The organism is Marinobacter segnicrescens (assembly GCF_900111555.1).
Lineage (GTDB): Bacteria > Pseudomonadota > Gammaproteobacteria > Pseudomonadales > Oleiphilaceae > Marinobacter > Marinobacter segnicrescens.
On sequence record NZ_FOHZ01000012.1, the window covers coordinates 1 to 57,068 of the forward strand.

Here is a 57,068-nt window from a genome sequence, read left to right on the forward strand (position 1 = left end):
ATATTGCATTCAGATCGAGGCAGCCAATTCACCAGCGGTGACTACCAGCGATATCTCGGCAGCAACCGCCTGGTAAGCAGCATGAGTGCGGTCGGTCATTGTGGCGATAATGCCGCCTGCGAGGGGTTCTTTGGGATGCTCAAGCGGGAGCGCATCCACCACCGGCGTTACCGCACTCAGAACGAAGCGCGAGCTGATGTATTCGACTACATTGAGCGGTTCCACAATCCCAGGATGCGACGTAGAGTTGCCGTTCAGGATCGGAAGTTGTCAGCCGTTTTAAAACCGTCCGTGGAAACGGGGTAGAACCCACCGATATTTCGTCACCTTTGGGACAACTACCTGTTTCACACCAACGTGATTTCTCCTGGCCTGATCCGTGACGACGTAGACATTGCGAAATGCATAGATGCCATGGAAATGACAATTCTCTATGCCAAAGAGAGCAAGTTGTTCAAAGGGAACCAGCGGGAAGTCGGGCGCTTAAACTATGCGCTCAGGGAGCTAGGACTATCGGAGAGCGGGGAGTCTCTACTACCACTCCTCTCAGAGGAGCAGCGTGGGGAAAAGCTTAAGGAGGTGGCTTTATTTGTGACGAGAGAGAAACGCTTTCCATCGCGCTCGACCAACCTCTACCTCATCAATCTTCTCAGAAATTCGGGAGAGACGTCGAACTTAATTCTCTTCCGTTAAGAAGAGATGACCCTGACCCCGTGTTAGGTCCATCCAGAGTTGGAAAAACCCGGCTTATAATGCTGGCTAGTTGGCCGCTACTCAGTGAACCGGCGAACAGCCAGTCGGAGCGGCCCAGCGCCCAGGACCGCATTTTGTTTTCCAACCCAGCTGTTGTCGATGGGCACACCTCAACAAAACGACACAATTGATAGGCGCAATGGGAAGCGGACAAACTTCGGTATTAAAAGATGGCCAAACTATGGGGTCAAGAACACCTCCAGACGAAAAAAAGCCGGCAAGCGCCGGCTGTAAAAAGTCTTGTCCAACAACACAACAATGCAGATCGTCGCAATGTCTGTTGAAGATAATATACGTAGCTAATCAAAACTGGATCAATACGTACCTTGCGCAATGCCAGCAGAGTCCTCCGGCGCAGGGGCGTCCCTGTCTCTTGCATACGCGTAGGCTTCGAACCGGGCGATCAGGCTGGCTGCCTCCGGGGTTTCCCGGACCGCGTTGAGCAAGTACTGCGGGTCCTGGCCTTCTTCAGCCAGGCGGGGCGCCTGGGTTTTCAGGTAGGCGGTCATGATGGCGTCGCTGAACTCCGGATGGAACTGGACACCCCAGATATTGGCGCCGACCCGAAATGCCTGGTGGGGCTCGCCTTCGGAATTCGCCAGCAAGACAGCCCCCGGCGGCAGCGCCAATACTGACTGGGCATGGGTAAGGTGTGCCGGAAATGGTGAAGATAGCCCGCCCAACAGCGGATCCTGACGCCCTGCCTCTGTCAGTGCCACCTCGAAGGTCCCGGACTCGCGTCCCTGGGCGCGGAACCCGACACGCCCGCCAAGTGCCTGGGCCAGCAACTGATGACCGTAACACACACCTAAAACCGGTACCTGCAAGCGAACGGCTTCCCGCAACCACTCTGCCGTCTGTTCACTCCAACCCTCTCGGTCCGTCACCATTGAGGGGGAACCGGTTACCAGCACGCCTTGCCAGTCTGAAGGAGTGCCCGGGGGCGGTTCACGGGTGACATCAGCCACAACCACCTGCTGTTTATATTCAAGCCTGGCGCAGAACCACCGGTCAAAATCACCGGCGGTCCGCTGGATATCCGGGTAGGTCGACCCGGTTTTCAAAATCAGTATCTTCGGCATACGGTGCCAGTCCTCCAGTGGCGATAAACCGCAATCTAGCACGAACCTGGCGCCGCGCCGAGATATTGGGCGTCGAACTTTTCCGGGAAACCGTCCGCTTCAGTACCGTAACTGTTACTCAGGTCATAGCCAGCCGCCACCTGGGATCCTACTATCACCTGATAACGACTCAGGGAAAGTGAGGGCGGTTATGCCAGTCGCGATAACCGGTGCAGGCAAACCCGATGGCAAAACCAGGGTGAACGTGTGGAGCATACAAAGGGAAATTCACCAGTGAACCGGGATGGGTGGTGGCTGATCGCCGCAATCTCTCCGCTCTTGCTCCTTGGCGGCTGGATGCTGTGGCCAGATCGCCATGAACCAACCCTCACCTGGTCGTCAGCAGAGACACCTCCCGGAAAGCCCCGGGAAATCCCCAGCCAGTGGCACCCCCCTGTGCCTGTCAGCCGGCCCGGCGAAGCCCGATTCCCTGCCGAGAACGCCGTCGAAGCAGCGCAAGCCCCTGTGGAATCGGCTGACATCCGGCTGGACCGCCTTCAGCATGCCCTTGCCAATATTGCCGTGGATCAGGACGGCAACCTTGTGCTGGACGAGGTAGCGCTTGCGTCTTTACAGCAGGCGTTCCGGGCCGTTGAGAACGTGGATATGGCGATGCTGGAGGAGCTCCAGCTTTATGTGCAGGCCGGGCTCGCCGGTGAAACCGGCGCCCAGGCGGCAGAGATACTCGGCGACTACGTCCGTTACAGGAGCCACCTGGCCAAAGCAGAGGCGGAATGGTCCAGCCAGCAGGAGCTGTCTCCCAACCAGCGTCTGGAACGCACCATAGCGCTTCGTCGCCAATATATCGATCCCGTTGCTGCGAGCCAACTGTTTGCCGGTGAAGACGCCCACCAGCGCTATCTGATTGCCATGGAAGACATCCGCTCGGACCCGTCGCTGACAGAACAGGCGCGCCGGCACTCATTTGCACGGGTTCGCGAAGACCTGCGCCGCGGCACACTGCTGGTCGATTCCAGCGATGGGGCCATAGCCAGCCAGCTGCGGACAGACCGAGAGCGTTGGCAACAGTTGGGGTTGACCAATGAGACCCGCCGCCACCTGGAGCAACAAAGCCTGGGACTGGTGGCGGCAAGGGACCTCGCGGGCAGTGACCCGCAGGATTGGCAGCGCCGCTACCGTCAGTTTGACCAGGAACGGGAGGTCGTTCTCAGGGCAGGCCTGGCAGAGGACGAGAAGCAGCGCCAGATTGAGGGCCTTGTGGACACCTACTTTACAAAGTCGGAGCGGGACGCAGCAGAGGCCTGGCTGCCGCCACACCTGAGACTGGAAGCTGTCCGATAACCATCTGAACTGCCCGCTGGTTGCACCAGTTATTCAGCCTCCGGCACCGCAACGAGGCGGAAACCCGCAATATCGTTCCGGGCCATAAAGCGATTGGCCACCCGGGCGTGCACCGCGGAGAAGTGCCAACTGCCGCCCCTGAGCACCTTGTACTCTCCTTCTTCAGGGCCCACCGGGTCCACTACCCTGCCCTCCCCGTAGGGGCCGTACCAGTCCGCGCACATTTCCCAGGTGTTTCCGGACATGCCGTAAAAACCCCAGGGGTTAGGGTTATAAAGGGCAACCGGTCGGGGCCCGGAAGATCGGGGAAAAGCTTCACAACCGGACAACACAGAGGTACCGGAAACGTTGGCCTGATCCGGGCCCAGACAGTCACCGGTATGGTAGGGGCCGGTCGTCCCTGCCCGAGCTGCGTACTCCCATTCCGCTTCCGTCGGTAGCCGGTAATCGTGGTCCGGGTCCCACTCACTCAGCTCCCTGATGTACCACTGCACCCACGTCCAACGAAGACCGTCCACGGGGCATTCATCACCACATTCCGGAAACGCGGAGGGCATGCCGTCCACCAGTTCAAGCCATTGACCACGGGTGACCGGAGTTGACTGCAACCAGAAGGGCTCGCTGATCACCACCTCATGGAGGAGTTCGTCGGGCTCGTGACCCGGCGCATCGGTGGCGCTACCCATAGAGAAGGTGCCAGCAGGCACCCGGTTGAAGGTCATACCCAGGGCGTTGGTGAACTGCGGGGGCTCCACTGCATGGCCATAACCGGCCAGCAGCAAAGCCCCGGCAAAGGCACAACTGCGCCGCGGCGGGATCAACAAGCGCAAGAACACCGGCCCCTCACCTTGCGCTAGTCCAGGGTGTCCAGGATCAGGTCAGCCAACACCCGGGAGCCGGCTGCGGTGGGATGGATGCCATCAGAGGTGATGTAACGTGCTTCGTTGCCGGCAAACGCGGGACGTGTGTCAATAAACTTGATGCCCATTTGCGGGTAGGTTTCTGCCTTATAAGCCATTGAGACCGAATTGATCTGATCACGCTCCGGGTCACCCAAATTGTAATAGCCAAGGAAGATGATCTCGTCGATGCCGTCGTTACGCATGTCGTTATACATGCCCGCAAGGGTTTGCTCGATACCGGCGAGCACCTCTTCCACACAGGACTGGGTGGTGCAATCGGCCCCGTCACCGAGGAGGAAGTCGTTACCGCCACCATTCATGATGACGGTTTCGATGCCATCCTTATCCGCATTATCGTATTGATTGGGGATGGTATACCGCCTACTGCAAATCAGGCTCCCGCCGTTCACCTGGCAGCCGCTGCGGGCATAGGTATCGATGCTTTCGTCAAGGTCACCCTCCAGGTATTCATGGATATCGCCAGACAGGGCGAAAATAGAGTCACCTACAATCATCTTGTCGGCGCTCGAGCCTCCTCCGCCGCCGATGGCCCACACGTTGAAGGCCACGCACGAGGCCAGCACCGCCAGCCCTAATGGTTTTACGTTGTTGTTGAACATAACCACCTTGTCTCCTGCTTGTATTATTTGCGCTTTGGTGCGGCTGCTCCTCTGGGGAAACAGCCCACGGGATACTGCTTCAGGCAGGGAAAAGTGTATGGGTGGGGCTTTGGCAATGGCTATGACGCGACCAGCGAAATCGGCAGGACCGGGGACAACAACGCGCCGACACACCCGACCGAACGGGACAGGGTTCACAACACGGCAATCCGTCCGGTATGGCCTAACGGCGACGGAATCGAACGGCAACCAATGCAACGAGCCCCAAGGCAGGGAAAATTACCGCGAACCACTCCGGCCACTGCGTGAACCAGGACCGAAAGGCCTTCCTGGCAGGCGTATAGGGTACGTCGGCAACCATTCCGATCCGCTCGCGGAAGGGGGTTGCAGCCAGGAGTCGGCCCGATGGCGAGACTACCGTGGAAGGGCCGTTGTTGATGACGTGCACAAGGGAAACGCGATTTTCCACTGCCCGCAACACCGTGGCACCGGCATGTTGCCAGGGCTGCCGCGAGTCGCCAAACCAGCCATTATTGGACAACACCACGAGTAGCGGGCTGTCCGGGGTTGCCGACACAGAGCGGGCGACATGGCCCGGAAACGCGCTTTCATAACAGATCGCCGGTACCAGCCTGGCGCCGCCCACCGGGAAACTGACACGCTCGGACCCCGGCGTCAGGTTTGCGAAGAAATCCCCCAGGTAATCACTGGCCCAGCCCACCAGCCACGGAAACTCCCGCGACAGAGGCAGGGTCTCTCCGAACGCGACCAGTCTGTGCTTGCGGTAGCGCCCTGCCAGCTCTCCGCGCGCGTCCAGGAAAACGGACGAATTGTACTCCCGGAAGTCGGCGCGCCGGCCCTGCTGCTCGGCGTCGTGAAAGACCAGCGGCACCCCTAGCCGGGCGACGTGACGCTGGAAGGCTGCGGGCACATGGTCAACCTCGAAATACCCCTTGTACCGGGTCTCCGGCCACAGGATCACCTCCGCACCGGCTGCTGCCAATTTGCCACTCAGGGCCATTTCCGGAGGCCAGGCCCGCCCGTAACCCGGTTCCGGATCCGGTACGGAGGCGCTTGGGGTTTCATTGGACTGGACCAGCCCCACAGCAAGCGTTGGCCAGGTGCCCACCTGGCGATCCCAGTGATCCACCGCCCACCAGCCATACCCCAGCCAGGCAGCCAGCGCCGCCACACCTGCCATGGCAACAGCCTTGCCATAGCGACCCTCAATTCCGGTATGACGCCCCATGACCCGCAGAACGCCCGCGGTCACCAGCGCGTTGCTGATGCCGATCATCAGGTCCAGGCCGTAGACTCCGGTAAAGGCTGCGCCCTGAATTGCAGGCAGGAAGGCACTCTGGCTTTCCCCCAACTGGAGCGGAAACAGCACCGGAAAGCAGCCGAAGAACGCCATGACAAGGACCGGGAAAAACCAGAGCGCGTATTGACCTGATAGCCGCTGGGCCCATCGCCAGCTGAGCATCAGGAAGGCCTGCAACTGGGCCGTCAACAGCCAGAAAAGTAGTGCTCCGGCCAACGCCGGAATGAAAGCGTAGTCCTTCAGGACCTGCAGGAATTCCACCATCCATGGGGTAGCGACCAGGTACATGGAGATGCCAGAGAGCAGCCCCAGCCCGTAATGGGTACGGGCCGAGCGGCCATGTACGGCGACCAGCAAGGGCACGAAGGCCACCCAGGTCAGTGGATAGAACCCGGCATAGTTATAGGGAATCGCCAACATGACGCCGGTAGCCACTGCCCCCAGGGCCTGCCAGCTAAGGCCCCGGGACCCAGGGCTTTCCCTCATGGTTCGCTCCCCACGCTGTCCTGATCCACCACCAGGGCCTCCATGTGCTTACGGATCAGATGCTGCTTCTGCGCATCATCCAGGTCTTCCCGTTGCATGATCAACCGGCGCACCAGGTGGATTTCTGTCATCCGGTGGGCTGTTCCATAGAGTTGATCTGCGACGGCTTCGCCTAGTACCGAGCGACGAAGGGCATGCTGTAACCGGAGCTGCACCCAGGCGGCCTCCGCCGTACGGGGCCCGTCCGGGGTCAGCTCAGGTAATGTCTGTTCCAACTGCCGGTAGCGCAGAAAATCCGGCAACACAGCGATCAGCTCACTGGCCGCGGCATCCGGGAGACTGCTCCGAAGCAACTGGCCCGCTCGCTCCATAGCCTGCTGCCCGTGGCCGGCCGGCAAGGATTTCGCAAGCGCCTGTAATACATCTTCATAGGCTTCAAACTGGTCCGGCCTTTCCTTGCCGTCCAGCCGCAGTCGGTGGATGGCCCGATCCACCGGTGCAAAGGCAATCTGCTGGCTGTCCGAAAGGGCTTCGGCGCGGATGTACTGTCCCGCTCCCGGATCAGCCGGCGCCATGACCCCCACCGGGCCTGCGCCATTGATGAGCCACGCTGCCAGTAACAGGGTGACTGTCAGCATGGCCGGCGGAGGTAACCGGCGCAGCGTGACCTGTGATGTCGGAAGTAGGGTGGGCATGGCATGGTCCTTTCGCCGAGGGATCAGCTCGCTCTACGCTGACCCTGACTCGTCATCATAACCACTCAGTAAGGCTTACCGGGATGATGAAGTTCACAGGCCTGACCACTTCGTAGCCGCCGCAAGGGCTGTCAAATCCGTTACACTGTCTGCTGACGTTTCTTCACCGGAGCCTGTGTATGCCCCAATGGTTGCAATGGAGTCTGATCGCCCTTGGCGTGGTGGCTATTGTCGTGTTGCTGGTCTTTATCACCAGACGTGCGAGCCAGCTCCGCGAACACCGGAGGCAGCAGGCGCGACAACGGGCCTTCCAGGCCGAGCGACGGCAAAACATGGTCGAAAGTATCCGCATCCTTGCGATGGCCATCGAGGAAAACCAGGTGGAGTACTCTGAGGCCTGCCTGCGTATCAAGGGGCTGCTGGACCATGTCGCGCCGGACCTGCTCGAGCAAACCCCTTACCAGGTGTTCCTGGAGATCCATGACAGCATACAGCACATGCCGACCCACCGGGCCCGGCAACAGACCGATAGCCACTTCGTGCGCAAGATGGATGAAGAGCGATTCGCCCTTGAAAAACAGCATGCTGACGCGATACGTCGTGCCGCTACCGCTATCCGGCACCACAATTTCGACTAAGCTCTGACATTATTTTGTAATTTTTTGTAACAACGCTGCACGTAAAGCTATTGCGAAATCAAACGCTTTGATGCGATTTGTAACCGATAGCAAACTGTACGCACTCCTGATTCGGCATCCTCCGGGCAAACTCCAGACAGTCGACTAAAGTTTAATCAGACCCCTGAAACAGCCGAGCAACGCAGTCCGGAGCGAAGAGGTAGTTGGTACGCAAGACTCGAGCGTACCCTGATCTGCAACAAGCGGGTGAGCTTGCCGGCCTTCGGGCCGGCTTTTTTGTGCGCAGAATAACGACTCAGCTATTGCTCATCATCCCGGCCATCGCAGTCACCACATCCTTCGACGCCACCAGGTCATCAAACTCTCGCCCGACCTTCTCCGGGTCTAGGCCCAGCTCGGTATAGAGCGCTTCGGGAATCGGAGTCCTTGCGCCGATTTCCAACCCCCGTTCATTGAGCAGCTGGCGTCCCAGCCACAACAGGCGCGGGTAGCTGTCATGCGGGCCCTGATAGTCGAGGCTTTTCTGGTATCTCAGCGCCACGACCACCTCATCGGGCATGCCCCAGTTAGTCATCAGCTCAGCGGCCAGTTGCTCCCGGGTTACCCCCAGCAGGTGCTGCTCGACCACCGAAGTGTCAATGTGCTCATTGACCTCCCAGTTGCGGCAGGCCAGCCGGAAGTGCGGTGGAAAGACCTGCGCCAGTACCAGGTAACCGAAGTTGTGAAGCAGGCCAGCCAGGTAGGCTAACCCGAAAACCGGGCGTTGGCCGCGGGGCATCATCGACGCCAATATGCCTGCCGCCTGGGCCTGCCATATGGCCTGCTGCCAATAGCCAACAAACCCTCTTGGCTGGTCGTCAGGCTGTTTCAGCGCGCGTCCCAGGGACAGCCCCATGGCCAGGTTCATCACCAGGTCGAAACCAAGGATGCGGGAAACCGCATCGTGGACGGAACGAACCTGGCCTGCTGCGGCATAGAAGGACGATGAGGCCCAGCTGACCACCTGGGCCGCAAGGCTCGGGTCGCTTTCGACGATATCCACCAGGTCACCCATATTGGCATTGGGGTTAACCCGCAAATGGATGATCCGCTGCGCGGTTTCTGGCAGGGGAGGTAACTCCAGGGTATCTTCCAGCCTCTGGCGGATTCGTAGCCCGGTAAAACGCTGTATCGCCGAGAAAACCTGTTCCTGGTCCCTTTCAGGCGTCCGTGGTACAGCATCTATCTCTGCCAGGGGAACACAGAACGAACGCTCTTCCGGTTGACCAGCCAGCGTCCGGAACTCTGCCTGGTCAAGGGTTAGGCGGGCATCCCGCCCCACTGGTTCGATCACCAGGCGCCCGGCGCCGGCAACACGGCTGTCTATCAGGGTTGGCCAGCCGGTCAGCCCTGGCAAGGCAGGCAGCCCCTCCAACCCGGTCGGACGCAGCAGACGTGTGTAATCGGCACGGGAGACCAGCCGGAGCTCACGCCCCAATTGCTTGTTCAGACCCACCAGGTCCAGCAGGTCGTCATGGCAGCAGATCACCTGCAGCTGGCCCTGGTTGTCCCCCAGTAACACCATTCGTAACCGAACACCCGGTGCTGGCGCACCCGAGGCCTCGGCTTCAGTCACGATGGCGGCCTCGTTCAGAAGCTTCCGGACAGCACCGGACATCTCCATTTTGTTCTCCTGTAAAAAATCGTTGTGGACCTGCTTTTCAGTGTGGCTCAAAGTGAGCCGGAAAGCAGACCGGTTTGGTCAATTCAGTAACGATTCTGTACCGCCGTAGATTCAGACGTCACCATAACGAACCCGCTCGCCCAGCCAGCGGCGCACCAACGCCTCGGTGGCACGGGTATCTTTCATAACAGACGGCGCCATAGTGCGGACACTCTCGATCCAGTCACGGTCGCGTTCAAAGTCTGCCAGCCGAAACTGCATCATGCCGGTCTGGCGGGTACCCAGTACTTCTCCGGGGCCACGTATTTCCAGGTCCTTTTCCGCGATCACAAACCCGTCCTGGCTGTCCCGCAGGGCCTGTAATCGGGCCCGACCGTTCTGCGACAGGGGCGCCTGATACATGAGCACGCAGAAACTGGCCTGCTCACCACGCCCTACCCGGCCACGCAACTGGTGCAACTGTGCCAGCCCCAGACGCTCAGGATTCTCCACAATGATCAGTGATGCATTGGGCACGTCGACACCCACTTCGATGACGGTCGTAGCCACCAGCAGGTCCAGCTCACCTTCCTTGAAGCGGTCCATGACGGCCGCCTTGTCGGCTGCCTTCAGGCGACCATGCACCAGCCCCACCCTCAGCTCCGGCAATCGCTCCTGCAGGCTTTCGGCGGTCACTTCCGCTGCCTGGCACTGCAGGGCCTCAGACTCCTCGATCAGGGTACAGACCCAGTAGGCCTGACGGCCAGACTGACAGGCCTTGCGAACCCGCTCTATCACTTCGTCCCGACGGCTATCCTGGATCACTATGGTTTCAATGGGTTTGCGTCCCGGCGGCAATTCATCGATTACGGAGGTGTCCAGGTCCGCATAGGCACTCATGGCCAGCGTGCGGGGAATGGGGGTTGCAGTCATGATCAGCTGATGGGGAGCCCGTTGCCCCTCTGCTCCCTTGTCCCTCAGCGCCAGGCGCTGGTGGACCCCGAACCGGTGCTGTTCATCGATAATCACAAGGCCCAGGCGTTCAAACAATACATCACCCTGGAACAGCGCATGGGTACCGATAATCAGCCTGGCTTTCCCTTCCGCCAGTCGACCCAGGGCTTCCGTACGGGCCTTGCCCTTGACCTTGCCGGATAACCAGACCATTTCCAGCCCCAGTGGCTCCAGCCATTGACGGAAATTCTGGTAGTGCTGCTCGGCCAGGATCTCGGTGGGCGCCATCAGGGCTACCTGGGCGCCCGCACCGATGGCCTGCAGGGCCGCCAGCGCAGCAACCACGGTCTTGCCGGAACCCACGTCCCCCTGAACCAGGCGAAGCATGGGTAACGGTTGGCTCAGATCCTGGCGGATATCCGCAACCACCCGGGCCTGTGCCGGTGTCAGGCTGAACGGCAGCTGGTCAAGAAAACGCTCCGTCAGGTCGCCTCCAGGAAGCAATGGCAGCGCCTGCCGTTGCTGAATCTGTTGACGGACCAGCAACAGACTCAACTGATGGGCCAGCAACTCTTCCATCACCAGCCGTTGCTGCGCCGGGTGACGACCCTCCATCAGCAGGTGGACGGGGGCATCCGCCGGTGGTGCGTGGACAAGCGCCACCGCCGACGTGATATCCGGCAACTGATAGTCGGCCAATAATGACGGTGGCAGCCAATCCGGTATGGGGTAACGTTTCAGGTAGCCCAGGGCCTGTCGGCACAGGCTGCGAACCCTGGGCTGCTGGATGCCTTCCGTCAGGGGATAGACCGGTGTCAGCGTGGCCTCCCCGGGCGGGGGCATTGCCGGCGGATTAACCTGGTACTCAGGATGGTAGAACTCGAACCCGGCCCGGCCAGGGCGCACCTCGCCATAACACCGCACCCGCACGCCTTCGGTCAGCTGGTTCTTCTGGGCTGCGGAAAAATGGAAAAAGCGCATGACCAGGAAACCGCTGTCGTCCCTGAGCGTCACCTGCAGGCTGCGCCTGCGGCCCATGACCATATCCGCCCGCATGACCGTACCTTCCACCACCCCGGTGTCCCCCAGTCGCAAACTGCCCATGGGGATTACACGGGTACGGTCCTCATAGCGGTGCGGCAAATGAAACAGCAGGTCCTGCAGGGAAGTAATGCCCAGCCTTGCCAGGGTGCCGGCGAGCGCATTACCGACCCCCTTGAGGGTGGTGACGGGCAAGTCTTCCAGTGACGCCATCGGTCGACCGTCAGCCGCCGGCGGCCAGGGCCGGCTTTTGCTTCTCCGCTTTCTCGATAACGCGGCACTGGCTGGCAGCCAATGACAACACATCAATGGCTTTCGGGCGCGGGAAAGTTACCCGCCATGCCAGGGCAACGGTGCGGAAAGGTACCGGGGGCGCGAATGGCCGGACAGCGAGGATGTCCTCATCGTAGGGCATGGACGTCGCCGCCGACAGCGGCAACACGGTAATACCCAGGCCCGAGGCGACCATATGCCGAATGGTCTCCAGGGAACTGCCTTCAGTGACCAGGGTCGGGCCCGTGGCCTGTCGCTCGGTAACGGTTTCCACCAGCGGCGGACAGGATTCCAGCACCTGGTCGCGGAAACAGTGCCCCGGCCCGAGCAGCAGCAACTGCTCACCAGCGAGCTGCTCGGCGGTCAGTGCCGATTCCCTGGCCAGCGGATGACCACCCGGCAGCAGGATAACGAACGGCTCGTCATACAGGGGCAAGGTCACGACCTCCGGCTCTTCGAACGGCAGCGCAATGATGATGGCGTCCAGCTCGGACTGGCGAAGCTTCTGGCGCAGATTACCGGTATAGTTCTCTTCAATGTACAGCGGCATGTCCGGCGCGGCCCTGCGCAGCTCGGGCAGCAGGTGTGGGAACAGGTACGGACCGATAGTGTAGATAGCGCCGACGCGCAACGGCGAGTTGAGCTGGTTCTTGCCGTCCTGGGCCATGTCACGGATGACGCCGACCTGGTCCAGCACCCGCTGAGCCTGCTCGATAATACGCTGGCCGGTCTCGGTAACACGGATGCTGCTTTTGCTGCGTTCAAAGAGGGGAACACCCAGCTCCTCTTCGAGCTTCTTGACCGCAACACTGAGGGTCGGCTGGCTGACATGACAGCGCTCGGCGGCCCGCCCGAAATGCTTTTCCCTGGCAAGTGTGACGATGTAACGTAGTTCGGTCAGGGTCATGACAGGCTCCAATTGCTCTTTATGAGCTCAAGCATAAGGATTGAAATTGACTATGGCAATCTCTGCAGACCAGTCCCGCCCCCATGTCCTGGTTGCCGGCTGTGGTTCACTTGGAGGCACTATTGCGAGTGCCCTGACCGCTACGTCCGAGGTATGGGGAATTCGCCGTACCGCCAGCGCCATACCCAAGGGCGTTCACCCGGCGCCAGCAGACCTGATGGACAGGCCATCCCTGGCGAAGGTTGTGCCAGAAGCGCCTGATATCCTGATCTACTGCCTGACCCCGTCTACCTATGATGACGCGGGTTACAGGGCCGCCTACGTGGACGGCCTTGCCAACTTGCTGGCGGTAACGGATACCAGCAAGCTCAAGCGGCTGTTCTTTATCAGCAGTACCAGCGTGTATGGCCAGGACGATGACTCGCAGGTGGACGAGACCAGCCCGGTTGCCCCCAGGCGGTTCAGCGGTCAGCGGGTTCTGGAGGGGGAACAACTGGCGCTGGACAGTGGCGTGCCCGCCACGATCATTCGCTTCAGCGGAATTTATGGCCCAGGCCGGGGGCGCTTCCTCGAATCAGTAATGGCGGGAGAGCTCAACCCTGATTCACCGGGCCCATACACAAACCGCATTCATGAGCAGGATGCGATGGCCGCCTGCGTGCACCTGGTGCAACGGGCACTGGAAGGAAAGAGCCTGGAAAATTGTTACCTGGCCAGCGATTGCGAGCCAGCCAGACTGGACGACGTGGTGGCCTGGATTCGCCAGCAACTTCCGTGTCAACCACCCCGGGGCGATGGCCGCCGGGGTGGTCGCGGCGGCAGTAAACGCTGCGACAATCAGCGCCTGCTGGCAACGGGCTTCAGCTTCACCTACCCGGATTTCCGCAGCGGTTACCGACCGATGATCGAAGCGATCAGAAACGGTCGCGTCAGCTGATCACCATGACAGCGTCCATTTCCACCGGTACGCCCTTGGGCAGGCCGGCGACGCCGATGGCAGCACGGGCCGGGTACGGCTCCTGGAAATAGGTGGCCATGACTTCGTTGACAGTGGCAAAGTTGGCAAGGTCAGTCATGTAGATGTTCAGCTTGACGATGTCCTGCAGACTACCGCCAGCAGCCTCACAAACGGCTTTCAGGTTCTCGAATACGCGACGGGTCTTGTCAGCAAAATCGCCGGCGACCACTTCCATGGTTTCCGGGTCCAGCGGAATCTGACCAGACAGGTACACGGTATCGCCGGCCTTTACGGCCTGTGAATAGGTACCGATGGCTTCCGGGGCGGCATCAGTCTGGATGATGGACTTGTTGCTCATGTCAGGTGAATCCTGCGTTGCGGTTAAAAGAATATGCTGCCGCCGGGGCGATGACGCTGTCAATACGCCCCGGCGGCAACCAGTGATATCAGGGGATCAGTATCGGACGCGGCTGATGTGGGTAACCGCGCGGATGTTGCGAACCCGGCGCATGACCCGGGCCAGGTGCCGACGGCCGTTGACGTGGACCACCAGGCTGACAATGCTCAGACGGGCGTTCTGCTCTTCCACATTGATCCGTTCGATGTTGCCATCGGCCATGGCGACCGCATTGGCCACTTCGGCAATGACGCCGCGCTGGCGTTCCAGCTCTACCCGTAATTCAACCGAGAATTCGTCGGTGATGTCCTTGGCCCACTTCAGGTGAGTCAGGTGCGCGCGGTCTTCGGTGCTTTCCGGCAAGCGGCTGCAGGTATCGCTGTGGATGACCAGGCCATGCCCGGAATCCATGACCCCAACCACCGGATCTCCGGGAATCGGCTTGCAGCAGTTGGCGAAACGCACCAGCAGGCCTTCAGTGCCACGGATGGTTACCGGGCTACCCTTGCGATCACCCTCCCCGGACAACGTACCCACGTCCAGGGAACTGGTTTCGGCACCCGCCTCCCCGGCCACCAACTGGCGGGCGATCAGGTAGGCCATACGATTGCCCAGGCCGATCTCACTCAGCAGGTCATCAAAGCTGGCCACCTGGTTATGGCTGACCACTGCGCTGACTTGCTCCTGCCCCAGCTCGGACAGCTTCTGGCCAAAGCCATGAAGGGACTTTTTCAGCAAGGTCTTGCCCAATTGCACGGACTCGGTGCGACGCTGCAACTTGAGCGCGTGCCGGATACTGCTGCGAGCCTTGCCGGTTACCACGAAGCTCAGCCAGGCGGGGTTGGGACGGGCATTGGGCGCAGTGATCACCTCTACGGTCTGACCACTTTGCAGGGGCTGACTCAGGGAGCCCAGGTTACGATTGATCCGACAGGCCACGCAGGCGTTGCCGATGTCTGTGTGGATCGCATACGCGAAGTCCACTGGCGTGGCACCGGTGGGCAGCTCCAGTATCTTGCCCTTCGGCGTAAAGACATAGATTTCGTCCGGGAACAGGTCGGTCTTGACGTGCTCGATGAACTCCAGCGAATCGTCCGCCCGCTCGCGCATGTCCATCAGGCCCTGCACCCAGCGATCCACCCGCTGCTGGTTGGCTGAGCTGACCGGCGACTGGTCGTGCTTGTACATCCAGTGGGCGGCGATACCGTCGTTGGCAATCTGCTCCATCTCCTCGGTGCGGATCTGGATCTCGATATTCACATGCATGCCAAACAGGGTGGTGTGCAGGGACTGGTAGCCATTGGCCTTGGGCATGGCGATATAGTCCTTGAAACGCCCCGGCAGTGGCTTGTAGAGGCTGTGCACCGCTCCCAGAATGCGGTAGCAGTCGTCTTCGGTGTCTGTAATGATCCTGAACGCATACACGTCCATGATCTCGTGGAACGACTTGTGGCGGAACTTCATCTTGTTATAGATGGAGTTCAGGTGCTTCTCACGTCCCACGATCCGCCCCGGGAGCCCGCGCTCCTGGAGTTTGTCCTGTAGCTTTCCGCGAATGTCATCAATGATTTCCCGGTGGCTGCCACGGAGCTTTGTCACCGCCTTGGAGATGTATTTCGCCCGCATCGGATAGAGTGAGGCAAACCCCAGGTCTTCCAGTTCTGTGCACACCCGATGCATACCCAGACGGTTCGCAATAGGCGCGTAGATGTCGAGTGTTTCGTTGGCAATGCGCTGGCGCTTCTCATAGGGCATGGGGCCGAGTGTGCGCATGTTGTGCAGCCGGTCCGCAAGCTTGACGATGATGACACGGATATCCCGGGCCATGGCTAAGGTCATTTTCTGGAAATTCTCGGCCTGGGCTTCCGCACGGGAACGGAACTCGATCTGGGTCAGCTTGGATACGCCGTCCACCAGGTCCGCCACGGACTCACCAAACTGCTCGCTCAGGGCATCCTTGGGAATACCGGTATCCTCGATTACGTCGTGGAGCATGGCAGCCATCAGGCTCTGATGGTCCAGCTTCATTTCCGCAAGGATGGTAGCCACCGCCAGGGGATGGGTAATATATCGCTCGCCGCTGCGCCGCATCTGGCCCTCATGGGCCTGCTCGGCATAATAGTAGGCCCTGCGCACCTGGTTGATGCGCCCGGAATCCAGATAATCTCCGAGCGTCGCGGTCAGATCTTCGACCGTCCGTTCACGCTCTGCAACAGCAGCCTCTTGCGACACCGCGCCTCCGTCAGGTTATTCAGGAAGGCAGGGATAAAAAAACCCGAATGCGAACATTCGGGTTCTTCCTGTACCCCGCCGGGAAAGCCTGCGCAAAAATTCGCGCTCTTTTTCCACTATAAATCCATCGGGGCGAAATTCAATGATCTTTTTGACCAGCCAGTGCCTGTAATGGCATTGGGGTGTCAGTCTTCCTCTTCCTCACGCAACAGGTCACGGGTCACCTTACCTTCGGCGATTTCCCGCAGCGCGATCACGGTCGGCTTGTCGTTCTCTTCCGGCACCAGCGGCTCGTAGCCCTTGGTGGCAATCTGGCGGGCGCGCTTGGTCGCCAGCATAACCAGCTGGAAACGGTTGTCGACGTTTTCCAGGCAATCTTCAACGGTAACTCGTGCCATATCTTCCCCGACTGAGATAACGATTAGGAGGTGAATTCCAATGCCCGGGAAACCGGACCATTCAGCAGACCGCGTAGTTTACCGCCAGGCGCTCATAATGTACACAGGTCAGGCCCCATCCCCGTCCATCAGCGATGACAGCAGCCCGGCGTGGCGCACTTCCTGTCGATCCATACGCAGGCGTTGGCAGGTAACAATGGACAGTAGCTGGCTGAGCGCCTCTGCGAAGTCATCGTTGACCACCAGGTAGTCAAATTCCAGGGCATGGCGGCACTCCTCGGCGGCTTCCCGCAGGCGTCGCTCCACCACCTCTGGCGCATCGGTTCCGCGGCCCACCAGACGCTCCCTCAGAACCGCGGCTGAGGGGGGCACGATAAAAACACTGACACAGTGCGGCATCAGCCTTCGTACCTGGGTCGCGCCCTGCCAGTCGATTTCCAGGATGACGTCACGCCCCCGGGCCAGGGTCTGCTCGACCCATACCTGAGAGGTGCCATAATAGTTGCCGAAAACATCGGCATGCTCCAGGAACTCGTCACGGCCAATCATGGCCTCGAACTCTTCCCGGGAGATAAAGTGGTAATTCACACCGTCCTGCTCACCAGGGCGCATGGGACGGGTCGTGTGGGATACGGAAACACCCAGGCGCGCGTCCGCCCGGATCATCTCCCCCACCAGGCTGGTCTTGCCGGCACCGGAGGGCGCGGAGATCACGTACAGGGTACCCTGCTCACCGGTCTGGCTCATGATTCACTGACTCCCGATAACTTTTTTGGCCGGGCGTGACGGCCAGAAGGCGGCAAATTATACGGGGTTTGACTTATCTCCGCATCCCGGGCGCAGCGCAACTGTTAACATTCCCCAAACCATCGGACAAATAACGGAAACACCGAATGAAAAAACTGCTCATCGTTATGGACCCGGAGCACAGGCACCAGGTGGCACTGACCCGGGGCATTGAACTGGCCAGGGCTACTGGGGCCAGCCTGGAAGTAGTCGCCTTTGTCCACGAATACCTCGACGCCATCTCGGATCAGCAGACCGACCAGGAGGCGGCGCGCAAAGCCACCACCGACCAGCGCCAACGGTGGCTGGAGCAGGTGCTGGCTCTCTGCGACTGCAGCGACCTCCCCATCACTCCTCAGGTCGTCTGGGCCAAGCGAATCCATGAATGGATTATCGAGCACTGCCACAAGGAAAGGGTGGACGCGGTCATCAAGACCGGAAACCGGTCAGAGACATTTCTTTATACGCCAACGGACTGGCACCTCATCCGCGAGTGCTCCGCGCCTGTCATGCTGGTCGCTGAAAACAAGTGGAACAAGGCTCGACCAATACTGGCAGCGGTAGACCTGAGTTCAGACAAGCCGGTGAAGAAAGCGCTCAACCACCGGATCATCGCAGAGGCCCGACAGCTGGCCGATGCCATGGGCACCGAACTGCACCTTGTTCATGCCCTGCATACCTCGGTAATACTGGCCGACCTGGAGCTGGTTGATATGGATGCAAGGCTGCGTAAAAGGCAGGCCGGGTTGAAACCGCAGATTGAACACCTCTGTAATACCTGGCACCTGCAACCCGGGCAGGTTCACATCGTTTCAGGCCCGGCCCAGAAGGTGATTCCAAGCGTTGCCAACCAGGTCAAGGCAGATATGGTGGTGATTGGCACCAGCGGAAAGACCGGACTGGCGGCCATGGTAATCGGCAATACGGCAGAAAAAGTACTGACCCACCTGAGAACCGACCTGCTGGCGATCAAACCCTCCGAAAAATAGGGCCTGGCAACGGCATGGGGCAGGAAGGCCTGCCCCCGACCAAGCCATGAAGCGAATCACTCCAGGTTCTGGACCTGCTCTCTCATCTGTTCGATAAGCACCTTCATATCCACGGCTACCCGGGTGACCTCGGCGTCGATGGACTTGCTGCTAAGGGTATTGGCTTCCCGGTTCAGCTCCTGCATCAGGAAGTCCAGCCGGCGGCCGATGGCATCATTGCGCTGGAGGGTTTCGCGAACCTCTCCGATATGCGCCTCCAGTCGGTCCATCTCTTCTGCCACGTCAGACTTTTGCGCCAGCATCACCATCTCCTGGCTTAACCGGTCGGGGTCCAGCTCCACTGAGGCCTGCCGGAAACGGTCCCGCAGGGCCTGCTCCTGGGCGCTGATCAAGCCGGGCAGGCGCTCCCGCACCTGGGTCACCAACGTCGCCATGGCTGAGAGGCGCTCATCAAACAGCGGCCGCAGGCGCTCGCCTTCGCGCTCCCTGACCACCACCAACTCCGCCACTGTACGCTGGAACAACTCGTCCGCCGCCGCCTTGACCGGGCTGAGGTCGGGCTCTTCGCGGTCCAGGATGCCGGGCCAGCGCAGTATATCCAACGCACTGATGTGGGCCGGGTTGTCCAGCAGACGATTGACGTGGTTGATCGCGTCGTTCAGGGACGCCGCCAGGCGGTCGTTCACCAGCAGAGCCGTATCCGCATCTTCAGAAGACTGCAGGCGCATACCCACATCTACCTTGCCTCGGCCGAGCGCCTTGCGCAGGTGGTCACGGAAACCGTTTTCCAGCTCCCGAAGCGCCTCAGGCAGACGGAAAGAGGGCTCCAGGTAACGGTGATTGACCGTGCGTATCTCGCAGGTCAGCACACCCCACTCTGCCTGGGTCTGCTGGCGGGCAAACGCTGTCATGCTTCTGATCATGGGTGCTCCAGGGGTTCTTCCGTAAAGTACGGCTCCAGTCTACCAGTTCAGGGGATCGTAAATCCTGTCTTCGTTCAGCAGTCCGGGCGTTGGCTCCCCCATGCTATACTGCCGCTCCTTTCTCCAGTGGCCGGCACCCAATGCTGTCCGGCCCTGTTCACTTTCCGGATTCAGAAGGATCAAGTATGCGACCCAGTGGCAGACAGCCCGAACAGCCCAGAGACGTGAGGCTCACCCGTCATTTCACCCGGCACGCAGAGGGCTCCGTACTGGTAGAGTTCGGCGATACCCGCGTCATCTGTACCGCGTCCGTGGAAAACAAGGTGCCGCCATTTCTCCGCGGTGAGGGACAGGGATGGATCACCGCGGAATACGGCATGCTGCCCCGCTCCACTGGTAGCCGCATGGGGCGGGAGGCAGCCCGGGGCAAGCAGGGTGGCCGCACCGTAGAGATCCAGCGACTCATTGGCCGCTCCCTGCGCGCCGCAGTCGACCTGGAAGCACTGGGCGAACATACGATTACTATCGACTGCGATGTCATCCAGGCCGACGGTGGCACTCGTACCGCGGCCATTACCGGCGGCTGCGTTGCCCTGGTGGATGCGCTGAACTTCCTGGTCAGGGAGGGCCGGCTGGAGAAGTCACCCCTCAAACAAATGGTGGCGGCACTCTCTGTCGGCGTTTACCAGGGCATCCCGGTGGTGGACCTGGACTACCCGGAAGACTCCGCCGCAGAAACAGACATGAACGTCATCATGACTGATCAGGGCGGATTTATTGAAATCCAGGGCACCGCAGAGGGTGCGCCGTTTGTACAGGAAGAACTGGACAATATGCTGGTACTGGCAAAGCAGGGTATCGAGCAGTTGTTCGAGATCCAGAAAGCAGCACTGGCGGAATAATCAACCGGCCAATAGCCGGCCAAAGAAAAAGCGCGGCGGGAGATACCCGGCGCGCTTTTTTCATTTCAGGAGACGACGGTCCCTCAGAAACCGATATCTATATCGTAATCCATGATCAGGGGGGCGTGGTCCGAGAAACGGGTGGTTTCGTCGATCCAGCCATCCCGGATGGTCTTGCGGATACCGGGAGTCAGCAACTGGTAGTCGGCGCGGATACCCACGTTCTTGCGCTCGCCGCCATCCCACTCCGGCCACCAGGTGAACTGGTTGCTCTGCTTGTTGATCTCGCGGAAGGCGTCGATGGCACCCATCTCATCAAACAGGCGATCGAGGAACGCCCGCTCGTGGGGCAGGAACCCGGAAACATCCAACTGGTGATAGACAGGACTGGCATCGGTGACGTGGTGGGCCGTCTGCAGGTTAGCGCAGAAAATGAACTGGCGACGCTTACGCAGGGTTTTCTGCATATGCAGCCCGAAGGCATCCATGAACTCGTCCTTGTGATCAAGTACGGTCAGGTCGTTCTCGTCTTCCAGCAGCTCTTCCTCACGGCCCAGCGCACAGGGAGCCAGTACGCTGGCCACGCTGACCCGGTCAAAGTCTGCCTGGATAAAACGACCTTCACGGTCCGCCTGTTCACTGGCAAAGCCGTACATGATGGCTTTCGGAAAGTGACGCGTGTAAATCCCGACCCCTCCGTGCTCATTGAGCTCGCCATCAATAAAGTAGGCTTCGTAGCCTTCGGGAATCAGGTTGCGGTCCTCGATTTCATAGACCCGCATGCGATGGTCCTGAACACAGATTACGTCGGCGTCCTGGTCGGCGATCCAGTCAAAGAAGCCTTTTTCAACCGCCTGTTCCAGGCCATTGACGCTGATTGATACTACACGCATACGTATTCCCTGATTCAGTTTGGGTGTATGATACCGGTTTTACAAGTTTTTGAAAGAACCAGACCCCGCCAGAAGCCTTGTCATGCACGACTATCAGCGCGATTTCATCGAGTTTGCCATCCACCGGGACGTACTGCGTTTCGGTGAGTTCACTCTCAAGTCGGGACGCACCAGCCCCTACTTTTTCAATGCCGGCCTTTTCAACACTGGCAACGACCTGCTGCGCCTGAGCGAGGCATACGCCGCCGCCCTCACCCGTAGCGGGCTGAATTATGACATGATTTTCGGGCCCGCCTATAAGGGCATTCCCTTGGCCACAACAACCGCCATGTCCCTGGCGCGCCAGGGTGATAACCGCCCCTGGGCCTTCAACCGGAAAGAAGCGAAGGACCACGGCGAAGGCGGTAACATTGTCGGGGCGCCCTTGCAGGGCCGAGTGCTGATTATTGATGATGTCATCACCGCCGGCACCGCTATCCGCGAATCCATGGCCATCATCGAGGCCGCCGGTGCCACGCCTGCCGGGGTGCTGATTGCGCTCGACCGACAGGAACGGGGTCAGGGAGAACTATCCGCCATCCAGGAAGTGGAACAGAGCTACGGCATACCGGTGATAAGCATTATCCGGCTGGAACAGGTCCTTGAATACCTGCAAGCCAGGCCCGGGCACGCGCGCCATGCTGAAGCCATTACCGTGTACCGTGACCGTTACGGTGTCTGATGATGGCAGATCCGGCCGGGGGTGTGACACAGCACGAAGCAGCCGGTCTCGCATCTGGTATGCTTTCGAACTGTACACATACCGAGACAATCCATCTGACCGACAAGGGTGTTACCGGTGCCTGCCACTAGACTGACAACCTGCATCATTGCTGCCAGCTGCCTGCTCTTCGCCAACCTTGCGGACGCACGGATGTATCGCTACAAGGATGACAGCGGTCAACTGGTCATCAGCAATACGGTACCCCAGGAAGCCTCCACCCGGGGCTATGAAATCCTCAACAGCCAGGGCCGCGTGATAGACCGCGTAGCGCCGGCGCCCACGGAAGAAGAGCTTCGCCGCCGGGAAGAGGAAAAACGTCAGCAGGAACAGGCAAAGGCCCAGCGCGAACAGGACCGTGCCCTGCTGCGTCGCTACAGCCATCCCGATGATGCCGTGCGCGCCCTGCATCGCAAGATCACCGAGCTGGAGGGTCTCAACCAACTCAAGCGCGGCAATATCTCGGTGATTGAGTCGCAACTCGATAGTGAGCAGTCCCGCGCCGCCGACCTGGAACGTTCAGGACGGGAAATCCCGGACGCAACGCTACAGAAAATCGACCGCCTGGAAAGCCAGATCCGCGACATCGAGGCTGAAATCGCCAGCCAGGAGCAGGAAATCGAGCAATTGCGTGAGCGCTATCTGGACGACATTCGTCGACTCGAGGTGATCACGGAACACCAACGCACCCTGCCACTGGATCCAGCTGAAGCCACGGCAGAAACCAGCACCCGCTGATCAGTTCACAGAACACCCGCAAACGCAAAGAGCCACCCCTTGAGGTGGCTCTTTGCGTTCAGGGATCAGTAGCTTTGACCGGTCGGTCAGGCGCTGGTGGTGCTCTTCTCACTGGCGCCACTCTTGCCGGCACTGCCGGAGCTGGAAGACGAACCTGTCGAGGCCGCCTTCGCCTGGCCGGTGGACGAACTGCCCGAACCGGATTTGGCTGCGCCATTGCCGGCCTTGCTGGTCGCTTGGCTGGCAGAGGCAGCCTTACTGGTTTCATCCGCAGCCCTGGAGACCTGTTTACCGGCACTCTTCGCGGATTTAGACACGTTCGACCCTGTTGACTGCGCACGCCGGGACACCCGATTAGCACCCTTCTGGGCCTTGCCCGAAACATTGGTCGCCGTGGATTTGGCAGCGGAGGACACTTCCTCGGCTACCTCGTCAGCAGTCTTGCTGACAGCCTTGGCTGTATCTGCGGTCTCTTTTTCCAAACGGGCAACCAAGTCACCAGCGAAACTGCCAACCCGCGTATTGAAGGTTCTCAACTGGTCAAACACAGCCCCGCTGGCACCGTTGTATCGCTTTCGCAAATTTCTGACACGGTACTGACGCACTTCACTTTCCAGTTTCTCCGCGACGTCAAAGGGCTTGGCAGCCAACTGCTTTTGCGCCTTCTCAGCAGCATCAATGCCCTTGTCTACCATTTCCTGAAGCTGTTCCTGCCAGGTTTTGAGCTTGCTCATAAGGATACCCCCTTGGGTCCAGTGAAATCAGATTCGACTGAGAGTGTTTCGGGAAGCTGTTTCCCGTCCATTTCACCATCAGCATAGGGAGTAAAGTTAGAGTGTTCACACTAATCAGCCACCCACCCGGATGACACTGGCGTTACCCCGACCAGCTACTTCGGTGACCCCCTGGTCAATTTACCAAACGGTCACTTGCGACCCGGTCAATGCACGCCATAATCCCGCCTTTACATGCATGCAGTGGCACCTCGGGGGCCGACTTCCCGAATCCCTGGACAACCTGGCCGGCACCCCAGACCGATCAGATCCGGCCGGTGACAAAAAAATGAATGCGAGGAATGCCATGATGTCTTCACACCAGACGTCGTTCGCCTGGAGCCTGCTCATTACCCTGAGCCTGGTGCTTGCCGGCTGCGGCGGCAGCCATTCAGGCAGTAACGATACCGCAGACAACCGCCCTGGCCCGGCCGCAGAGGAAACTGGCGGCTTCGCCGCCCCGGAAACGGACAGCTCCGGGCCCGTGGCAGAACGCCCGGTTCTGCACTGGGACAGTCCACTGACCCGGGAAGACGGCAGCAAGCTCTACCCGGGTGAAATCAGCGGCTACAGGATCTACTATCGATTGCGACACGAGGACGGCTTTCGTGCCCTAAAACTGGAAGGCCCCGATGCCCATAGCCTGGCTCTCGACCACTTCAACCCGGGAGCCTACGAATTCGCGGTCAGCACCCTGGATATCAATGGCATGGAAAGTCGCCGGTCAGAGCCGGTCACGGTAGACCTGATCTAGCGGCACAGGGCGCATCCGGGGTGTCTGTGGTCACTACCAGCGGAACAGAACCCAGCTGGGAATCAACAGCGACGTCTCATCCTCCCGGATCCAGCCACCACCGTCAGCAGGCACCAGGTAATAGGCCGGGCCCACTTCCGGCACCACCTTGATCTCGCGTAACTGGCCGTTGACGCGGTACTCGTAGTACACCACGTCGTCACCGGGGCGGATCACGATCGCGGAACCATCTGTCTGCGGTTCATACTCCGGAATCACCACGGGCTCGTCCGGCATTTGCGGTTTCTCATCCAGGGGCGAGCCGGACGCATCCTGCGCCAGCACCGATGCGGGAGCTGCGAGGCAAAGAGCCAACAGCGAGATGACGACTGGTTTCATGGTAACCTCTGTGTTCAGATGGGCCGCTGATACGGCACCCTTTGAAAAGCGTTACACAAGCTACCCAAACCTTCAACAGATTCCGGATTCCCCTTGCCATGAGTCAAACCAAGACGCCCCCTGTTGTCCTTGTCGATGGTTCCTCCTACCTGTTCCGGGCTTTCCATGCCCTGCCTCCGCTGACCACCAGCAAGGGCCACCCTACCGGGGCCATCAAAGGGGTTATCAGCATGTTGCGCCGCCTGGAGCAGGACTTTCCCGGCTCGAAGGTAGTGGTGGTTTTTGACGCCAAGGGCAAGACTTTCCGCCATGACCTGTATGAAGACTACAAGGCGAACCGGCCACCAATGCCGGAAGACCTGGCGATACAGATCAGACCCATCCACGAGATTGTGGAGGCCATGGGATTACCACTGCTGATCATTCCCGATGTCGAAGCGGACGACGTGATCGGCACACTGGCCACGGAGGCCACCGCCAAGGGAGTGGATGTGGTGATCTCCACCGGTGACAAGGACATGGCACAACTGGTGAGCGACCATGTCACGCTGATCAATACCATGACGGAAACCCGGATGGATCGGGACGGGGTAGTGGAAAAGTTCGGCATTGCACCGGAACAGATCGTGGACTACCTGGCGCTGGTGGGAGACACCGTGGATAACATACCCGGTGTAACAAAGTGCGGCCCGAAAACCGCTGTAAAGTGGCTGCAACAGTACGGTGACCTGGATAACCTGATGACCCACGCCGACGAGGTTAAGGGCAAGATTGGCGATAATCTCCGGGACGCTATTGAACACCTGCCCCTGAGCCGGGAACTGGCGACCATCCGCACCGACGTGGACCTGCACTTCGGTATCGAGGAGGTGTCGCCAGAGCCGGAACACCGGGAGCAGCTGCTGAAACTGTTCCAGGAATACGAGTTCAAGGCCTGGATTGCGGAATACTCGGGGGACGGAGAGGCCCCGGACAGCGCAGATGACACTCAATCGGCGACCACTCCGGAGCGTGAGTACGAAACCATCCTGACGGATGAGCAGCTGGACGCCTGGCTGGAACAGCTGGGCAAGGCAGAACTTTTCGCTTTCGACACCGAGACCACCAGTCTGCGGTACAGCGAAGCGGAGGTCGTGGGCGTATCTTTCGCCATTGAGCCCGGCAAGGCCGCATACCTGCCCCTGGCCCATGATTATATGGGCGCACCGGACCAGCTGGACCGGGACACGACTCTCGCAAAGCTCAAACCCTTACTGGAAGACCCGAAGCACAAAAAGGTGGGCCAGAACCTGAAGTACGACAAGAACGTACTCGCCAACCATGGCATCAGCCTGGAGGGCATCGCCGAGGACACCATGCTGGAATCCTATGTGCTCAATTCCACCGCCACCCGCCATGACATGAACAGCCTGGCGCTGAAGTACCTGGGCGAGAAGACCATCAGCTTCGAGGATATTGCCGGCAAGGGCGCAAAGCAGCTCACCTTCAATCAGGTTGACCTGGAAAAGGCTGCGGAATACGCCGCCGAGGATGCCGATATTACCCTGCGGCTGCACCAGGTACTGCGCCCCCAGCTCCGGGACACGGGGCGCCTGGATGCGGTCTACCGGGACATTGACCTGCCCCTGGTACCGGTGCTGTCCCGCATGGAACAGCGCGGCGCCCTGATTGACGCCTCCACCTTGCGCCAGCACAGCCAGGAACTGGCCGAACGCATGGCCGAGCTGGAGCAGGAGGCGCACGAAGAGGCTGGCGAAAGCTTCAACCTGGGCTCCACCAAGCAGCTACAGGCGATTTTCTATGACAAGATGGGCCTGCCGGTCATCAAGAAAACACCCAAGGGGGCGCCCTCCACTGCCGAGCCAGTGTTGCAGGAACTGGCCCATGAGCACCGGCTACCCCGGCTGATCCTGGAACACCGCAGCCTCAGCAAGCTCAAATCCACCTACACGGACACCTTGCCGGAGCTGGTCAGCCCCCGCACCGGGCGAATCCATACGTCCTATCACCAGGCGGTGACGGCCACCGGCCGGCTTTCTTCTTCCGAGCCCAACCTGCAGAACATTCCCGTGCGCACCGAGCAGGGGCGACGCATCCGCCAGGCCTTCGTGGCGCCGGAAGGCCACAAGCTGGTCGCGGCAGACTACTCGCAGATCGAGCTGCGAATCATGGCGCACCTTTCTGGCGACAAGGGCCTGCTGGGCGCCTTCGAGCGGGGTGAGGACATCCATCGCGCGACAGCCGCCGAAGTGTTCGGGGTAACGGTTGATGACGTCAGCTCCGATCAGCGCCGCAGCGCCAAGGCCATCAACTTCGGCCTGATCTACGGGATGTCAGCCTTTGGCCTGTCTCGCCAGCTGGAGGTGGACCGCAAAACGGCACAGGACTACATTGACCGCTACTTCCACCGCTACCCCGGCGTACTGGAGTACATGGACCGTATCCGCAAGCAGGCCCATGACGATGGCTTTGTGGAAACCCTGGCAGGGCGTCGCCTTTACCTGCCGGAGATTAATGCCCGTAACAAGCAGATGCAGCAGGCCGCCGAGCGCACGGCCATCAACGCGCCCATGCAGGGCACGGCAGCGGATATCATCAAGAGGGCCATGGTCACGGTGGAAGACTGGCTGCTGGCAGAGCATGCTGACGACGCCCGCATGGTAATGCAGGTCCACGACGAACTGATCCTCGAGGTGAGGGAATCCGCGCTGGAGGTTATCTGCCGCGGCCTTGAGGAACGAATGTCCGGCGCAGCCGACCTGAAGGTACCGCTGCTGGTGGAAGCCGGCGTGGGCGACAACTGGGACGAGGCCCACTAAGGTCTATAGTGGTGCAGGTGCACAGGGAGCGTGCCGGCAAAACCCACTAAGTGGACCTGCATAGCAGGAATAACCGCCCTCCCTCTCATGGCATGGTTCTGGCTTGGTTTCAGGACAGCAGGCTTGAAGCCCGCTCGAGTCAATCTCGGAGCTCACAAGCGCTGAAACCCCTTCCCTCGATTCCAGACATGAGGCACATCCCCATGGTATCTCTGGCAAGCGACCAAAGCTGGCTACTGAACCCGTCCATCATCAAACAGGTCCATCAATGCCGCCGACTCATCCAGGTTGAGTTTGGAGTCAAGCTCCACCTCACGGAGGAGAACCTGGTCCTTCAGCTGGAACACTTCGCGGATCAATCAAGGTCAGCGACCCTGCCCCGGGTCTGGTCCGCACTCAAACAGTCCGTACCAGCGCTGGCCGACCAGGTGCGGCATTGCAGGGAAAGCACTCACAAGACGTATAGAGGCCAGCCGGTATTGCCAGAGTCCACTGCGGACACCCCGGATTCGGGACCCAGGCCCCGCACCGTGATCTACCGGGGTCGCGTGGTCACGCGCTGAACTGCAACGCAAAAGGGAGAGCCGAAGCTCTCCCTTTGCGATTCTGCGTGCCGCTGAATCAGTCGTTCTGGATAGACAACTTGTCGACTGTGGTCGATAGCTGGTCGGAGCCCTTGGCATCCGCGCCCAGCTTGATCATCAGGCGCAAGTCGTTGGCAGAGTCGGCATGGGCCAGGGCATCCTCATAGGTGATGGCACCTTCCGAGTAAAGGCTGTACAGGGCCTGGTCGAAGGTCTGCATACCTGACTCGGTAGACTTGGTCATCAACTCCTTGAGCTTGTGCACCTCGCCCTTGCGGATCATATCCGCCACCAGCGGGGTGTTGATCAACACCTCGATAACCGCCCGGCGCCCCTTGCCGTCCGGTGTGGGAATCAGCTGCTGGGCGACGATGGCCTTCAGGTTCAGGGACAGGTCCATCCAGGTCTGGTTGTGCTGGTCCGGGTTGAAGAACTGGATAATCCGGTCCAGCGCCTGGTTGGCGTTGTTGGCGTGCAGGGTGGCCAGGCAGAGGTGACCGGTTTCTGCAAACTGCACAGCGTACTGCATAGTCTCCCGGGTCCGGATCTCACCGATCAGGATCACATCCGGAGCCTGCCGCAGGGTGTTTTTCAGGGCCGTTTCGAAACTCTCGGTATCGATGCCCACTTCCCGCTGGGTAACGATGCAGCCCTGGTGCTGGTGGACGAATTCAATGGGGTCCTCGATGGAGATGATGTGGCCGCGGCTGTTGCGGTTGCGGTGCCCCAGCATGGCCGCCAGCGAGGTGGACTTACCGGTACCGGTAGCCCCCACGAAGATGATCAGACCCCGTTTGGTCATCGCCAGGTCCTTGATGATCTCCGGCAGCCCCAGGTCATCCACCTGTGGAATCTTGGTCTCGATGCGCCGCAGCACCATGCCACACAGGTTGCGCTGGAAGAAGGCGCTGACCCGGAAGCGACCGATGCCCCGGGCGCTGATGGCAAAGTTGCACTCGTGGCTTTCCTCGAACTCCGCCTGTTGCCTGGAGTTCATGGCGCCATAGACAAGCTCCCTGGTCTGCTCCGGGGTCAGGGCGTTCTTGGTGACGGGCAGTACCTTGCCGTTGACTTTCATGCTCGGTGGAACCCCGGCGGTAATAAACAGGTCAGAGCCGCCCTTTTCCACCATCAGTCGCAGCAGTTTTTCAAATTCCATGGGAGTACTTCCAGCGTTTAAGTCAGGTTTGCCGGCGCCGCCCAGCCGCTGAGCGACGCCCGATAGTCCGGATCAGAAGTTGTCGGGAATCTTGGCCTTGGCCCGGGCCGCCTCGCGGCTGATCAGACCCTTCTGCAAGAGCCGTTGCAGGCACTGATCCAGGGTCTGCATACCCAGGGAGCCACCGGTCTGGATGGCGGAGTACATCTGGGCGACCTTATCTTCGCGGATCAGGTTACGAATTGCTGCGGTACCGATCATGATTTCATGCGCCGCTATCCGGCCGCCGCCCATTTTTTTCATCAGGGTCTGGGAAACCACGGCCTGCAGGGACTCGGAGAGCATGGAGCGGACCATGGATTTCTCTTCCGCCGGGAACACATCCACCACCCGGTCAATGGTCTTGGCCGCGGAGGTAGTATGCAGGGTGCCAAACACCAGGTGACCGGTTTCTGCTGCGGTCAGGGCCAGGCGAATGGTCTCCAGGTCCCGCAGCTCACCCACCAGGATGATGTCGGGGTCTTCCCGCAGGGCCGAGCGTAAGGCCTCGTTAAAACCGAGGGTGTCCCGGTGCACTTCCCGCTGGTTCACCAGGCACTTCTTGGATTCGTGGACAAATTCGATGGGGTCCTCGATGGTCAGCACGTGCTCGTAGCGGCTGTCGTTGATGTAGTCGAGCATGGCCGCCAGCGTCGTGGACTTACCCGAGCCTGTGGGCCCGGTGACCAGTACCAGCCCGCGGGGCACGGAAGCGATATCCTTGAAAACCTGGCCCATGCCCAGATCTTCCATGGTAAGGACTTTCGAGGGGATGGTACGGAAAACCGCACCGGCACCGCGGTTCTGATTGAAGGCGTTAACCCGGAAGCGAGCGACACCGGGCACTTCGAAGGAAAAGTCGGTTTCCAGGAACTCCTCGTAATCCTTCCGCTGCTTGTCGTTCATGATGTCATAGATCAGTCCGTGGACTTCCTTATGCTCCATGGGCGGAAGGTTGATCCGGCGCACATCGCCATCGACACGAATCATGGGTGGCAGCCCGGCGGACAGGTGCAGGTCAGACGCGCCCTGTTTGGCCGAGAAGGCCAGAAGTTCGGTAATATCCATAGGGTTCCTCGGAAGGCGGTTCTTTTATGCCCTGGCCCGCTTGGTTTTTTCCAACCCCGGGGTTAACGTGAGCCCCTTATCAGCACAGCCAGCGGCAGTCAGAAAAATACTATGAGCAGCATAGCAGACAACATCCGGAGCGTAACCCGACGCATACAAAAAGCAACAGAGGCAGCGGGACGCACTGACGGGAGTGTGCGCTTGCTCGCAGTCAGCAAGACCCGACCGGCGGAGGATCTGCGCCTGGCAGCCGCCGCCGGACAACATGCCTTCGGCGAGAACTACCTGCAGGAAGCCCTGGACAAGATGGAGGCCCTGGCCGATCTGCCGCAACTGGAGTGGCACTTTATTGGCCCCATCCAGTCCAACAAGACCCGCCCCATTGCCGAGTATTTCCAGTGGGTGCACAGTGTGGACAGGTTAAAGGTTGCCCGGCGTCTCAACGATCAGCGCCCCGAAGACCTGCCGCCCCTTAATATCTGCGTGCAGGTCAATATAGACGAGGAAGCCAGCAAGTCCGGATGTCACCCCGGGGAACTGGACGACCTGGCGGCAGCCATAAGCGACCTGCCCAGGCTGAGCCTGAGGGGCCTGATGGCCATACCTGACCCCGACCAGTCCGAAGACGCCCTTCGCGCCAGCTTCCATAGGCTGGCCCGGGCCCTTGAGAACCTGCAAAAGAACCCGCAGGTAACCGGCCCGCTGGACACCCTCTCCATGGGAATGTCCGGTGACCTGGAACTCGCAATTGCAGAGGGAGCAACCCTGGTCAGGGTGGGTACCGCGCTGTTCGGCCCGAGGGATTACAGCCGCTGACGGCTGCCTGGCAGGAACCTGGCCGGCAACCCGGCCTGCCGGACCTCCCCGACAGCATGGGTAAGCGCAGGATTTAGCTGGTATGATTTGCCATCACAACTTTCTGATGCGGAGTGAACTGTGAGTACTTCACCGACGATTGGCTTTATCGGCGCCGGCAACATGGCCAGCGCCATCATTGGTGGCATGCTGGACAGCGGCTTCCGGGCCGCCAGCATCTGGGCCAGTGCCCCGGACGATGAGCACCTGCAGACCATCCGCCGCAAATTTGGCGTCAGCGTCACCACTGACAACCGCTACTGCGCGCAGCAGGCAGATGTGGTGATCCTGGCAGTCAAGCCACAGATCATGGCGGATGTGTGCCGTGACATCGCCCCGGTCGTCCAGAACACCCGCCCGCTGATGGTTTCCATTGCCGCCGGCCTGACTTCAACAACCCTGGATGAATGGCTCGGTGGTGGCCTGCCACTGGTGCGGGTAATGCCCAATACCCCGTCGCTGGTAGGCAAGGGAGCAGCAGGCCTGTATGCCAACAACGCCGTCTCCGACGAACAGAAAGAGACCGTCGAATCGATTTTCAACAGCATCGGCAAGGCCCTGTGGCTGGACGATGAAGAACAACTGCACGCGGTCACCGCGCTATCAGGCAGCGGCCCCGCCTATTTCTTCCTGATGCTGGAAGCGCTGGAAGCTGCGGCTACCGAGGCTGGCATCGAAGCCGCTACGGCCCGTGAACTGGCGATTCAGACCATGGCCGGTGCCGCCGAAATGGCCGCACGCAGTGAACACGACCCGGCGCAACTCAAACGTAACGTCATGTCACCGGGAGGCACCACCGAGCAGGCCATCCTGACTTTCGAGGATGGGGGCATGCGAGCGTTGGTCGAAAAGGCCTACAAGGCAGCCAGGGCCCGCTCCCAGGAAATGGCCCAGGAACTGGCTGAGGCCAACCGCTGAACCCGAGAATTCATACACTGTCCTGAACGGAGACAACGCTCCAATGCTGGCCGAAATCTTTATCACCGTGCTGCAGTTTGTGGCCATGTTCTACCTTACTGTCGTTTTGCTGCGGTTCCTGCTGCAACTGGCTCGGGCTGACTTTTACAATCCCATCTCCCAGTTCGTGGTGAAGGCCACCAACCCGCCCCTCCGTCCCCTGCGCCGGGTCGTTCCGGGTATTGGCGGCGTCGACGGCGCTTCCCTGGTGCTGGCGGTGCTGGTGAGCGCCCTGTTCTTTACGCTGCTGTGGGTTGCCAGCGGCTATCCTTTGACCGCCCTCAATCCGATTGCCTTGCTGGCCTGGGCCGGGGTACATGTACTGGGGCTGATCATCGAGATCTATTTCTGGGCCATACTGGCGGTGGTCATTATCAGCTGGGTGGCTCCCCAGAGTAACCATCCGGCCATCATGCTGGTAGCCCAGATCACCGAACCCGTGATGCGCCCGGTGCGCAATATTGTTCCCCCGCTGGGCGGCCTGGACCTGTCCCCGATCTTTGTCTTCCTCATCCTGAATGTGCTGAGGGTGATGGTGGACCACCTCGGTGCCGCCGTCGGCATGCCGGTCTGACCCCACCACCGGCATATCCCCGTCTGGACACTCCGGCTCACAGGCCACGCCGTTCGCTACGGCGCCTGTGACCCGGTTAACAGACCTGACAACAAAATCGACATACCCTAGGTCAGTCTTTCTTTAATTACCTCAACGCCAACCCGTGCACGCCTGAACACTTCCGGGACGGAACCCCAGGCGATGTCAGCCTCGAAGCGAACAGGGCCAGTACCATGAACGGACCAGCCATCCTGGCGAACCAGGTTGAAGCCTACCATCAGTGGAAGAAGGAGCTCATTCGGCAGATCAGCCGTTACCGTCTCTGGCTGCAGGATAACGACCTTTATTCCGACGATGTGAGTGAGCGCATCCGCCGGGGTGTGGAACTGCTGATCGAAGACGAGCTGACCATCGCTTTCGTGGGCGAGTTTTCCCGGGGCAAGACCGAGCTGATCAACGCCCTGTTCTTTGCAGAGTATGGCCAGCGCATGCTGCCCTCGGAAGCGGGTCGCACCACCATGTGCCCCACCGAACTCTTCTTTGACCGGGCCAACGGCAGTAACTACCTGCAGCTGCTACCCATCGAAACCCGCGAAGGCGAACTGTCCCTGCAAGAGCTCCGGCGCCAACCGGAACACTGGACCCGTTACGAGCTTGACGAGAACGACCCCGAGGCCATGCGCACGGTGCTCGGTGAAGTGGCCAGGGTGCGCAGCGTCAGCCCCCAGGAAGCCCGTCGTTATGGCTTCAGCGAGGCCATGCTCGAAGCCGATCTGGACCACCCAGGCCAGGTGCTCATCCCGGCCTGGCGCAGCGCCCGCATCAGCATTCGGCACCCGCTGTTCGAGCGGGGTCTGCGGATTCTTGACACGCCGGGACTCAACGCCCTGGGCTCAGAACCGGAGCTGACGGTCAGCCTGCTGCCCTCCGCCCACGCGATCCTGTTCCTGCTGAGCGCAGACACCGGCGTCACCGCCAGCGATATGACCATCTGGAAGGAGCATATCGATACTGACGATGCCGACCACCGGGCAGGTCGGTTTGCCGTTCTGAACAAAATCGACTCACTCTGGGATGATCTCCGCCCCGAGAGGGAAGTGCAGCACAGCATCGACCGGATGCGCCACACCACCGCCAACCAACTGGGCCTGCGGGACGACGAGGTTGTTCCCATCTCCGCCAGGCAGGGCCTGACCGCGAAGGCACGCAATGATAACGCCCTGCTGGAACGCAGCCAGCTACCAGGACTGGAACGACTCCTCATCGACCGCATTCTGCGCCAGAAGGAGGAGCTGATTACCCAGAGCCTCATCAACGATCTGCTGGGTATGCTGCAGAACAGCCAGGCGGCGATGCAGGCGCGACTGCTCAGCCTGCAGGATGAGCGCCAGGCCTGCTCCGGCCAGGCCGTGGACCGCGAGGCCCTGCGGCGACTGGCTGACCGGGCCCAGAACGACTATGACTTCTACTACCGTAAACTGATCACCCTGCGCTCCAGCCGACGGCTGATGCAGTCCCAGGGCGATATCCTCTTGAGTATGGTCAGCGAGTCCCGCTTCAACGCCCATGCTGCCACTGTCCGTCAGATGATGAGCAAAAGCTGGACCTCCGCCGGCATGAGCCAGGCCATGGACCATTTCTTCGAGCTTCTGGAGAGCGACCTGCAGAACCTGCTGGCAGAAGGGCGACTGGCCGAGCGCATGGTGGAAGCCATCTATCGCCGCTATAACGAGGATACCCGTGCCCGTCACCTGGAGCCCATTCCGCTGCGGGCGGGTCGCCACGTCATCGCCGTACGGGAGCTTCGCAAACGGGCCACCCGTTTCCGGCGCGCTCCCGGCAACCTGCTAAGGGAACAGAAGTGGCTCACACGCCGTTTCTTCCAGGTCATGGTGACCGAGGCACGCACGCTCCACGAACGGGTCCGGCGTGACGTGGAGCGCTGGCCCGGCGAAGCGCTGCTGCCCATCATGCAGTTCTCCATGGAGCAAAAACAGCTGCTGGAGCACCAGGTGCGGCGCATCCGCGACATGGTACGCAGTGACCGGGACAGCAAGGCAGAGCGGGAGCGGCTGACCAACACCATCGCCGACCTCCGCCGTCAGTTGGAGCTGGCCGATGCCATGCAGCGCCAGATCCGCCGGCCGGCACCAACCCTCAGCCAGCAGAAAGTGGTAAACATCTCCGGCATTGCCTGAGCAACAAACGCCTCAGGCTCCGGCACCAGGGGCACGGGCAGTCAGGGTTCTCCATCGCTTACCCGGGCTGCCAACCCTTGCGCCGACGTCCATGCCCCCTGGCCGGTTGCAGCACCGGCGGCCCCCATTTAAACTGCTTGGCCTGTGCCAGCTCGGTTATGGCTGGATTTACGACGAACGATGACCAATCAAGGATTCTGCCGCGTCGATGCCCGACTCCCTGCCTTCGGATTCTGTGGGCCTGGTTACCCCGCAAACCCTCCATTTTGACGAGCCACTCCAACTCGCCTGTGGCCAGGTCCTGAAAAGCTGGGACCTGGTAGTGGAAACCTATGGCACCCTGAACCAGGATCACACCAACGCGGTGCTGATTTGCCATGCCCTCAGCGGCCACCACCACGCCGCCGGCTATCATTCACCAGGCGACCGCAAACCCGGCTGGTGGGACGCCTGTATCGGCCCCGGCAAGCCTATCGACACCAACCGGTTCTTTGTGGTCAGCATTAACAACCTGGGTGGCTGCCACGGCAGTACCGGCCCCAATACGGTCAATCCGGAAACCGGCGAACTCTACGGTCCGGACTTCCCGGTAGTCACCGTGCAGGACTGGGTGAACAGCCAGGCAGTGCTGGCCGACCGGCTGGGCATCGGTTGCTGGGCTGCGGTGGTGGGCGGCTCCCTGGGGGGCATGCAGGCCCTGCAGTGGAGTATCAGTCACCCGGACCGCCTGAAACACGCGGTGGTGATTGCCTCCACACCCAGGCTGACGGCCCAGAACATCGCGTTCAACGAAGTGGCCCGACGGGCAATCACCTCCGACAGTGACTTCCACGGAGGCCGCTACTATGAACACAACACCCTGCCCCGGCGAGGTCTGATGCTGGCACGCATGGTGGGTCACATCACCTACCTGTCCGATGCCTCCATGGGCGAGAAGTTTGGCCGGGAACTGCGGGAGCAGGCCTATCAGTTTGGCTACGACGCCGAGTTCCAGGTGGAAAGCTACCTTCGCTACCAGGGTGAGCGTTTCTCGGAAACCTTTGACGCCAATACCTACCTGTTGATGACCCGGGCCCTGGACTATTTCGACCCGGCCTATGAAACCGACAATGACCTGGTAAAAGTCATGGCGAGGGCCCGTTGTGAATTCCTGGTACTGTCGTTCAGCAGCGACTGGCGTTTTACCCCCGCCCGCTCGGAAGAACTGGTGAATGCCATGATCGCCGCCCGCCGCAAGGTCAGCTATGCGGAAATCGACGCGCCCTGGGGCCACGACGCGTTCCTGATCCCCACCCCCAGGTACAACGCCGTATTCAGCACTTACATGGCCCGGGTGGCCAGGGAGGTAGGCGCATGAGGGCCGACCTCGAAATCATCCAGCAATGGATCAGTCCAGGCAGCCATATCCTCGACCTTGGCTGCGGTGACGGCACCCTGCTGCATTACCTGCAGCAGGAAAGGCAGACCAGCGGCTTTGGCCTGGAAATCAATCCGGACCACATCACCGAGTGTATGAACAAGGGCGTGGCGGTCATTGAGCAGAACCTTGACACCCAGGGCCTGTCCAACTTCGATGATGACAGCTTCGACACTGTCCTTATGACCCAGGCACTGCAGGCAGTCAGGCGGCCGGATATCGTGCTGGATGAAATGATGCGGCTGGGCCGGGAAGGGATCGTTACCTTTCCCAACTTTGCGTACTGGCGCCTGCGCTGGTACCTGATGTCCCGTGGCCGGATGCCGGAGTCGGAAACCCTACCCCACAAGTGGTACAACACTCCGAACATCCACCTGTGCACGTTCAGGGACTTCGAGGCGCTGTGCCATGAAAAGAACTTTCGCATCCGCAACCGTACGGTAGTGGACGGAGAACACCAGGACCGCTGGCTAAGCCGGCTATGGCCGAATATGCTGGGGCAGATAGCCATATACCGAATCACCCGGGGAGACTGACCATGAAGCCTATGACCCTGCTGATGCTCTGCTGCGTAACCCTTGCCGGACTGGCCAGCCCGGCTATGGCTGAAGAGAAACACGTTCGCTTCGGAGACTACGAAGTTCACTACAACGTATTCCCCAGCACCTTCCTGATGCCGGAAGTCGCCGCGGCCAACAATCTCAACCGCAGTCGTGGTATTGGCATTGTCAACATTGCCATCATGGAGCGGGGGGAGGACGGCTCGCTGAGCACGGTGCCCGGCCAGGTGGAAGGTCAGGTCCTCAACGATATTCGCCAGGCAAAGTTCCTGGCATTTCGACGGATCCAGGAAGGGGATGCGGTCTACTTTATCGCCGAGTACCAGTACACCGAGGGCGAACTGATGACTTTCCAGGTCACCGCCAGGCCCAGTGGCCACGACCGCGACCTGCCGATTCGCTTTTCCCAGGCACTGTTCAATGACTGACCACCCGATGACTGATCGCCCAATGCCACAGGACACCACCGGAGACACCAGAACGGGTAAGCTGGTACTTGCCAGCAACAATCAGGGTAAGCTGAGGGAGCTTGGCGAACTGCTGGCCCCCCTTGGCCTGCAACCGATAGCCCAGGGCGAATTGGGCGTCGGTGAGGCGGAGGAGCCGGCCTGCACCTTTGTCGAGAATGCCCTGCTCAAGGCCCGTCATGCCGCGCAGCAAACCGGTCTGCCAGCCCTGGCGGATGACTCCGGCCTGGCGGTGGACGCACTCGGCGGACAGCCCGGCGTGCGATCGGCCCGGTACGCCGGTGTCGATGCCAGTGATGCGGAAAACGTCCAGGCGCTGCTGACAGCGTTGAAAGCGGTGCCGGAAGCCGAGCGCACGGCCCAGTTTCACTGTGTGCTGGTCTACCTGCGCCATGCCGAAGACCCCACGCCCATCATTTGCCATGGCCGCTGGCCGGGGCGGATCCTGGAACATCCGACAGGAAGCGGCGGTTTCGGCTACGACCCGGTGTTCTTCGCCCCTGAGTTCGACTGCAGTGCCGCTGAGCTGACCCGGGAACAGAAAGGCCGCGTCAGCCACCGCGGGCGTGCCCTGCGCCTGCTGGTGGAGCAGTTGGGCGGACATTGATGGCCCCCTTCTCTGGCGACGCCGGGGCAATCGCTCCATGTCCACCCCTTGGGCTGTATATTCACGTGCCCTGGTGCGTTCGCAAGTGCCCCTACTGCGACTTCAATTCCCACGCATTCAGCGGCGAGTTGCCTGAGCAGGCCTACCTTGAGGCCATGCTGGAAGATCTCAAGCATGATCTTGAGTTCGTGCGCGGGCGGCCAATCGAGACCGTCTTTATCGGTGGCGGCACCCCGTCGCTGATGTCGCCAGACTTCTACCAGACCCTGTTCCGCAAGCTCGCTGAGCAACTCACGTTCAGTCCGGATGCCGAAATCACCCTGGAGGCCAACCCTGGCACGGTCGAACAGAGCCGCTTCCTGGGCTTTCGCGACGCTGGCATTAACCGACTTTCCATCGGTATTCAGAGTTTCCAGCCGGAACACCTGAAAAGGCTTGGTCGCATCCATGACGACAACGAAGCGCACCACGCAATCGAGGCCGCCATGAACGCCGGCTTCAGCAACTTCAACCTGGACCTGATGCACGGCCTGCCAGGCCAGGGCCCGGAGCAGGCCCTGGCAGATCTGGACGCGGCCCTGGCGTGGCAACCACCTCACCTCTCCTGGTACCAGTTGACCCTGGAACCGAACACTGAGTTCTACAGCCGCCCCCCCGCACTGCCGGAGGATGACGAGCTCTGGGCCATATGGCAGGCCGGACGGGAAAGGCTTTTGTCCGCCGGCTTCCAGGACTACGAAGTCTCCGCCTGGGCCCGGCCCGGGATGGCCTCCCGGCATAACCTGAACTACTGGACCTTCGGCGACTACCTTGCCATTGGCGCCGGCGCCCATGGCAAGGTTTCGCTGGAAAATGGCGACATTCGTCGCTACTGGAAGACCCGGCAGCCCGACGCCTACCTGGCCCGGATTGGCAGCCGTACCGCCGGCACCCAGTCGGTGGACCGGGACGAGCGTCCGCTGGAGTTCATGATGAATGCACTGCGGTTGCAACAGGGCGTGGACGAGTCGCTGTTCACGGCCCGTACGGGTTTACCGCTGACGGTGATTGCTGCAATACTTGGAAACCTGAGGGATCAGGAACTGCTGGAGCCCGGCCGTCTGCAGGCGACAACAAAAGGACGGCAGTTCCTGAACAGTGTGCTGGAGCAATTTCTGTCATGAACGACATCGCCAGGAAACCCATTCCCACCGGCATCCGATGGGTTGGTGGCTTCACTGCCGCCGTTCTGGTTGCCCAACTGGGGCTCAACCAGCCCCTGCAGACCAGCGCGGCACCCCAGGGCATGCTGAGTTTCCAGCTGGCCACCACGGGCGAAGGGGCTGCAGCCATCGTGGAAAGCTGGGGCACCTCTTTCTGGGCTGAGACCTCCCTGTGGAGCGGCTTCCTGTTTGCCGCACTTTATACCACCCTGCTTATCCTGCTGACCAACCACTTGCTGGTGGATCGCCCGGGCGTGCGCGAACGCAAGACCGGTCAATGGGTGCGGGGACTGTTTGTGGTGGCCGGCCTGGCCCATGTGACGGAGTATTCGGTGTTGCTGGCCAACCTGGATGCGCCAAGCGACCGTCTCAGCCTGGCTGCCACCTTACTGGCTTTGACAAACTACACGGCATTGCTAGTGGGAATTGCCGGGCTGGTGGTTATCCGCGCCGCCCGGCGCCACCCGTTGCATCCACCGGGCGCCCGGGAGTCTGCGCGATAGAAGGCGCCTGACGCCTGAACGCCCTGCTGTCAGTTGGTGCGGCGATACACCAGGTCCCAGACCCCGTGACCAAGGTTTTCGCCACGCTTCTCGAACTTGGTAATCGGGCGATCCTCAGGGCGAGGCGAGAAACCACCTTCGTCCCTGGCATTGACGAAGCCTTCGGATTCGTCCATCACTTCCAGCATATGCTCGGCGTAGTTTTCCCAGTCCGTCGCCAGGTGCAGGATACCTCCCACCCGGAGCTTGTGGCGCAGGCGCTGGACAAACTCGTGCTGGATCAGTCGACGCTTGTGGTGTTTCTTTTTTGGCCAGGGATCCGGGAAAAAGACCATCACCCGGTCAATGGAGGCGTCCGGCAGGCACAGGTCGATCACATCGTTGGCGTCGATGGCATAGATCCGGACATTCTCCAGTTCACGCTCCTCGATTTCCTTGAGCAAGGCACCCACTCCGGGGGAGTGAACTTCTACCCCGATAAAGTCCTGCTCAGGCGCGGCGGCGGCCATCTCTGCAAGGGAGTGCCCCATACCGAAGCCGATCTCCAGGTTCAGCCAGGCTTCGCGGCCGAACACTTCCCGGGGGTCGATCACCCCTTGCTCGCGGGTCAAACCATAGACGGGCCAGAGCCGGTCATACGCCTTTTTCTGGCCTTCTGTCATCCGCCCCTGGCGAATAACGAAACTACGCACGCCACGGCGGGTGGTAACGCTTTCACCATTATTCGGTGCCTTGTCTGAGTCAGTCATGATTTCCCCGGTCTGATCAATGCTCAAAATGACTAAGGACTACAGTCTAACAGAGGCAGAGCTATTCGTGACCTGACAAAGCCGCGCCCGGTTTGTTCGCTGACCTACGGTGAAAAGCCGGGAACCCTGGCCGGTTTCCGGTCCAGCTTGCGGTAGCCCAGCGCCTCCACCAGGTGCTCGCAGCGGATATCCTCGGCACCTGCCAGATCCGCGATCGTGCGGGCTACCCGAAGAATGCGATGCAATGCCCTCGCCGACAAGCCCAGCTTTTCCATGGCACCGACGAGCATCCCCTTACTGTCGTCGTCCACGACGCAGTGCTGCTCCAGGGCACGGCCGGACAAAGACGCATTGGCACCGCCCCGTCTACGGGCACCCTCCCGCACCTTCACGACCCGTTGCCGCACCTGTGCACTGGTTTCGCCCGCAGAGGAACTTTGCATGAGCACTTCGCCACCCTGCACCGGGACTTCCACGTGCAGGTCGAACCGGTCCAGCAACGGGCCGGATAACCGGGCCTGATACCTTGCCACCTGCATGGGGGAGCACTGGCAGTCGATGGTGGGATGGCCCTGGTAGCCGCAGGGGCAAGGATTCATGGCGGCAATCACCTGGAACCGGGCAGGATAGGTGACCTGGCTGGCAGCCCGGGAGATAACGATCTCCCCCGACTCCATGGGTTCCCGCAATACCTCCAGCACCTTGCGGTCAAACTCCGGTAGTTCATCCAGGAACAATACGCCATTGTGGGCCAGTGAAATCTCACCGGGGCGGGGGCTGCTACCGCCACCCACCAGCGCAATCGCCGAGGCAGTATGATGGGGCGCACGATAAGGTGGCTGGCGCCAGCCATCGGTGCGGATCGGCAGTCCGGCTACTGAATGCACACTGGCCACTTCCAGCGCCTGGCGATCATCCAGTGCCGGCAAAAGCCCCGGAATGCGGCTTGCCAGCATACTCTTGCCAGTGCCCGGAGGGCCAAATAACAGCAGATTGTGACCGCCGGCTGCAGCGATTTCCAGGGCCCGCTTGGGTACGTGTTGCCCGCGCACATCTGCCAGGTCAGGAGCTTCGGCCGGGAGGCTGCTCAGCGCCATGGGCGTTACCGGACTCAGTGTGGTGGTGCCGGCAAGGTGTTCGCAGACCGCCAGCAGGTGGCCCGCCGCCAGTACATCGTCGCCACCCGCCAGCGACGCCTCATCGGCATTGTCCCGGGGCACCAGGATACGTCGACCAGCCTCCCGGGCAGCCATGACCGCCGGCAACACGCCGCGCACTGGCCGGAGACTGCCATCCAGGGCCAACTCCCCCATGCACTCCAGCTCTCCAAGGGCCTCTGGTGGCAACTGCCCTGACGCCACCAGGATGCCCAGGGCGATGGCCAGGTCAAAGCGGCCGCCCTCCTTGGGGAGATCGGCTGGAGCAAGGTTAATGGTGATGCGACGGGCAGGGAATTCGAAGCCGGCATTCATGAGGGCGCTACGTACCCGGTCCTTGCTTTCCCGGACGGCGGTTTCAGCCAGCCCGACGATGGAAAGCGAAGGCAATCCGCTGGAGAGATGAACTTCTACTGTAACAGCTGGCGCGCTGACGCCCAGCCGCGCGCGGGTATGAATGGTTGCGAGCATAGGGTCTTCCCTGACATTCAGTGATTTCCGGAGGGTGGTACTACCTGTGCCACCCAGGAGTCTGTGCGGTAAAAACCGCGCAGACCCGGCCATTCCGGATCAGCTTCAGTTATCGGACTGGCTGGCCTGTGCCTCCAGTTCGGCAACCCGCTTCTCAAGCCGTTCCAGCTTCTCACGGGTGCGCAGCAGAACGGCCTGCTGGGCATCGAACTCCTCGCGGGTGACCAGTTCCAGCCTTGAAATGACCGACATGACGGCAGCCTTTGCGTGATTTTCCACATCGTCACGGGCTGCACGGGCCATATCAGGAACGAACTGGCCAAACTGCTGTTGAACCTGGCCAAGCAGGTCATTAGGAATCTTCACCACGTCAGTCTCCACGGTTCCGAAAGCTTGCGCCTGCCCTGACGGGCAACGCCTCGACGGCTGAGGAGTGTAACACAGCGTGGTCCCTGCCATACTAGGAAGGTGACCGGCCGTATCAGCCCTGGTATCTGGCCTGCCGCCGGTCCTGGACAGATGCACCAATGTGGTTCGTGCCTGACCGAGCTGCGCTATAATGGCGCACGGTCAGGACCCATTTTGGTTCACCGGTCCAACAAAGCACTGATTTTTAAATATATTTTTGCGTTGGCACACACGATGCTACAACCCCCGTACGCAATCCGCACAATTGGTGTGCGAGGTGGCAGCATCCCGAACCCGGTCCATCCACGACCCCGTGGGCAGAAAACCGGGACGGCAAACTCCAAGGAGACAGCAATGAAACTTGTGACAGCGATCATCAAGCCTTTCAAGCTGGATGATGTCCGTGAGGCACTATCCGAGATTGGCGTTCAGGGCGTAACCGTGACCGAGGTGAAAGGGTTCGGTCGCCAGAAGGGGCACACCGAACTCTATCGCGGTGCCGAGTACGTGGTGGACTTCCTGCCCAAGGTGAAGGTGGAAGTCGCCATTGGCGATGGCCTGCTGGACCAGGTCATTGAATCCATTACCAAGGCCGCCAACACCGGCAAGATCGGTGACGGCAAGATCTTTGTAACCGAACTGGAACAGGCCATCCGGATCCGGACCGGGGAAACCGGCGAAGAAGCCGTCTGATCCCGGGCGCTTAAGCAGTCAGGCCAACGCAAAAATTTCAATCTCCTGTTAAGCCTCGTGCGGAGGGCTTCTTATGGAAAACAGTGTCTTTCATTTACAGTACGCAATAGATACCTTCTATTTTCTCGTTTGCGGTGCATTAGTCATGTGGATGGCAGCAGGCTTTGCCATGCTGGAATCCGGGCTGGTACGCGCCAAGAACACCACTGAAATTCTCACCAAGAACGTGGCCCTGTTCGCAGTGGCCTGCACCATGTACCTGGTCTGTGGCTACGCCATTATGTATGGCGGTAATATCTTCCTCAGCGGCATGGGTGAGGTGGATGTTGCCGGCGTGCTGGGCGAATACGCCGAGCGGGGCGACTTCGAGGGTGGTTCCATCTACTCCGGTGCTTCAGACTTCTTCTTCCAGGTGGTGTTTGTGGCCACGGCCATGTCCATCGTCTCCGGTGCAGTAGCCGAGCGCATGAAACTGTGGGCTTTCCTGGCCTTTGCAGTGGTCATGACCGGTTTCATCTACCCCATGGAAGGCGCCTGGACCTGGGGCGGTGCCGATGTATTTGGCATGTACAACCTGGGTGACCTGGGCTTCAGCGACTTTGCCGGCTCGGGCATCGTACACATGGCAGGTGCTGCTGCAGCCCTCGCCGGTGTGATCCTGCTGGGCGCCCGTAAGGGCAAGTACGGCCCCAACGGCGAAATCCGCGCCTTCCCGGGCGCCAACATGCCGCTGGCCGCACTGGGTACCTTCATCCTGTGGCTGGGCTGGTTCGGCTTCAACGGCGGTTCAGTGCTTAAACTGGGCGATATTGCCAGCGCGCACTCTGTGGCCATGGTGTTCCTCAACACCAACGCTGCTGCGGCCGGTGGTGCAATCGCGGCGCTGATCACCGCCCGCATCATGTTCGGCAAGGCTGACCTGACCATGCTTCTGAACGGTGCCATCGCCGGACTGGTGGTTATCACGGCCGAGCCGTCCACACCGAGCGCACTGGTTGCCACGATCTGGGGCGCACTGGGTGGTGTGCTGGTGGTGCTGAGTATCGTCACCCTGGACAAGCTGCGCATTGACGATCCGGTGGGCGCCATCTCCGCCCACGGTGTCTGCGGCTTCCTGGGCCTGATGCTGGTACCGGTCACCAATGACGGTGCTGCCTTCAGCGGCCAGCTGATCGGTGCCCTGACCATCTTCGTCTGGGTATTCGTAGCCAGCCTGATCGTCTGGGGCATCCTCAAGGCTGTGATCGGCATCCGGGTCAGCGAGGAAGACGAGTACGAAGGCGTCGACCTGTCCGAGTGTGGCATGGAAGCCTATCCGGAGTTCGTCTCCAGCAAGTAACCAGGTCACTGGTAAAGTTCCCCGGTTTGCCGGGGAACAAAAGCAAAGAGGGCAGCCCGCGGGCTGCCCTCTTTTTTTTGCGAGGCCGGAACGAGCTGTGTCAGCCTTCGGCCGGCCGCACCGGATCATCCAGAGTTTCCAGCATGAACTGGGGCATGGCCAGGGCGCCCCGATGAACACCTTCATTGTAGTAGCGGGTGACAAACGGCCGGTCCGCTGCGTCCTCCTCCCGGAAATAGCTGGTGTGTACGTCCTTGCCACCCATGGTGCAGCTCCACCAGCCGGTGGGATAGACGGGTTGCGGAAATGGCAGGGTCTGGACGTGGTCGAAACCGGCCTTTTTCATGTCGTCATGAATACCGCGAATAATGCTGTCAGTGTGCAGCAGCGGGGATTCGCTCTGCTGCACCACGATGCCGCCCTCCCGCAGGGCAATCATGCAGTCCCGGTAAAAGTCCAGCGCAAACAGGCCTTCCGCCGGCCCCACCGGATCGGTGCTGTCGACGATGATGACATCCACCGTGCCCGGGGGCTGGTCCCGCATCCACTGGATGCCATCACCAAAGAAGAAGTTGGCCCTGGGGTCCTGGTTGGACTCACAGAGTTCCGGGAAATACTTCTCCGATACCCGGGTCACCCGTTCATCGATTTCCACCTGCCAGGCTTCCTCCACCCCGGGGTGCTTCAATACCTCCTTGAGGGTGCCGCAATCACCACCGCCGATGATCACCACCTTTTTCGGATCGCGATGGGTGAACAGTGCCGGGTGCGTCATCATCTCGTGGTAGAGGAAATTGTCCCGGCTGGTGAGCATGACACAGCCGTCCAGTACCATCAGGTTGCCAAATGTCTCTGTCTCCCAGACTTCCAGCTTCTGGTACTGCGTCTGTTCCTCGTGCAGCTTGCGCTTCACCTGCAGGGAAAAGGCCGTACCCTGGTCCTGGAAGACTTCGGTAAACCAGTTGTTGTCCAGTGAACTCATTGTCAAAAACCTCCCGTAATCGTTGGCGCCATTGTAGGCCGAGGTGGCGGCTCGTGTCCCGTCAGCGAATTCACCTGACGGGATACTAACCAAAGGATTTGTTGTCCGGGCAGGGGCGCTTTGCGGTTTCCATGGGTTGCCCAGGCAGCCTACAATGGGCGCGCCCGGCAAGATTGCCCCGTCTGCGATTCAGGATACCAGTATGACCACCAGAACCACTGCCAGCCAGATCTACAACATCGCCCACTGGAGTGATGGCTATATCGATGTGAACACCGGCGGTGATGTGCTGATCCGGCCGCACCGGGCTCATAACGACCACAGCATCAACCTGCCTGAGCTGATTGGCCAACTCAGTACCAGGGGTGTTGCCCTGCCGGTGCTGATCCGCTTTACCGACATTCTCCATGACCGGGTCAATACCCTGTGCCTGGCCTTCAACGATGTCGCCAGCGAACACGGCTACCAGGGGCGCTATACCGCCGTTTACCCGATCAAGGTAAACCAGCAGCGGGGCGTGGTAGAAGAATTGTTGCGAGCCCAGCCGGCGGCCGCTAACAGCCAGATCGGCCTGGAAGCGGGCAGCAAGCCCGAGTTGATGGCTGTACTGGCCCTGTCGTCAGCGCGGGGCTCGGTGATCGTCTGCAATGGCTACAAGGACCGGGAATACATCCGCACCGCACTGATTGGTCAGAAGCTGGGCTTCCGGGTATTTATCGTGGTGGAGAAACCGTCCGAGCTGAAGCTGATACTGAACGAGGCAAAGCGGCTGGATGTGCGCCCACTTATCGGCGTACGGGCCCGGCTGGCGACCATCGGCAAGGGCAACTGGCAGAACACCGGCGGTGAGAAATCCAAGTTCGGCCTTTCAGCGGGACAGGTACTGGACGTCGTTGAGCGCCTGCGGGCGGCCGATGCCCTGGATTCCCTGCAACTGCTGCACTTTCACCTGGGTTCCCAGATCGCCAATATCCGGGATATTCAGACAGGGCTGCGGGAGTGCGCCCGTTTCTACAGCGAACTGCGCCAGCTGGGCGCGCCGGTGGACACAGTGGATATCGGCGGTGGCCTCGGCGTGGACTATGAGGGCACCCGCTCCCGCAGCAGCTGTTCGATGAACTACAGCATGCGGGAATACGCCTGGAACGTGGTGCACACCCTGCAGACAGAATGCGACCGGGCCGGCGTTCCCCACCCGGATCTGATCAGCGAGTCGGGGCGCGCCCTGACCGCCCACCACGCGGTGCTGGTCACCAATGTCATCGACCGGGAGCAGCCGGAAGCCCGCATACCCACAGCGCCCGCAGCCAGCGCCCCCGGGCCCCTCCATGACCTGTGGCGAGACTATTGCCACGTGACGGACGATGTCAGTCCCCGGTCCCGTATCGAGATTTACCACGACCTGCTCCATGCCATGGGCGACGTGCATGCCCAGTTTGCCCACGGCGTGCTGACCCTGGGCCAGCGTGCCGATGCCGAACGCATCTACACCGCCAGCTGCCGCCAGTTACAGCAGCAGCTCAATGGTGCCAACCGGGCCCACCGGGAAATCCTCGATGAACTGAACGAAAAACTGGCAGAAAAGCTGTTTGTGAATTTTTCCCTGTTCCAGTCACTGCCGGATATCTGGGGCATTGACCAGATTTTCCCGGTATTGCCCATCCAGGGCCTGGACCGCGCCATCACCCGCCGTGCCGTGATCCAGGACATCACCTGCGACTCGGATGGGCGCATCGACCGCTACGTGGACGGTCAGGGCATCGAAACCACCCTGCCCCTGCCCGACCATGACGACAGCCAGCCGCTACTCATCGGTTTCTTCATGACCGGTGCCTACCAGGAGATCCTGGGGGACATGCACAATCTGTTCGGCGACACCCACTCCGTGGACGTGCAACTGGACAGCAACGGCCAGTACCGGGTCAGCGAGCCCACGGAAGGCGACACCGTGGCAGATATCCTGCGTTACGTGAACTTTGATCCCCAGGACCTGATCAAAGCCTACCGGGCCCGGTTCGCCAGCAGTGACATGCCGGCCGATGAACAACATCAGCTGTTGCAGGAACTCGAGGCCGGCCTGGAGGGCTATACCTACCTCGAGGAATAACCTGAAAGCATAAGCAGGCCGCAATCGCACTGAAATTGATCTGAACCGATCCCATCAACACAGATCTGTTCGAACCGCCGTAGCGTAAATCTCGTGACTGACAATCGCAGGACGAGTGCTACAATCATGACGAACAACATCTCAGCCCATGCCGCTGTCAAGGAGCGCCCGGTGACCACACTGGACCAGAAGCCCTCGCGGGCCGAAGGGCGAAAAGATCCCTGGAGCCAGCTGCTCGAAAAGGTCGGCAAGAACCAGGACCGCCAGGCGTATCACGCGCTGTTCGAGCACTTCGCTCCCCAGATCAAGTACTACGCCATGGCCAATGGCATGTCGAGCCACGCCGAGGAACTGGTACAGGAGGTGTTCGTCTCCATCTGGCGTCGCTCCTGCCTGTACGACTGGCGCAAGGCAGCCGCCTCCACCTGGATTTTCACCATCGCCCGTAACCAGCGCATCGATATGCTGCGCAAGATGCAGCGCACCAGCGCAGAGATGCAGGTGGAAACCGAGGATTTGTGGCAGATTCCCGGCGAAAATGAAGATGAACCGGTAACCTCACTGCACCGGCTGATGTCCGAGCGCCGGGTGCGGGAATCCCTCCGGCACCTGCCGGAAGAACAGATCACTGTGATTGCCAAGGTCTACATGGAGCACAAGTCCCACCAGATGGTGGCTGATGAGCTGGAGATCCCGCTTGGCACGGTCAAGAGCCGGGTTCGTCTGGCACTAAACAAGCTCAAGGTAATTTTGCAGGACCAGAACGTATGACCCGTCACCACCCCGACAGCCTGATGTTGATGGAATACAGCGCAGGCAACCTGAGTGAGCCCCATGCCCTGTGCATCCGGCTTCACCTGGACAAATGCGCGCACTGCCGCAGCCGGGTGGATGCCCTGGACAGCCTGGGCGCCGTGATGATGGAGCAGCAGTCGCAGGTGACCGTCGAAGCCTCCACCTTCGACAGCATCCTGGCGCGCATCGACAGCGAACCGGCACCCGAGACGGTAACGCCCAGGGTTCACCGCAGCCCGCTGAGCAAACTGCTGGGTGACGACCTGGACGGTTTACCGTGGAAACGGCAACTGAAGGACGTCAGCGTGCTGGATATCAGTGACCGCTTTCCGGGACAGCAGGACCGGGTGGTTCTGCAGAAGCTGTGTGCCGGTGGCAAGGCTCCTGCCCATACCCACCGTGGCGAGGAAACCACTATCGTGCTGCAGGGTGCCTTTGCCGATAACAAGGGCGTATTCAACCAGTGGGACTTCGTTGTGCTGGGGCAGGAAGACGAACACAAGCCCGTGGCCCTGGAAGGGGACGACTGCATTACCCTGTCCGTGCTGAGCGCCCCCCTGAAGCTCACGGGCACCTTCGGTCGCCTGCTGAATCCGTTTATCCGCTGACAGCTCGCATGCCCGGTCGGACATCTGTTCCGACCGGGTCCGTGCAACCCCGGCCTCCCCTCCTGCGCACCTTGCTGTAGAATGACTGGCTTTACCATTCCTAAAGATGTGGCAGTTCCATGAGCAGTGATGACTACGCTTTCCGCTTCGGCGGCATCGAGCGGCTCTACGGCCGCCGCGCCAGCCTGGCCTTCCGCCAGTCCCATATTGCCGTCGCGGGCCTTGGTGGCGTGGGCTCCTGGGCCGCGGAGGCGCTTGCCCGCAGTGGTATAGGCACCATAACCCTGATCGATATGGACGACGTTTGTGTGTCCAACACCAACCGTCAGCTCCATGCGCTGGAAGGACATTATGGCCGCACCAAGACCGACGTGATGGCAGAACGCCTGCGGGCCATTAACCCCCAGGCGGACATCCGGGTTCATTTCGGTTTTGTGACCACGAAGAATGTCGCAGAGTTGATCACGGAAGACATGGACGGCGTGGTGGACGCCATCGACAGCGTCAAATCCAAGGCAGCCCTGATTGCCCACTGCCAGCGCAGGAAGATCCCCCTGGTGGTAGCCGGCGGGGCAGGCGGCCAGGTTGACCCCACAAAAATCGAAGTGGCGGACCTGAGCCGGACTACCCAGGACCCATTGCTGGCCAAGATCCGTAACCTGTTACGCAGGGAGTACGGTTTCTCACGCAATCCGAAACGCCGGTTTGGTATCGAGGCGGTGTACTCCACGGAACAGCTGATCTACCCGGCAGCCGACGGTGAGGTCTGCCATCAGAAACCGGACACCGCAGGCCCGGTACGGCTGGACTGCGCCACCGGGTTCGGTGCTGCTTCACCGGTCACCGCCAGCTTCGGGTTTATTGCCGCCTCCCGACTGGTCAACAGGATCGCCCGCAAAGCGGCAAAGGGCTCTCAGCCCTCCTGAAGATCCAGCACCAGCTTGCCCCGCACATGGCCGCCCTCCAGCAGGTGGTGGGCCGCCGGGGCGTCTGGCAGGGCGAATACTCCGTCCACGTGGACCTTCACATCACCATCCTCGATCAGCTCCAGGATCTCTTCCAGTTGGAACACGTCCGGGCGCACGGTCATGCCGTGGGCTTTCAGGCCCATACGCTCCGCTTCACTGACGATCTCATCGGCGGTAATGGTAGGAATGGTCACCAGCACCCCGTGCTCGCTCAGGGTATGCAGGGACCGCTTGCCGGTATCACCCCCGACCAGGTCGAGCACCAGGTCGAGTCCATAGCACTCGTCGACAAAATCCACCTGGTGGTAGTCGATGACCTCATGGACGCCGAGCCCGGCGAGGAAGTCCCGGTTATCGGCCGAGGCGGTGGCGATCACATGGGCACCCCGCACCAGCGCGAACTGCACCGCAAGGTGCCCGACACCGCCGGCACCTGCGTGGATCAACACTTTCTGACCAGGTTCCAGCTCGCCCATATCGAACAGGGCCTGCCAGGCGGTCAGGCCCGCCAGCGGCAGGCCACCCGCTGCCAGCAAATCCAGTTCTTCCGGCACAATGGCCAACTCAGCCGCGGGCGCCGCCAGGAACTGGGCACAGGCACCACCCTGCGTCGGGAAGCCAACCATACCCATAACCCGGTCGCCCGGTACCAGGGTGGCCACCTTGTCGCCCACGGCGACCACCTCGCCAGCCATGTCATATCCCGGCGTCCAGGGCAGTCGGTCCCCGATCTGGCGGGCAGCAAAGCCCAGGCCGCGGCGGGTCTTCCAGTCGATGGGGTTCAGTCCAGCGGCCCGTACCCGAACCAGCACCTCTTCAGGGCCTGGCTCAGGCACGGGAGCTTCGGCCACTTCAAGTACATCGGGATCCCCGAACTCCCGGTAGACCAGTTGTTTCATGGTGGATACCTCGTTTTTTTCCATGACCTTCCCCCCGATGAATACGACCCCATACCGGTTACAGGATATGGTGACTGGTCAGTTTAGCAGCCCCCCGGGCTCAAGGCTGACCTCTTGCGATGAATACTTCCGGCCACCGGACCCCTGTACCCCGGCGGCTACAACTTATAACCGCCTTCAACCCGGATATGCCGGAAAATTTCAGCGAACTCGGCCGGCACCCTCGTGGGGCGCTGGGATTGCATATTGACGCAGGCATGGGTGGAAATCGCCCGCATCAGAGTCTTGCCGTCGGCCGGGCGCACCAACTGGAACTGCCGGGCCGAGCGGATACGGCCATCGAAGTCGGTGAGCCAGGTCGCCAATACCAGCCGGTCACCGGCATTGGCGGCGGCCAGGTAGTCAATCTCGGTACGGGTAATGGCCATGGCCTTGCCGGTCTGCTCGTGGAGGGCCCAGGTCATACCCGCACTCTCGATATGCGCCCAGCTGATGTCCTCAAGCCAACGGACGTAGACGACATTATTGGCATGGCCGAGGCGGTCCGTGTCTTCCGGACGCACGTTAATATCCAGGGTGAACGGATCCGGCAGGTCCCAGTCCTGGAACCCGTCGTTCTGGTCGGTGTTCAATTCCATTACTCCTTCACTGATCATAATTCGTTGCTGCACCATGCCCCTGGTCACGGTTTACTGCACAGGTCCCATTCCCGGAATCGCGTTCAGCGGCAACCTGCCCAGGCGATCGCTATACAAGCTGCCAAAATACAGCTCGTCACCATGAACCCGGGCCGACGTCAGCCCCCAAAGGTAGTCGCCCCGGGTATCGTGCAGGCTGGTGACAATTTCACCCTCGCCGTTGAGGGCAATCACCAGGCCATACTCACCCGGCCCCGGACGCAGCCAGGGCGGCAGGCGGGCCACCAGGTTCTTCAGCCAGGGATGGTGGTGCAGAAAGTCCAGTGAGGGCCTGCGCAGGGCTGGCATGGCGACCCAGTAGCGGCCGGCAGCATCCACGTCGAGGTTGTCCGGAAACCCGGGCAGGTTGTCGGCAAACACTTCCGCCCGGCCCTGCTCCGGACCGCTGAGCCAATAGCGCAGTATGCGGTAACGGGGAGTCTCTGCCACCAGCAGGTAGTCCCCCTCCGGTGAGACCACCACCCCGTTGGCAAAGTAGAGGTTTCTGAGCAGTACCCGAGTCTGGCCGGTCTGGGGGCTATATCGTAGCAGGCGTCCATTGGGCCGCATTGCCAGAAGGTCCAACTGGTGGTCCTCAAGGCGGTGGCGGGTGCTGGCATCGGTGAAATAGATATTACCATCCGGTCCTGCGTCCACCCCGTCCGCCAGCCGGAACGGCAGCCCTTCGGCCTCCCGGGTGAGTACGCGGGTCTCGCCGCGGGGGCTTATGGACAACAGCCCCCGCTCGGCATCGGCCACAACCAGGTTACCCTGCCGGTCAAAGTCCAGTCCCAGTGGTCGGCCACCGGTCTCCACCCAGCGGTTGGGATCCCCATCCCCTTCCCCGTCCAGGCGAACAATCCAGCCATCCGCAGTACCGGTATGAATCCTGCCGGAGGCATCCATGGCGGTATCTTCCGGTTGTGCCAACTGCCCCTTGGCCAACAGGTCTGACAAACGCAGTCGTTCGTTCGGTGCCAGGGGCCCCTGCATCGCGGGAGCCGAGGGCGCCGGCCAGGCCCGGCTGTCGATGGGTGAAGGACTCAGCAGAAAGCCGCCAAGCATCACGAAAACGATCAACAGCAGTATCAGCAGCCATTTCATGGAACGAGTCCTGTACCGGTTGCCTGGTATGCCAGTGCTGGTGCGGCTCAGCCTTTCAGGAATTCACGACAGAGGCGGGCAAACTCGTCTGGCTTCTCGGCATGGAGCCAGTGGTCCGTGCCCTCGATTTCCTCGATGCGCGCCTGTGGAAACAGGGTATCGATGCGCTCGCGGTGCTTGCGCTGGATATAGGCGGAATCAGCACCCTTGATAAACAGAACCGGTCCGTCAAAGGGACCATCACCTTCCGGCGCGTCCGCCAGGTTCTGGTAACAGGCCTCGATGACCGGAAGGTTCAGGCGCCAACGGAAGACGTTCGGGTTATCGGCTTTCTCTTCTTCCGGTACCCGCACCAGGTTTTTCAGCAGGAACATGCGCACTTCCGGCGTTTCCACGTATTCCTGCAGCGCCTTGTCTGCCTCGCCACGAGTTGAAATTGCTGACAGGTCAAGGCTCTTCATGCCTTCCAGGATGGCATCGTGACGGGGGTGGTAGGTCACCGGTGCAATATCTGCGACGATCACCTTCTCCACCCGGTCCGGGTAACTCAGGGCCACCTGCATGGCGGTCTTGCCTCCCATGGAGTGCCCCAGAAGGCTGGCCTTCGCCAGTCCCTGCTCGTCCATATAGGCGATAACGTCTTCCGCCATGGAGGGATAGTCCATGGAGTCGGTGTGGGGAGAGCGGCCATGATTGCGCAGGTCCAGGCCGTGGATTTGCCGGACCTCCTGGAGACGCTGGTTGACGCCACCCAGGTTTTCAAGGGAACCGAACAACCCGTGCAGCAGCAAAAGGGGTTTGCCTTCACCAGAAATCCGACGATGTAACCTGACGCTCATGAATGCCTCGCTCTTCCTGTTTTTGTTTGGCCGGACCCCGGCGGGAAAACACGATACTGCCGCCATACTTTGAGATGCCCGGGTTTGCTATTGTTGCAGGGTCTGTTTGCAAGAGTACAGCACATGCCCGATTTTTCACTGCTGGCGGTAACCGTTGCCGGGCTCTACCTGGTTGCCCTGTTTTGCGTCTACCGCATATTGCTCAGTTACCGTACAGCCCAGGGCGCCATCGCCTGGATTATCAGCCTGATCGGCCTGCCGTGGATCGCGGTGCCCCTGTACCTGCTGTTCGGCCGCAACCGCTTCGCCGGCTACGTACAGGCCAGGCGACTGAACGATCGTACCCTCGAACCCCTGCTGACCCAATATGAACAGCAGGCGGAAACCCTGCCTTACCCCGGCAACGCCCAGAATCCCGACGAGCTCAGTGTACTCGCCACCCTGGGCCGGCAACCGTTTACAGGGGGCAATGACTGTACCCTGCTGAAAAACGGTGATGCCACCTTTGACGCCCTGTTCGAGGCCATGGAAAACGCCACCGATTACATCCTGCTGGAATTCTACATTGTCCGTTCTGACCGGGTCGGCAATCGTATCCTGCATATCCTCAAGCGCAAGCTTGCCCAGGGGGTCAGGGTCTACTTCCTCTACGATGATATCGGCAGTGTCTGGCTGCCTGGTCGTTACCTGAAAGCGCTGAAGGCCGCAGGTGCCCGCGTGGCATCGTTTGGCGATGGCAATGTCCGCCGGCGTCGTTTGCAGATCAACTTCCGCAACCACCGCAAGATCCTGGTGTGTGACGGCAAGGTGGGCTTTGTGGGAGGTATCAACCTGGGGGACGAGTATCTGGGCACCGATATGGGGGTCGAACCCTGGCGGGACACGCACTGCCGGATTACCGGCCCAGCGGCCCTGGGCCTCCAGCTGGCCTGGCTGGAAGACTGGCACTGGGCGACAGGTGACAACCCGGAGCTGAACTGGCAGCCCAGTCCCTCTCAAAGGGGCGACCAGCAGGTGCTGATCCTGCCCAGCAGCCCTGCAGACCGGTGGGAAACGTGTACCCTGTTTTTCCTGAACTGCATCAACAATGCCCGGCAACGGCTGTGGATCGCCTCGCCCTACTTCGTACCGGACTTCCAGGTCATGAATGCCCTGCAGCTGGCCGCGATGCGAGGTGTCGATGTGCGCATCCTGATTCCGGAGAAACCTGATCACCTGCTCATCGGGCTGGCAGCCTATTCCTACCTGGTGACTGCGAACGAATGCGGCATCCGCATCTGTCAGTACCATGCCGGCTTTATGCACCAGAAAGCCTTACTGGTGGATGATCGCTACGCAGCGGTGGGCACCGCCAACCTGGATAACCGCTCCATGCGCCTGAACTTTGAGATCACGGCCCTCTCAACGGCAGCCGACTTTGTCAGCGAAGTGGAAGCCATGCTTGAAGCTGACCTGGCCAACAGCCGCACCCTGGAGCGTGCTGATTACGAGGACCGGTCACTGCTGTTCCGCCTGGCCTGTCGATCGGTTCGGCTAATGGCGCCCTTGCTGTAATTCGTCAGGACAATCAGTCGAACAGCTGACGTAGTGAATACCCCACATTCAGGTACACGCCCCAGCGATCGTCATTGTTGTAGGCCAGCGCCGCCTGGACCGGGCCGATAACCGTATCGAACCCGGCGAAAACGGTGCCCGAGGTCAGTACGTCCTCCCACCGGGCACCGCCAATATCTTCCCAGGCGTTACCCGCCTCCATACCTGCGCCGACAAAGAAGGGCACGATGGGGCCACCGAACTTGTGGTATAGCACGGCCGTTCCCAGTACTGCGTCCTGGCCGGTCACCTCCCCCTGCCCATAGGCTGACAGGCGGCGAAAACCACCCAGCAGGACATTGTTTTCGATGCCGGCCTCGCCGCGGGTCACCACACTGGCAAAGAATTCACCCGAAGCGACCCAGTCACCCCGATGGCCCGCCTTCGCCAGCCGCAAAACGGTCCGGTCAAACTCGCTGTCAGCCCCCAGGGCTGGCCGCTCGAAACGCCCCCGGACACCAGCGAACGAGCCACTTTCCGGCAGGAAGGGGTCGTCCAGGGAGTCATAGACCATGCGCAGGTTCCAGCTGCCCTGCTGTATCCGGTCACCGCTGACCGGGCTGTCGCCAATACGGTCATCCACCCGCGCGTAGCCCCGCTCCACGGTGGCCCTCAGTTCTGCGTTGGCGCCCAGCTCCGTACCGACAGCCAGGTCCAGGTGACGGCTGGATACATCCACCTCGGCAACACGTTCGCCATCCTGGTCGAAGATACTGTAGCGGTCCTTCTCATATTCCGCTCCCGCGACCGCAAACCGCCGGTAACCATAGTCCAGGGGCTGGAACCACTCGGTGCGTACCCAGGGTTGGGTGCCCAGTTGCACACCGGTTTGCCACTCCCCACCGAGGCGGTTGAGCTGGGTCATGCGCAGTGATGCCGCCACGTTAAAGCGCGTATCACTCTCGAAGTTTTCCTCATAGCCCAGGCCAAAGCTCAGATAATTCGGCCCCCAACTCTTCTCCCGCACCAGGATCTCCAACACCGAGCCATGGTCCCCGGGGCTCAGGCTGTAACTGACATTCTCGTAGTAACCCAGGCCATAGATGCGCTTGAGGTCTTCCTCCAGTTGTTGCTGGTTCAGCGGCTCGCCCTCCTGCTGGCGAATCCGGTCGCGCAGGAAACGATCTGCCAGCCGGCTGTCCTGGCGGATAATCACATCCGAAATCACTTCCGGTTCAAAGCCGCGGTACGTGCGCATAGCCATTTCCTGCCGCCACTGCTCATCGTCCGCCGCCAGCCTGTTAAGAGCGGATGCCTGCTCCCGGGCCGCCGTCGCCCCGAGCTCCATCAACTCTGCCCCCTGGAAGAAGTCAGCAGAGCCCAACCCGGCCAGGTCAGGGGTAATCAGCACGTCGTTATCCTGCAGGGAGGCGAGCTGTTGCTCCACGCTGCGCCGGGTCATCAGGGTGGTGAGCTGGCTAACAACGGAAAACGCCTGGGTCAGGCTCTCACCCCGGCCCGGCTCGTCGGAGATATCCACTACAATGACGACATCTGCCCCCAGCTCCCGGGCCACGCTGACCGGCAGGTTGTTGGCGACGCCCCCGTCGACCAACAGGCGACCATTCCGGTTCACCGGGGCATAGACCCCCGGAATGCTCATACTCGCCCGTATCGCTTCGGCCAGGCTGCCATCCGCCAGTACAACCTCCTCGCCGGTTTCCAGGTCGGTGGCTACTGCGCGGAAAGGGATGGGGAGCTGGTCAAAATCCCTCACCAGGGCGGCTTCCCGGGTCAGGTCGTTAAGGATAAGGCTCAGGTTCTGGCCAGAAATCAGTCCCCGGCCCACACGAAATCCGTCCAACCCCACACCGAGACCGGGAATGGCGGGGAACCGCCAGCCGTCTTCCTTGCGGCGGACCGGCTGGTAGCTGCGACCCGGTGTATCCTGGAAACTGGATAGCCAGTCCATTTCCAGCATGCGATCCTCGATGGCTTCCACGGGCATGCCCTGCGCATAGAGGGCGCCTACGGCAGCACCCGCGCTGGTGCCCACCACCAGGTCCACCGGAACCCGGATTTCTTCAAGCACCCGCAGAACGCCGACGTGGGCCAGGCCCTTGGCGCCACCACCACTGAGGACGAGACCCACAACGGGGCGCTCTTTGCCGTCCTCAGCGGGCGCCCCCGGGTGAGCAGATGAGTGGGTCGG

Annotated in this window: 55 protein-coding genes and 1 pseudogene (1 of these 56 running past the window's edge); 28 read left to right on the plus strand and 28 right to left on the minus strand. The window is 60.7% G+C overall.

The features are described 5' to 3' along the window. The coding region (locus BM036_RS12315; RefSeq protein WP_143066605.1) for an IS3 family transposase at positions 1–306 on the plus strand (306 nt) is incomplete at its 5' end. A gap of 442 nt (positions 307–748) precedes the next feature. Here BM036_RS12315 and BM036_RS20545 read toward each other — a convergent pair. After that, positions 749–860, minus strand: a pseudogene (locus BM036_RS20545) (IS66 family transposase); the annotation flags it as partial. A 207-nt stretch (positions 861–1,067) separates the two neighbouring features. Further along, positions 1,068–1,835: a glutamine amidotransferase gene (locus BM036_RS12325; protein WP_091852565.1), complete on the minus strand. Its 768-nt coding sequence runs from the start codon at positions 1,833–1,835 to the stop codon at positions 1,068–1,070. A gap of 273 nt (positions 1,836–2,108) precedes the next feature. On the opposite strand from BM036_RS12325, the gene BM036_RS12330 reads away from it, so the two are divergent. Beyond that, positions 2,109–3,176: a lipase secretion chaperone gene (locus BM036_RS12330; RefSeq protein ID WP_091852568.1), complete on the plus strand. Its 1,068-nt coding sequence runs from the start codon at positions 2,109–2,111 to the stop codon at positions 3,174–3,176. Positions 3,177–3,205: 29 nt separating this feature from the next. On the opposite strand, the gene BM036_RS12335 is transcribed toward BM036_RS12330, so the two are convergent. From BM036_RS12335 to BM036_RS12350, 4 genes are all read right to left on the minus strand, one after another. Continuing rightward, positions 3,206–4,000, minus strand: a complete 795-nt coding sequence (locus tag BM036_RS12335) for a formylglycine-generating enzyme family protein (RefSeq protein ID WP_143066608.1) — start codon at positions 3,998–4,000, stop codon at positions 3,206–3,208. A 29-nt stretch (positions 4,001–4,029) separates the two neighbouring features. Beyond that, entirely contained in the window at positions 4,030–4,698 is a 669-nt protein-coding gene (locus tag BM036_RS12340; protein WP_091852574.1) for an SGNH/GDSL hydrolase family protein, read from the minus strand. Between the two features lie 223 nt (positions 4,699–4,921). Further along, positions 4,922–6,505, minus strand: a complete 1,584-nt coding sequence (gene lnt, locus BM036_RS12345; RefSeq protein ID WP_091852577.1) for an apolipoprotein N-acyltransferase — start codon at positions 6,503–6,505, stop codon at positions 4,922–4,924. Continuing rightward, positions 6,502–7,200: a lipase secretion chaperone gene (locus tag BM036_RS12350; RefSeq protein ID WP_091852580.1), complete on the minus strand. Its 699-nt coding sequence runs from the start codon at positions 7,198–7,200 to the stop codon at positions 6,502–6,504. The genes lnt and BM036_RS12350 overlap by 4 nt, the downstream gene beginning before the upstream one ends. A gap of 179 nt (positions 7,201–7,379) precedes the next feature. Between BM036_RS12350 and BM036_RS12355 the strand changes: the two genes are divergently transcribed. Continuing rightward, positions 7,380–7,838: a DUF2489 domain-containing protein gene (locus tag BM036_RS12355; protein WP_091852583.1), complete on the plus strand. Its 459-nt coding sequence runs from the start codon at positions 7,380–7,382 to the stop codon at positions 7,836–7,838. A gap of 295 nt (positions 7,839–8,133) precedes the next feature. On the opposite strand, the gene BM036_RS12360 is transcribed toward BM036_RS12355, so the two are convergent. From BM036_RS12360 to BM036_RS12370, 3 genes are all read right to left on the minus strand, one after another. Continuing rightward, positions 8,134–9,501, minus strand: a complete 1,368-nt coding sequence (locus BM036_RS12360; RefSeq protein ID WP_091852586.1) for an aminoacyl-tRNA deacylase and HDOD domain-containing protein — start codon at positions 9,499–9,501, stop codon at positions 8,134–8,136. Between the two features lie 111 nt (positions 9,502–9,612). After that, entirely contained in the window at positions 9,613–11,688 is a 2,076-nt protein-coding gene (gene recG, locus BM036_RS12365) for an ATP-dependent DNA helicase RecG (protein WP_091852589.1), read from the minus strand. A 10-nt stretch (positions 11,689–11,698) separates the two neighbouring features. Continuing rightward, a complete protein-coding gene (locus BM036_RS12370; protein WP_091852592.1) occupies positions 11,699–12,655 on the minus strand; it encodes a hydrogen peroxide-inducible genes activator in 957 nt (318 codons plus the stop codon). 52 nt (positions 12,656–12,707) lie between these two features. Between BM036_RS12370 and BM036_RS12375 the strand changes: the two genes are divergently transcribed. Continuing rightward, positions 12,708–13,592 carry an NAD-dependent epimerase/dehydratase family protein gene (locus tag BM036_RS12375; RefSeq protein ID WP_091852595.1) on the plus strand — a complete coding sequence of 295 codons (885 nt, stop codon included), beginning with the start codon at positions 12,708–12,710 and terminating at the stop codon, positions 13,590–13,592. Here the strand turns inward: BM036_RS12375 and BM036_RS12380 are convergent. The 4 genes from BM036_RS12380 to gmk all read right to left on the minus strand — a co-directional run bounded on the left by BM036_RS12380 (position 13,585) and on the right by gmk (position 17,387). Beyond that, positions 13,585–13,971, minus strand: coding sequence for a RidA family protein (locus BM036_RS12380; RefSeq protein ID WP_091852598.1), 387 nt, complete (start codon positions 13,969–13,971; stop codon positions 13,585–13,587). The genes BM036_RS12375 and BM036_RS12380 overlap by 8 nt on opposite strands. Before the next feature lie 96 nt (positions 13,972–14,067). Continuing rightward, entirely contained in the window at positions 14,068–16,242 is a 2,175-nt protein-coding gene (locus BM036_RS12385; protein WP_413774375.1) for a RelA/SpoT family protein, read from the minus strand. Positions 16,243–16,427: 185 nt separating this feature from the next. After that, positions 16,428–16,640 (minus strand): DNA-directed RNA polymerase subunit omega, encoded by a 213-nt coding sequence (rpoZ, locus tag BM036_RS12390; protein WP_091852602.1) that lies wholly within the window; start codon positions 16,638–16,640, stop codon positions 16,428–16,430. Positions 16,641–16,748: 108 nt separating this feature from the next. After that, positions 16,749–17,387, minus strand: coding sequence for a guanylate kinase (gene gmk, locus BM036_RS12395; protein ID WP_091852605.1), 639 nt, complete (start codon positions 17,385–17,387; stop codon positions 16,749–16,751). 146 nt (positions 17,388–17,533) lie between these two features. Here gmk and BM036_RS12400 point away from each other — a divergent pair, with 146 nt between their 5' ends. After that, complete coding sequence (locus tag BM036_RS12400; protein WP_091852608.1) at positions 17,534–18,415, plus strand: universal stress protein; 882 nt, start codon at positions 17,534–17,536, stop codon at positions 18,413–18,415. 56 nt (positions 18,416–18,471) lie between these two features. On the opposite strand, the gene BM036_RS12405 is transcribed toward BM036_RS12400, so the two are convergent. Further along, positions 18,472–19,338 (minus strand): YicC/YloC family endoribonuclease, encoded by an 867-nt coding sequence (locus BM036_RS12405; RefSeq protein WP_091852611.1) that lies wholly within the window; start codon positions 19,336–19,338, stop codon positions 18,472–18,474. Positions 19,339–19,523: 185 nt separating this feature from the next. Between BM036_RS12405 and rph the strand changes: the two genes are divergently transcribed. Beyond that, entirely contained in the window at positions 19,524–20,240 is a 717-nt protein-coding gene (gene rph, locus BM036_RS12410; RefSeq protein WP_091852614.1) for a ribonuclease PH, read from the plus strand. A gap of 83 nt (positions 20,241–20,323) precedes the next feature. Here rph and BM036_RS12415 read toward each other — a convergent pair whose 3' ends face one another. Beyond that, positions 20,324–21,133 carry an exodeoxyribonuclease III gene (locus tag BM036_RS12415; RefSeq protein WP_091852617.1) on the minus strand — a complete coding sequence of 270 codons (810 nt, stop codon included), beginning with the start codon at positions 21,131–21,133 and terminating at the stop codon, positions 20,324–20,326. An 82-nt stretch (positions 21,134–21,215) separates the two neighbouring features. Here BM036_RS12415 and pyrE point away from each other — a divergent pair, with 82 nt between their 5' ends. Together pyrE and BM036_RS12425 are read left to right on the plus strand one after the other, a co-directional pair. Then, positions 21,216–21,854: an orotate phosphoribosyltransferase gene (gene pyrE, locus BM036_RS12420; protein ID WP_091852619.1), complete on the plus strand. Its 639-nt coding sequence runs from the start codon at positions 21,216–21,218 to the stop codon at positions 21,852–21,854. A 117-nt stretch (positions 21,855–21,971) separates the two neighbouring features. After that, on the plus strand, positions 21,972–22,631 hold the full coding sequence (locus tag BM036_RS12425; RefSeq protein WP_245742609.1) for a DUF4124 domain-containing protein: 660 nt from the start codon (positions 21,972–21,974) through the stop codon (positions 22,629–22,631). 86 nt (positions 22,632–22,717) lie between these two features. On the opposite strand, the gene BM036_RS20315 is transcribed toward BM036_RS12425, so the two are convergent. After that, positions 22,718–23,365, minus strand: coding sequence for a hypothetical protein (locus BM036_RS20315; protein WP_245742611.1), 648 nt, complete (start codon positions 23,363–23,365; stop codon positions 22,718–22,720). A gap of 349 nt (positions 23,366–23,714) precedes the next feature. On the opposite strand from BM036_RS20315, the gene BM036_RS12435 reads away from it, so the two are divergent. Then, positions 23,715–24,158, plus strand: coding sequence for a fibronectin type III domain-containing protein (locus BM036_RS12435; RefSeq protein WP_143066609.1), 444 nt, complete (start codon positions 23,715–23,717; stop codon positions 24,156–24,158). A gap of 33 nt (positions 24,159–24,191) precedes the next feature. Here the strand turns inward: BM036_RS12435 and BM036_RS12440 are convergent, their stop codons facing one another. Next, entirely contained in the window at positions 24,192–24,536 is a 345-nt protein-coding gene (locus tag BM036_RS12440; protein WP_091852625.1) for a DUF2782 domain-containing protein, read from the minus strand. A 98-nt stretch (positions 24,537–24,634) separates the two neighbouring features. On the opposite strand from BM036_RS12440, the gene polA reads away from it, so the two are divergent. Both polA and BM036_RS12450 read left to right on the plus strand, forming a co-directional pair. Next, on the plus strand, positions 24,635–27,355 hold the full coding sequence (polA, locus tag BM036_RS12445; RefSeq protein ID WP_091852628.1) for a DNA polymerase I: 2,721 nt from the start codon (positions 24,635–24,637) through the stop codon (positions 27,353–27,355). Positions 27,356–27,558: 203 nt separating this feature from the next. Next, the gene (locus tag BM036_RS12450; protein WP_091852814.1) at positions 27,559–27,918 is read left to right on the plus strand and encodes a hypothetical protein; all 360 of its coding nucleotides are present in this window, start codon (positions 27,559–27,561) and stop codon (positions 27,916–27,918) included. A 58-nt stretch (positions 27,919–27,976) separates the two neighbouring features. Here the strand turns inward: BM036_RS12450 and BM036_RS12455 are convergent, their stop codons facing one another. Continuing rightward, positions 27,977–29,098, minus strand: a complete 1,122-nt coding sequence (locus BM036_RS12455; protein WP_091852631.1) for a PilT/PilU family type 4a pilus ATPase — start codon at positions 29,096–29,098, stop codon at positions 27,977–27,979. Positions 29,099–29,170: 72 nt separating this feature from the next. Continuing rightward, positions 29,171–30,205 (minus strand): type IV pilus twitching motility protein PilT, encoded by a 1,035-nt coding sequence (locus BM036_RS12460; RefSeq protein ID WP_091852634.1) that lies wholly within the window; start codon positions 30,203–30,205, stop codon positions 29,171–29,173. Between the two features lie 111 nt (positions 30,206–30,316). On the opposite strand from BM036_RS12460, the gene BM036_RS12465 reads away from it, so the two are divergent. The 10 genes from BM036_RS12465 to BM036_RS12510 all read left to right on the plus strand — a co-directional run bounded on the left by BM036_RS12465 (position 30,317) and on the right by BM036_RS12510 (position 39,527). Next, positions 30,317–31,021, plus strand: coding sequence for a YggS family pyridoxal phosphate-dependent enzyme (locus tag BM036_RS12465; protein WP_091852636.1), 705 nt, complete (start codon positions 30,317–30,319; stop codon positions 31,019–31,021). A 120-nt stretch (positions 31,022–31,141) separates the two neighbouring features. After that, on the plus strand, positions 31,142–31,978 hold the full coding sequence (proC, locus tag BM036_RS12470; protein ID WP_091852638.1) for a pyrroline-5-carboxylate reductase: 837 nt from the start codon (positions 31,142–31,144) through the stop codon (positions 31,976–31,978). A 43-nt stretch (positions 31,979–32,021) separates the two neighbouring features. Further along, positions 32,022–32,591, plus strand: coding sequence for a YggT family protein (locus BM036_RS12475; protein WP_091852641.1), 570 nt, complete (start codon positions 32,022–32,024; stop codon positions 32,589–32,591). A gap of 215 nt (positions 32,592–32,806) precedes the next feature. Next, positions 32,807–34,771 (plus strand): dynamin family protein, encoded by a 1,965-nt coding sequence (locus BM036_RS12480; protein WP_091852644.1) that lies wholly within the window; start codon positions 32,807–32,809, stop codon positions 34,769–34,771. Between the two features lie 208 nt (positions 34,772–34,979). Beyond that, positions 34,980–36,128, plus strand: a complete 1,149-nt coding sequence (gene metX / locus BM036_RS12485) for a homoserine O-succinyltransferase MetX (RefSeq protein ID WP_091852647.1) — start codon at positions 34,980–34,982, stop codon at positions 36,126–36,128. After that, the gene (gene metW, locus BM036_RS12490; RefSeq protein WP_091852650.1) at positions 36,125–36,724 is read left to right on the plus strand and encodes a methionine biosynthesis protein MetW; all 600 of its coding nucleotides are present in this window, start codon (positions 36,125–36,127) and stop codon (positions 36,722–36,724) included. The genes metX and metW overlap by 4 nt, the downstream gene beginning before the upstream one ends. A 2-nt stretch (positions 36,725–36,726) precedes the next feature. Further along, positions 36,727–37,176, plus strand: a complete 450-nt coding sequence (locus BM036_RS12495) for a DUF4426 domain-containing protein (protein ID WP_091852653.1) — start codon at positions 36,727–36,729, stop codon at positions 37,174–37,176. A 22-nt stretch (positions 37,177–37,198) separates the two neighbouring features. Further along, the gene (gene rdgB, locus BM036_RS12500) at positions 37,199–37,822 is read left to right on the plus strand and encodes an RdgB/HAM1 family non-canonical purine NTP pyrophosphatase (RefSeq protein WP_091852818.1); all 624 of its coding nucleotides are present in this window, start codon (positions 37,199–37,201) and stop codon (positions 37,820–37,822) included. Then, complete coding sequence (gene hemW / locus BM036_RS12505; RefSeq protein ID WP_091852656.1) at positions 37,822–38,985, plus strand: radical SAM family heme chaperone HemW; 1,164 nt, start codon at positions 37,822–37,824, stop codon at positions 38,983–38,985. Before rdgB ends, hemW begins: the two co-directional genes overlap by 1 nt. Further along, positions 38,982–39,527 (plus strand): hypothetical protein, encoded by a 546-nt coding sequence (locus tag BM036_RS12510; protein WP_091852659.1) that lies wholly within the window; start codon positions 38,982–38,984, stop codon positions 39,525–39,527. Before hemW ends, BM036_RS12510 begins: the two co-directional genes overlap by 4 nt. A 29-nt stretch (positions 39,528–39,556) precedes the next feature. On the opposite strand, the gene trmB is transcribed toward BM036_RS12510, so the two are convergent. The 3 genes from trmB to BM036_RS12525 all read right to left on the minus strand — a co-directional run bounded on the left by trmB (position 39,557) and on the right by BM036_RS12525 (position 42,270). Beyond that, positions 39,557–40,276 carry a tRNA (guanosine(46)-N7)-methyltransferase TrmB gene (gene trmB / locus BM036_RS12515; RefSeq protein WP_091852662.1) on the minus strand — a complete coding sequence of 240 codons (720 nt, stop codon included), beginning with the start codon at positions 40,274–40,276 and terminating at the stop codon, positions 39,557–39,559. Between the two features lie 104 nt (positions 40,277–40,380). Continuing rightward, entirely contained in the window at positions 40,381–41,904 is a 1,524-nt protein-coding gene (locus BM036_RS12520) for a YifB family Mg chelatase-like AAA ATPase (protein ID WP_091852665.1), read from the minus strand. Between the two features lie 105 nt (positions 41,905–42,009). Continuing rightward, positions 42,010–42,270, minus strand: a complete 261-nt coding sequence (locus BM036_RS12525) for an accessory factor UbiK family protein (protein ID WP_091852820.1) — start codon at positions 42,268–42,270, stop codon at positions 42,010–42,012. Positions 42,271–42,666: 396 nt separating this feature from the next. Between BM036_RS12525 and glnK the strand changes: the two genes are divergently transcribed. Then, positions 42,667–43,005: a P-II family nitrogen regulator gene (gene glnK, locus BM036_RS12530; RefSeq protein ID WP_091852668.1), complete on the plus strand. Its 339-nt coding sequence runs from the start codon at positions 42,667–42,669 to the stop codon at positions 43,003–43,005. Between the two features lie 73 nt (positions 43,006–43,078). Then, complete coding sequence (locus tag BM036_RS12535; protein WP_091852671.1) at positions 43,079–44,344, plus strand: ammonium transporter; 1,266 nt, start codon at positions 43,079–43,081, stop codon at positions 44,342–44,344. A gap of 100 nt (positions 44,345–44,444) precedes the next feature. On the opposite strand, the gene speE is transcribed toward BM036_RS12535, so the two are convergent. Further along, a complete protein-coding gene (speE, locus tag BM036_RS12540; protein ID WP_091852674.1) occupies positions 44,445–45,326 on the minus strand; it encodes a polyamine aminopropyltransferase in 882 nt (293 codons plus the stop codon). A 202-nt stretch (positions 45,327–45,528) separates the two neighbouring features. Between speE and speA the strand changes: the two genes are divergently transcribed. From speA to tcdA, 4 genes are all read left to right on the plus strand, one after another. Further along, the gene (gene speA, locus BM036_RS12545; RefSeq protein ID WP_091852823.1) at positions 45,529–47,433 is read left to right on the plus strand and encodes a biosynthetic arginine decarboxylase; all 1,905 of its coding nucleotides are present in this window, start codon (positions 45,529–45,531) and stop codon (positions 47,431–47,433) included. A 171-nt stretch (positions 47,434–47,604) separates the two neighbouring features. Next, positions 47,605–48,204, plus strand: a complete 600-nt coding sequence (locus BM036_RS12550) for a sigma-70 family RNA polymerase sigma factor (protein ID WP_091852827.1) — start codon at positions 47,605–47,607, stop codon at positions 48,202–48,204. Next, on the plus strand, positions 48,201–48,836 hold the full coding sequence (locus tag BM036_RS12555) for a ChrR family anti-sigma-E factor (RefSeq protein WP_091852677.1): 636 nt from the start codon (positions 48,201–48,203) through the stop codon (positions 48,834–48,836). The genes BM036_RS12550 and BM036_RS12555 overlap by 4 nt, the downstream gene beginning before the upstream one ends. A 119-nt stretch (positions 48,837–48,955) precedes the next feature. Further along, on the plus strand, positions 48,956–49,762 hold the full coding sequence (gene tcdA / locus BM036_RS12560; RefSeq protein WP_091852680.1) for a tRNA cyclic N6-threonylcarbamoyladenosine(37) synthase TcdA: 807 nt from the start codon (positions 48,956–48,958) through the stop codon (positions 49,760–49,762). Here tcdA and BM036_RS12565 read toward each other — a convergent pair. From BM036_RS12565 to BM036_RS12580, 4 genes are all read right to left on the minus strand, one after another. Continuing rightward, positions 49,750–50,727: an NADP-dependent oxidoreductase gene (locus BM036_RS12565; RefSeq protein ID WP_091852683.1), complete on the minus strand. Its 978-nt coding sequence runs from the start codon at positions 50,725–50,727 to the stop codon at positions 49,750–49,752. The genes tcdA and BM036_RS12565 overlap by 13 nt on opposite strands. 134 nt (positions 50,728–50,861) lie before the next feature. Then, a complete protein-coding gene (locus BM036_RS12570; protein ID WP_091852686.1) occupies positions 50,862–51,341 on the minus strand; it encodes an acyl-CoA thioesterase in 480 nt (159 codons plus the stop codon). A gap of 51 nt (positions 51,342–51,392) precedes the next feature. Next, on the minus strand, positions 51,393–52,484 hold the full coding sequence (locus BM036_RS12575; RefSeq protein WP_091852689.1) for an SMP-30/gluconolactonase/LRE family protein: 1,092 nt from the start codon (positions 52,482–52,484) through the stop codon (positions 51,393–51,395). 47 nt (positions 52,485–52,531) lie between these two features. Beyond that, entirely contained in the window at positions 52,532–53,323 is a 792-nt protein-coding gene (locus BM036_RS12580; RefSeq protein WP_091852692.1) for an alpha/beta fold hydrolase, read from the minus strand. A 123-nt stretch (positions 53,324–53,446) separates the two neighbouring features. Between BM036_RS12580 and cls the strand changes: the two genes are divergently transcribed. Next, complete coding sequence (cls, locus tag BM036_RS12585; RefSeq protein WP_091852695.1) at positions 53,447–54,877, plus strand: cardiolipin synthase; 1,431 nt, start codon at positions 53,447–53,449, stop codon at positions 54,875–54,877. A 13-nt stretch (positions 54,878–54,890) separates the two neighbouring features. On the opposite strand, the gene BM036_RS12590 is transcribed toward cls, so the two are convergent. Continuing rightward, positions 54,891–57,068 carry the 3' portion of a patatin-like phospholipase family protein gene (locus tag BM036_RS12590; RefSeq protein WP_320108773.1) on the minus strand. 81 nt of this gene lie beyond the right edge of the window, so only the last 2,178 of its 2,259 coding nucleotides appear in the window; its start codon lies off the right edge, out of view; its stop codon occupies positions 54,891–54,893.

Coding starts and splice junctions, on each gene's coding strand:
- BM036_RS12325 (WP_091852565.1), bottom strand. CDS start 1,835: ATGCCGAAGATACTGATTTTGAAAACCGGGTCGACCTACCCGGATATC.
- BM036_RS12340 (WP_091852574.1), bottom strand. CDS start 4,698: ATGTTCAACAACAACGTAAAACCATTAGGGCTGGCGGTGCTGGCCTCG.
- lnt (WP_091852577.1), bottom strand. CDS start 6,505: ATGAGGGAAAGCCCTGGGTCCCGGGGCCTTAGCTGGCAGGCCCTGGGG.
- BM036_RS12350 (WP_091852580.1), bottom strand. CDS start 7,200: ATGCCCACCCTACTTCCGACATCACAGGTCACGCTGCGCCGGTTACCT.
- BM036_RS12355 (WP_091852583.1), top strand. CDS start 7,380: ATGCCCCAATGGTTGCAATGGAGTCTGATCGCCCTTGGCGTGGTGGCT.
- BM036_RS12360 (WP_091852586.1), bottom strand. CDS start 9,501: ATGGAGATGTCCGGTGCTGTCCGGAAGCTTCTGAACGAGGCCGCCATC.
- recG (WP_091852589.1), bottom strand. CDS start 11,688: ATGGCGTCACTGGAAGACTTGCCCGTCACCACCCTCAAGGGGGTCGGT.
- BM036_RS12370 (WP_091852592.1), bottom strand. CDS start 12,655: ATGACCCTGACCGAACTACGTTACATCGTCACACTTGCCAGGGAAAAG.
- BM036_RS12375 (WP_091852595.1), top strand. CDS start 12,708: ATGGCAATCTCTGCAGACCAGTCCCGCCCCCATGTCCTGGTTGCCGGC.
- BM036_RS12380 (WP_091852598.1), bottom strand. CDS start 13,971: ATGAGCAACAAGTCCATCATCCAGACTGATGCCGCCCCGGAAGCCATC.
- rpoZ (WP_091852602.1), bottom strand. CDS start 16,640: ATGGCACGAGTTACCGTTGAAGATTGCCTGGAAAACGTCGACAACCGT.
- gmk (WP_091852605.1), bottom strand. CDS start 17,387: ATGAGCCAGACCGGTGAGCAGGGTACCCTGTACGTGATCTCCGCGCCC.
- BM036_RS12400 (WP_091852608.1), top strand. CDS start 17,534: ATGAAAAAACTGCTCATCGTTATGGACCCGGAGCACAGGCACCAGGTG.
- BM036_RS12405 (WP_091852611.1), bottom strand. CDS start 19,338: ATGATCAGAAGCATGACAGCGTTTGCCCGCCAGCAGACCCAGGCAGAG.
- rph (WP_091852614.1), top strand. CDS start 19,524: ATGCGACCCAGTGGCAGACAGCCCGAACAGCCCAGAGACGTGAGGCTC.
- BM036_RS12415 (WP_091852617.1), bottom strand. CDS start 21,133: ATGCGTGTAGTATCAATCAGCGTCAATGGCCTGGAACAGGCGGTTGAA.
- pyrE (WP_091852619.1), top strand. CDS start 21,216: ATGCACGACTATCAGCGCGATTTCATCGAGTTTGCCATCCACCGGGAC.
- BM036_RS20315 (WP_245742611.1), bottom strand. CDS start 23,365: ATGAGCAAGCTCAAAACCTGGCAGGAACAGCTTCAGGAAATGGTAGAC.
- BM036_RS12435 (WP_143066609.1), top strand. CDS start 23,715: ATGTCTTCACACCAGACGTCGTTCGCCTGGAGCCTGCTCATTACCCTG.
- BM036_RS12440 (WP_091852625.1), bottom strand. CDS start 24,536: ATGAAACCAGTCGTCATCTCGCTGTTGGCTCTTTGCCTCGCAGCTCCC.
- polA (WP_091852628.1), top strand. CDS start 24,635: ATGAGTCAAACCAAGACGCCCCCTGTTGTCCTTGTCGATGGTTCCTCC.
- BM036_RS12450 (WP_091852814.1), top strand. CDS start 27,559: ATGGTATCTCTGGCAAGCGACCAAAGCTGGCTACTGAACCCGTCCATC.
- BM036_RS12455 (WP_091852631.1), bottom strand. CDS start 29,098: ATGGAATTTGAAAAACTGCTGCGACTGATGGTGGAAAAGGGCGGCTCT.
- BM036_RS12460 (WP_091852634.1), bottom strand. CDS start 30,205: ATGGATATTACCGAACTTCTGGCCTTCTCGGCCAAACAGGGCGCGTCT.
- BM036_RS12465 (WP_091852636.1), top strand. CDS start 30,317: ATGAGCAGCATAGCAGACAACATCCGGAGCGTAACCCGACGCATACAA.
- BM036_RS12475 (WP_091852641.1), top strand. CDS start 32,022: ATGCTGGCCGAAATCTTTATCACCGTGCTGCAGTTTGTGGCCATGTTC.
- BM036_RS12480 (WP_091852644.1), top strand. CDS start 32,807: ATGAACGGACCAGCCATCCTGGCGAACCAGGTTGAAGCCTACCATCAG.
- metX (WP_091852647.1), top strand. CDS start 34,980: ATGCCCGACTCCCTGCCTTCGGATTCTGTGGGCCTGGTTACCCCGCAA.
- metW (WP_091852650.1), top strand. CDS start 36,125: ATGAGGGCCGACCTCGAAATCATCCAGCAATGGATCAGTCCAGGCAGC.
- BM036_RS12495 (WP_091852653.1), top strand. CDS start 36,727: ATGAAGCCTATGACCCTGCTGATGCTCTGCTGCGTAACCCTTGCCGGA.
- rdgB (WP_091852818.1), top strand. CDS start 37,199: ATGCCACAGGACACCACCGGAGACACCAGAACGGGTAAGCTGGTACTT.
- hemW (WP_091852656.1), top strand. CDS start 37,822: ATGGCCCCCTTCTCTGGCGACGCCGGGGCAATCGCTCCATGTCCACCC.
- BM036_RS12510 (WP_091852659.1), top strand. CDS start 38,982: ATGAACGACATCGCCAGGAAACCCATTCCCACCGGCATCCGATGGGTT.
- trmB (WP_091852662.1), bottom strand. CDS start 40,276: ATGACTGACTCAGACAAGGCACCGAATAATGGTGAAAGCGTTACCACC.
- BM036_RS12520 (WP_091852665.1), bottom strand. CDS start 41,904: ATGCTCGCAACCATTCATACCCGCGCGCGGCTGGGCGTCAGCGCGCCA.
- glnK (WP_091852668.1), top strand. CDS start 42,667: ATGAAACTTGTGACAGCGATCATCAAGCCTTTCAAGCTGGATGATGTC.
- BM036_RS12535 (WP_091852671.1), top strand. CDS start 43,079: ATGGAAAACAGTGTCTTTCATTTACAGTACGCAATAGATACCTTCTAT.
- speE (WP_091852674.1), bottom strand. CDS start 45,326: ATGAGTTCACTGGACAACAACTGGTTTACCGAAGTCTTCCAGGACCAG.
- speA (WP_091852823.1), top strand. CDS start 45,529: ATGACCACCAGAACCACTGCCAGCCAGATCTACAACATCGCCCACTGG.
- BM036_RS12555 (WP_091852677.1), top strand. CDS start 48,201: ATGACCCGTCACCACCCCGACAGCCTGATGTTGATGGAATACAGCGCA.
- tcdA (WP_091852680.1), top strand. CDS start 48,956: ATGAGCAGTGATGACTACGCTTTCCGCTTCGGCGGCATCGAGCGGCTC.
- BM036_RS12565 (WP_091852683.1), bottom strand. CDS start 50,727: ATGGAAAAAAACGAGGTATCCACCATGAAACAACTGGTCTACCGGGAG.
- BM036_RS12570 (WP_091852686.1), bottom strand. CDS start 51,341: ATGGAATTGAACACCGACCAGAACGACGGGTTCCAGGACTGGGACCTG.
- BM036_RS12575 (WP_091852689.1), bottom strand. CDS start 52,484: ATGAAATGGCTGCTGATACTGCTGTTGATCGTTTTCGTGATGCTTGGC.
- BM036_RS12580 (WP_091852692.1), bottom strand. CDS start 53,323: ATGAGCGTCAGGTTACATCGTCGGATTTCTGGTGAAGGCAAACCCCTT.
- cls (WP_091852695.1), top strand. CDS start 53,447: ATGCCCGATTTTTCACTGCTGGCGGTAACCGTTGCCGGGCTCTACCTG.